The sequence below is a fragment of the Litchfieldella anticariensis FP35 = DSM 16096 genome, assembly GCF_000409775.1.
Lineage (GTDB): Bacteria > Pseudomonadota > Gammaproteobacteria > Pseudomonadales > Halomonadaceae > Litchfieldella > Litchfieldella anticariensis.
The window spans coordinates 373,472-431,142 of sequence record NZ_KE332388.1 but is presented as its reverse complement, the minus strand read 5'-3'; the positions used below and the strand labels follow the sequence as shown (position 1 = coordinate 431,142).

The window sequence follows — 57,671 nt, the reverse complement described above, 5'->3', positions numbered from 1 at the left end:
GGCCGCTGCGCGGATGGCATCGAGGTCTTCCAGGGTGCGATAAACCAGGCAGTTGGGGCGGTCGTTACCGGGGATCGGGGGCACGAATGGATAGGAGCCAGTGGCCAGTACCAATCGGTCGTAAGAGTAACGACCTTGGTCGGTGACCACCTCACCATTGTCGCGGTCGATCTCGGTCACTGCTTCGCTGAGGCGCAGTTCGATGCCATGCTCGGCGTAATAGTCGGAAGCGCACAACGCTAGCGACTCGGCGTCGCGACCGGCGAAGTATTCGGAGAGGTGGACCCGGTCGTAGGCCAGGTGGCGTTCTTCGCCGAACACGATGATTCGATACGCTTCGGTGGCGCCACGTTCGATGAGTTGCTCGACCAGGTGGTGGCCGACCATGCCGTTACCGATGACGATCAACTGCTGTTTGTCGGAATGCGAGACGTTCATGCGGCCTCCTCCTCGAGGGGGATGGGGGATTCGAGAAACGGTTTGGCATCGCTGGCACCGAACAGCAGTGCCTGGCGGCAGGGCCGGACGTCGCGACCGGCCAGCGATTGTTCGAAGTACCAGGGGCCGGCAGCGGTGTCGCCGTAGAGCACGGCGCCCTCAATATGGCCATCGCGCAGCAGCAGGCGGCGATAGTCGCCATGCTGGGGATCGTGGTAGGTCAGCACCTCGTGGTCGTGATCGGCGTCGATGCGACCGAAGGAATAGAGAGAGACGCCGCTGATCTTGAGCTTGGTGGCGGTGGGGCGTTCGACGTAGCCAGTGACCGGCTCGCCACACAGATGGGCGGCCAGGACGTCGACCTGGCGCCAGATGGGCTCCACCAGGCCATAGGTCAGGCCCTGGAATTCGCAGCATTCCCCCACGGCATGGATCATGGGGTCGGAACTGGTCAGCAGCTCGTCGACGACGATGGCACGATTGACCTCGAGTCCGGCGGCACGGCCCAGTGCGACATTGGGGACGATCCCAGCGGCGATCACTACGCAGTCAGCGGCCAGGAAACGGCCGTCCTCGAGCCAAGCGCCGGCGACTTGACCGTTACCGTCGTCTTGTAGGGAAACCAGGCTGCCGTTGGTCACGATCTTCAGGCCGCGGCTTTCGAGTTCGCTTTCGAGCAGTCCGGCAGCGGTGACATCGAGCTGGCGATTCATCAGGCGGTCGTCGCGTTGCACCACGCTCACGGCCATGCCGCGTTTTCTCAGGCCCTCGGCGGCTTCCAACCCCAGCAGGCCGCCACCGATCACCACTGCTTGGCCGCTGTGTTCGGCAGCGCGAGTCAGCGATTCGGCATCGTCGAGATCGCGGAAGCCATGCACACCATCGAGGTTGGTGCCAGGCACTGGCGGTATGAAGGGGCGCGAGCCGGTGGCCAACACCAGGCGGTCATAGCCGATCTGGCGCCCAGCGGCGGTGGTTACCGTACGCGCGCGGCGATCGATTTGCTCGACGCGCTCGCCGAGGATCAGTTCGACTCCTTGTTCCTCGTACCACGCGGCATCACGCAGTGTCAGTGCCTGACGCTGTGTCTCGCCGGCCAGCCAGGGCGACAGCAGAATACGGTTATAGGCTGGTGCCTGTTCCGCGCCGATCACGGTAATCCGAGTTGGGCGCGTTGGTTTCTTGAGCAGGGTCTCCACCAGGCGGTGTCCGGCCATGCCGTTGCCGATGATCAGCAGGTGCTCGCTCATGTCTCTCCCCTACAAACGACAATGGCGCCTGACGCTAGGGACCTCGGGTCCACTTGCGCCAGGCGCCATTGCCTGAATTTGCGACAGCTTTGCTTGTGTCGTATTGCTGGCCTGTGACCAGCGGGCGGTAGTCAGCTTTAGGAATCGTCTTTGATCCGCGATTACCGCGTTTGTCCTGATCAAAGCGAATAGCGTGCCGAAAAATTTGATAGACAATAAAAATCAAAGAATTACTAGTTAGGCGAGCAAGCAAGAAAGAATGAGTGAAGGAGATGATGATCTTCTGCCGTGCATGGCGGGAGAAAAATGCACCAGCATGGCGCACGGAATATGGTTCCTATACGAGAAATACTGACCTGTTGGCAGTGTGTCTTTGGTAATTGAGTGAAATTAAAGGGTTTGTCAGATGATGGTCAGGAGTTTGCTACCCATGACATAACATTTTCCAATTCGTGTTCTGCCCATCATCGCCAACTTGGCGGTGGCGCCAACGGCGGCGCTCAAGGGATGAAGACGTTCGTGATACAAGGCAAGGGGGCCTGACGCTGCTAGCAGTGTCAGGCCCCCTTGCGTTAAGGAGGGAAGGTCATGCAAGCGTCTACGACGTGTCCCTATTGTGGTGTCGGCTGTGGCGTGACGGTCGACCATGACGGCAACACCATTCAGCATGTCGAAGGCGACCGCGACCATCCGGCCAACTTCGGCCGGCTATGCGTCAAGGGTTCGGCGTTGCATGAAACCTTGGGCCATCACGGGCGCCTGACGCGGCCTCGGGTCGATGGAGTCGATGTCGATTGGGGCACCGCGCTCGATGCTGTGGCCGAGCGGCTTGCCGCTGTGCGTGCTACTCATGGCGATGAGTCGGTGGCCGCTTATCTCTCCGGGCAGTTATTGACCGAGGACTACTACGTCGCCAACAAGCTGTTCAAGGGCTTCTTCGGCACGCCGCATCTGGATACCAACTCGCGGCTGTGCATGGCCTCGGCGGTGGCCGGCTACAAGCGCGCCTTCGGCGCCGATGCCGTACCGTGCAGCTACGAGGACCTGGAGGACGCCGAACTGGTAGTGCTGGTTGGCTCCAACCTGGCCTGGAACCACCCGGTGCTTTATCAGCGCCTGCGTACGGCGAAGACCCGCAACCCACTGATGCGGGTAGTGGTGATCGATCCACGCGTCACCGACACCTGTGAGATTGCCGACCTCTATTTGGGCCTAAAACCCGGCAGCGACGCCCGCTTGTTCAACGGCCTGCTGGCGTGGATGGCCGACAAGAAGCGCCTGGACCACGTCTATCTCGATGCCCATACCCAAGGCCTGGAAGGGGCCTTGGCGGCGGCCCGCGAGGATGACACCAGCATCGAGGCCATCGCCGCCGATTGCGACGTCGATCCCGAGCGCCTGCAGACCTTCTACTATTGGTTCGCCAGCCAACTGCATGTGGTGACGCTCTATTCCCAGGGCGTCAATCAGTCGTCCAGCGGTACCGACAAGAGCAATGCGATCATCAATTGTCACCTGGCCGGCGGCAAGATCGGCCTACCCGGCGCGGGGCCATTCTCGATCACCGGTCAACCCAATGCCATGGGCGGTCGTGAAGTAGGTGGGCTTGCCAACCAGCTCGCCGCCCACATGGACTATCACACCCCCGGCGCCATCGACCGCGTGACACGCTTCTGGTCTACCGACTCGCTGACGCCGGACCTCCCGCAAGGGCCGGGGTACAAGGCAGTGGAGCTGTTCGAGGCCATCGAGCGTGGCGAAATCCAGGCACTGTGGATCATGGCTACCAACCCGGCGGTCAGCCTGCCTGACGCCAATCGGGTACGCCGTGCCTTGGAGAAATGCCCGTTGGTGATCGTCTCCGAGTGCATGGCTGATACCGATCTGCTGGAATATGCCGATATCGTGTTGCCGGCGTCCTCGTGGTCGGAAAAAAACGGCACCGTGACCAACTCCGAGCGTCGCATTTCGCGCCAGCGCGGCATCCTGCCACCACCAGGGGAAGCACGCCACGACTGGTGGATCATGGTCGAGGTCGCCAAGCGACTGGGTTTTGGCGAAGCCTTCGCCTATGCCCACCCATGCCAGATCTTCGACGAACATGCGCGACTCTCCGGCTTCGAAAATGAGGGCGAAGGCTTCCGGCTGTTCGATATTTCTGGCCTTGCCGGCCTTGACCGCACGGCTTACGACGCCCTCTCACCGATTCAATGGCCGGTCAACGCCAGCGCACCCCAGGGTACGGCGCGGCTGTTTGAAGATGGCCGCTTCGCCACGCCGGATGGCCGAGCCAAACTGATACCGGTACGCCCGCAGGGGCCGGCCCAGACACTCAGCGAAGCGCGTCCGTTGCGACTCAACACCGGCCGGGTGCGCGACCAGTGGCATACCATGACGCGCACGGGCCGGGCGCCACGGCTGATGAATCACCGCGCCGAGCCTTTCATCGAGGTGCATCCCGACGATGCCTCGTCGCATGGTATCGGCGACCAGCAGCTGGCTTGTCTCACGAGCCCTAACGGCGAATATCGAGGTCGGGTGCGGGTCTCCAACAGCCAGCGCCGTGGCGAGGTGTTCGTGCCCATGCACTGGACCGACCGCTTCAGTGGCAACGCGCGTATGGGCAGCCTGCTCGAGGCGCATCTGGACCCGGTTTCCGGGCAGCCGGAATCCAAGCATGGTGCGGTGTCACTTGCGCCACTCGATACGGATTGGGAAGCCACGTTGCTGGTGGCCGGTGACTTGGCCAGTGATGCGACATGGCGTGAGGAAGCCGTCTACTGGGCACGCATTCCCTTGGCCAACTGTCAGCGCTGGCAACTGGCGGGTGGTGAGAACGAAGCTCGCGATTGGCTGGCCTGGGTACAACAGAGGTTGCCGGTGGCGCCGACACTATGGTGCGACGACCCCGCCAGCGGTCGTCTGCGGGCTGCCGGGATCGATAACGGCCGCTTGCGCTGGTGGCTGATGGTTGCCCCGCCTGCCGAGCTTCCCGGTTTGGCTTGGCTTGACGAGCGTTTCGCCGAGGCTCAGTTGGGCAAGGACGCGCGTCGCCGACTACTGGCTGGGTGCGAAGCCGGCGAAGCTGATAGCGGGCCGCTGGTGTGCAGTTGCCACCAGGTGGGCCAGAAGGCCATCGTCGAGGCCATTCGCGGTGGCGACACCAGCGTCGAGGCGTTGGGAGCGCGGCTGGCCTGCGGTACCCAGTGCGGCTCGTGCATCCCTGAATTGAAATCCCTGATCGAAGAGGAGAGGTCCCATGCGCGCTCTGAGCAAAAGCCTGAAGTCGTTGATGTTGCCTGAGACGTTGAGCAGTGCCGTCAGCGCCATGGCGCGTTTGGGACGCACGGCTGGTCATTATCTCGCAAGTGTCAAGGGAAGCCACGATGCGTTGACCCCACGCCTGCCGTTGCGCGGCGACTGCCGCCCCGGTACCGTTTATCTGGTCGGCGCTGGCAGTGGCGATGTGGAACTGCTGACCCTCAAGGCAGCGCGGCTGCTGCAACAGGCCGATGCCGTGGTTTACGACCGATTGGTTGGCGACGATGTGTTGGCACTGATTCCCGCCGGTCGTGAGCGCTACTATGTGGGCAAGGCCCGCGGTCATCACAGCGTACCCCAGGCCGAGATCGGCGCATTGCTGGTTGAATTGGCAGGGCAGGGCAAGTCGGTGGTGCGTCTCAAGGGTGGCGATCCGGGCGTGTTCGGGCGCATGGGCGAAGAACTCGCCGCGCTCGCCGATGCCGGGGTGCCCGCCGAGATCGTTCCCGGCATCACTGCCGCCTCGGCCGCCTGTGCCAGCATGGGCATCCCGCTCACCGACCGTGCCCATGCCCAGCAACTGCGTTTCATTACCGCCCAACTGTGTCGCGAGGGCGGCGAACCCGACTGGACATCACTTGCCCGTCAGGACGAGACCTTGGTGTTCTACATGGGGCTGTCCAAGGTCGACGCCATCTGCGCCGGGTTGCGCCGCGCCGGACTCCCCGACGACTGGCCGATCATGCTCGTCGCCAACGCCAGCCTACCCGAGCAACAAGCGCTCACCGGTACCTTGGCCGATATGCCAGCCAAGCTCGCCGAGCGGCCACTGCCATCACCGTGCTTGATCGTGGTCGGCAGCGTGGTACGGATGGTCGAGATGAGTCCGGCAGTGCAAGCCAGTCGGAGTGAGTGCTGACGGCAATCGGTGAAGGGAGAGGGCTTAAGTGAGTCTGGAACCGCCCTCGAGTAACGTTTTCAGTCGAGCATAAGCGTTGCGAATCGATCGCTGTGACAACCAAGTGATCAGTGGCGAGGAGCACTGTGGTACGCCTGGCAGTTGCAATTCGCCTTGTTCGATCACGCATGTTCCCCCGGGGACGGCAGAAAATATGCGGCTGCCATGGTAGGGGCAACGCCCGCCGTGACTGATGACGTGTATACCCTTGCCTGGATTCAAGTTGGTAATTTCGAATTCCCAACGAAAGCGGATGCCGAAGCTGTGCCGGACCTCAATGAAACGGGAACCACGGCTGAACGTTCCCTCTGTAACAGGAATCAGCGCTTTGATGTCAGGCTGCCAACGTCGTTCATTGCGCAAATCGGCAACATAGGCAAAGACGACGTCAGGGGCAGCCGCTATGACTGTTGTGTGTTTCAAGCGTATAACAGCCAAACGTGGTCTTTTCTCCTTCGGGAAACTGGAGTGTCCCAGCATGATGCTGCATGTAGGCACGTAGTCCAGCTTCGCCGCGTGGTGTAGTCCAGATGTGGTTTCGCGCAAACACCGGTTTCAACAGTGGCGATAGTAAACGGACGATAGGCTTATTAACGGTAACCTTCCATTCGAGGCCGATACATGAACCATCTTCATACTCCTTCAACTGTGCACACCACACTCCTTCGAGGTCCCCTTGGCTACGAACTTCGATCCTGGAGTTGGGCTCCAACGCCGAGACCTCAAGAAGAAACCGCAGTTTGTAAGGCAAGAAACCACGTGCTTTCACCCAAGCTCGTGCACCTACGCTCAGTCTATCAGCTCCTTCCAAAGGCTTGACTTGCAGATAAACACCATCCCACCAGCGAGGTAGATGACAAGGGTGCGCTGTCGATATAGCTGCCCATATCTCTTCCGGCGAATAACCGGGAACCGTCCATGTCTCCATGAAGTGAAATTTATTGCTCTTCATATGCAGTCCTTTGCATGTGTCATTCAGTGACTAAGGGCGATATTCCAGGGAAGAATGTGCTGGTCAAGTCAGTGCGGTCATGCCGGCAAGTGACTGTTTTCCGATAGTCACGGGCATAGAAATTGTTTTCCGGGATGAACAAGCCCACTCAGCGTAGAATAAAATAGGTGTGGTTGCATGACTGGTAAACTCTCATCCTCGTTCGCCGCTCGCATTCCTTTCAGGTCATTGCGCCACCGTAATTACTTGCGGGTAGCAATGACGACACCAACTGCCGCCACGGCCATGCCCACCCAGGCTAGCGGCGGCATCGCTTCATCGATCAGTAACCATGAAAGCAGCGCGGCGCAAGGTGGCACTAGATAAAACAGTGCCGAGACCCGCGAGGCTTCCCCGCGACGTATCATCGCCAACAGCAGGGTAATGGCAATCAGGGAATTGCCGATCACCAGATAGGCGAGGGCAGCGATCATTTCTCCGGCCCAGGTGATGTGCAGGCTGCTGAACAACAGCCCTAGCGGCAGGGTGGTGATCAGGCCAGCCGCGTATTGCACCGTGTTGGCGGTGACGGGATGCTGCGCCACGCTGAAGCGCTTCTCGTAAAGGGTAGCGGCGGTGATGCCTAGCAGGGCCGCAATGGAACTGGCTAACCCTAGTAGCGAGGTGGCTTCGATCGTCGAGCGACCGAGGATGACGATTGCGGCTCCTGCCAGACCCAACACGAAACCGACCCATCGCTTCAGGCCGATCACTTCCTTGACCAGGGCCGGGGCCAGTAGCGCGACAAGAACCGGCTGCAGTGAAACCACCAATGCCACGGTACCCGCCGAGGTGCCTAGCGCGAAGGCGGTGTAGCAGAACCCAAAGTAGACCGTCTGGATCAGGATGCCGACTACGCACAGGTGCAGCCAGTCGATTCGCCGCGTGGGCAGGGGCGGGCGCAGCCAGATAACCAGCGGTGCCAGCACCACGAGTACTAGCGCAAAGCGTAATGTCAGAAAAACGATGGGGTCGACATAGGCAGTGCCGATCTTGGCGACGGGAAAGCCCAGCGACCAGAGCAGCAGAAAGGCTGCAGGGGCGGCGCGCAACCATGGCGAGGGATCGGTAGCGTTAGGTGTTGCTGTGGTGAGGATACGCTCATCCTCGGCCATGATCGCTCGGCCATTCTCGGGTCTGGCACTGGTTCCATTGGGCATGACGGCTCCGGCGGTGTGGGAACGTGCATGTATATCGTCACTTCTCTTGTGATTCGGGGAGCGTTTCTTCCCCTGTCCCGAGCGAACGTTGCATGCAGGTGTCGGCACGATCAGTTGCGGAGACCGGCGCGTCGATAAGCCCTTTCGCGGTGGGAATATCGTGCTTCACTGCCATGCTTGGGACCCTCTCTGGTCAGGTATCGGAAATATGGACTTGCTCAGCATGGCCAGTCATGACCCTGAACTCGGCCTGAGCCGATAACGTCTAGAATTCGGCTTCTTGGATAACTTGAAGAATCTAGCGATTCATTCGCCCGCTGCCGCCACCGGCAGCTTGCATACATCCACCCACTCGGCCTCGACCAGCTCTGCCAGCCGTTCGGGGCACAGGCGTACGGCAGTGTGCTGCGAGCCAGCGGCCGGCAACACTTCAGAGTAAGCCTTGAGCGACTCGTCGCAATAGACTGGCAGCGGCGTGGCCAGCCCGAACGGACAGACGCCACCCACTGGATGGCCGGTCAATTCCAGCACCGTCTCGGCATCCAGCATTTTCGCCTTGCTATCGAAAGTTTCCCGCAGCTTGCGATTATCGAACCGCGCGTCGCCACTGGCGACCACCAGCACTTGCCGCTCGCCGACACGAAAGGCTAGCGTCTTGGCGATCTGCCCCGGTGCCACGCCATGTGCTTTGGCGGCCAGATCCACGGTGGCGGTGCTGACATCCAGCTCGATGACCTCGATATCCGGGGCCTGTTCGGCGAAAAATCGACGAACGGATTCCACGCTCATGCGATTGCTCTCCTTGGTCATGCATCGGTAGAGGTTAATCAATAACCGATGCACGGGCTGAATGCCACCGTCGCCGGGTGGAAAACACCATGATGATTGGCATATCATCGCCGCGTTCAACACAGGAGACTTTCGATGAAGAAACCTAAGATTCGCGACAACGCCTTGAAGGCGCAGCTACGCACTCCGATGTTCAAGATGCAGCAGCAGAAGCCCAAGAAGGGCAAGGGAAGCTATTCCCGCAAGGGCAAGGGGCGGGAGTATCGCCAAGCGGCCTGATCAGGCGGTTTCGCGATACTTCTGCCTCAAGAAACACGGAATAAATGTCCGTGCTAATTCAGTATTCCCCTCAATTACTTCGTTGCACGGTGCGAGGGTGATCACGCTGTGCTGGATGCCGGCTTGATGTTCTGGTTGAAACGGAAGACGTTCGTGGGATCGTACTTACTCTTCAGGGCGGCCAGCCGCTCATAGTTGGCCCCATAGGCAGACCTGACCCTGGCCTCGCCTTCCTCACCCAGGTAGTTGACGTATGCCCCGCTCTCCAGAAAGGGCTCCACAACGCTGTAGCACTTTCGGCCCCATTGGATGTTGGCATCGGAGTCTGCGGGATTCTGCCACATCCGTAATATCAGGACGCTGTGCTGAGCTTGCCGGTGACCGAAAGCGGTGTCCCAGGCTCCCACGCGACTGACTGCTCCCCCCAGGTGTTCGATGGCGATCGCGGCAAATGGCGCAGGCATGTCGGCGACGAAGAAGTCCAGGAGCGCTTCGATGAAGTCGTCGCTGAATTCGCGTACGAAGCCGCTTTTCCAGTAGTGGCGCATGCCCGGCTGAAAAACGTCCGTTAGCAAGTTCTGGACCGTCTCGTACGGGACGGAATCGATAGTATCAAGCCTGGGGGAACCGAGTTGCCGCAGAGGGCGCAGCACCTTTTCGCCAGTGTCGATCTCTCCGCAATAGCAGACCTCGAACGAAAGCCCCGGCCCGTCAAGTGTCGAAACGAGGGCTGCATCCACGCGCAGTTCATCTGGGGCGTCAGTCGACCAGTCACGGTAGAATCGCAATGCTGTCTTAGCCTGGTCCAATGGGAAGATGATTTCGCCTCCGAGCACAGGCCCCACGGGATGAAGCTGATACTCGAAAGACGTCACTACGCCGAAATTACCGCCACCGCCACGCAGGCCCCAGAATAGATCCTCGTTCTCGTTGGCACTAGCGGTCACGAGCCTGCCGTCCGCAGTCACCACATCGGCGGATAACAAGTTGTCGCAGGCGAGACCAAACTTGCGATTGAGATGCCCGATGCCACCCCCCAAAGTGAGCCCTCCTACCCCGGTGCTAGGAACGATCCCGCCAGTGGTGGCCAAGTCATAGGCTTGGGTTGCACGGTCGAAGCCACCCCATGTGGTGCCGCCTGCGGCGTGGGCGGTACGTGTAATCGGATCGACCTGAACGTCCGTCATCTCCGATAGGTCGATGACCAGGCCTTCATCACATACGGCGCTGCCTATCACACTGTGGCCGCCGCCGCGCACGGCTATCGGCAGGTCCATTTCACGGGCGAAGTGGACGGCTGCGATCGCGTCCGCCACATCCACACACCGCGCGATCAGGGCAGGACGTCGATCTATCATCGCGTTGAAGACTTTACGAGCATCGTCATACTCGTCGGTCCCCGGTTGGAAGAGCTGTCCTTGTAAACGTTCTCGAAGTTGCCGAATGCTGCTGATGTTGACGGTCATGGCAGATCTCCTGTCCCAGGAAACATGTTCCACATGTCAAGCTTGGGACAGGAAGCCAGGGCAGCGCATCGGCGATGCTACCCAATGGCTTCACATAGCGTTATGGGTAGTTTCCGCCAGCCATGGATCAGGCTTTGTCCGAAAAGGCGTCGAGCGATGGCCGGACAAGGCAAAAATCAGCGAAAAGGACGGAGTTTACGTGGGTGTAAATGAGGTCTTTGAGCTGATTTTTAACGCAGTATGGGCAAGCGTAGATAGTTTTCGGATAAAGCCTAGAAGAGGTTGTGATGGCCTGCATAGGCCGCGGCGGCGGCCCGCGAAGGCATGTTGAGCTTGGCGAGGATGTTACTGACGTGGCGGTCGATCGTACGCTCGCTCAAGGAGAGTTCGATGGCAATCGCCTTGTTGGTCTTGCCTGAGGCGATTAACCGGAGCACCTGGATTTCGCGACGCGTCAGGTGGTGGCGATTGTCGGAAGCGTCGAGGGGGGAGAGAGTCTCGAGGCGAGACAACTCCGCTGCGGCTCCCAGGTGCTGGAGGTTCCAATGCGCTGCGTCGAACTCCATCCTGGTCGCGTCGTCGTCGCCTAGTCGGTGGCAGGCGAGTCCGATGAGAATTCGGATGCGGGCCAATTCATACGGAGCTTCGAGTTTTTCCCAAATCCTAGATGCCTGACGCAGCGGTTCCAGGGCCGCCAGGGGCTCATCTTCGGCAAGCAGGATAGCACCCTGCGCGCCGGTCGTTAGGGCCCACAGGAGAGGGGCATCGAGAGTTGCGGCGATCCTGGAAAGTTCATCAGCGCCGGCACGAGCCGCCGGCACATCTCCCACGCTGAGCATGATTTCGATATAGGCGGGAAGAATGCCGGTGCGGGTCGTCCGATCGGTTGCCTCATCAACGATCCGTCGAATTGCAGCTTCGGCGACGGCGACTTGGCCCTGGGCCAGTCGCAGCAGGGCCAGGCCGGGATGAAGCGTATACCCCCATCTGCTGGCCTGATCGTACGCTTGCTTGGCTTTGGTGTACTCGCCACGTAGACGATGAAGTTCGGCACATAAGTAGAAGGCATAGCCGGTGGCGGCCTCTCCGGGCCGAAGACATAGCTGATGGCAGGCTTTCTCCGCTTCGTCCATGGCTTCCAGCCAGGCACCGTGCAACTGCATGATCTCGGCACGGTGCACCAGGCATCGTCCACGATAGGGGACCAGGTCCGGCTGGGATTCACACCACTGTGTCAGCGCCGCTGTCCATTCCTGCGCCCGACGCAGATCGAAAATCTGCTGGCACGTCTCGATTACGCCGCAATAGATGATTCCCGCTGCCAAAGGAGAAAGCTCACCGGCTTCCATAGCCACCATGGCTTCGTCCAACAGGGTTGTTCCTTCCTGGATTCTGCCCGCTTCGATCAGAGACTGACCTCGGCCGAGGCAGGATATGGCCAGCAGATTCGGATCTCCAAAGCGCCTACCGGATTCACCTACCTGACTGAAGATGGCATAGGCTTGTGCGTGGTCACCCCTGCCAAGACTCTGAAGCGCGTCGGGGACCATCACGTAGCCAGCTTCCACGCAGTCGAGCCCTTCCTCTTCCAGGAGCCGACGGGCCCTGGCGATCCAGGCACCGCCTCGCGCCTTTTCGCCACTCATCAGCAATACGAAGCCCAGCCAGAAAGCACACCGGGCAGCACGCGTAATATCACCCGCCGCGAGAGCGTCGTGGTGAGTGTGTCTCCAAAGATCGTGGCTCTCGGTATCCTTGCCTACCAGATAGGCGGCAGTGGCGAGCCGCTCGAGGTCGGCCAAATCCAGCGGTGTGCCCTGTGTGGTACTGGACAGTTTGGCGTAGGCGTCCGCCCATGCCTTTCGCTGAAAAGACGCCCGCCCAGAATGAAGTGTACCGGCCGTCTTCATATGTCCCCTGCCGGTTTACCGGTCTTATCGAAGAAGCCCGACGTTCTGGTCTTTCATTATCACCTTCGATGGTTATAGCGCAGATTCCATCTCTGCGGCCAATTGGCTGGTGGACGTACCCTTCATCGGATTCAGGCTGACGATCGCTGCAATACGGCCTTACAGGCTCGTATGCAGCGTAGTGCACCTGTCCGATAGATGATTCGATCAGGCTAGTGGTTTCTACAGCATGTTTGGGGCTTCATTAAACGAAGGTAGGGTTGCACCGGCGCCTTACACGCTTGAAACTGCATACCCGATGTATGCATCGTTTTGCGGTACGATTCTTACAATTACAATAAATCCGCACCAATAAAAAAGTCCCCCGAAGGGGACAGGGGAGCACGCCAGCTCACTCGGTTTATCGCTACAGCGTAGCGACATTGAAATTTGGGCAAGTTTCCAAGCTGATCCTCTCTATTCGACCAAGCCGTGCTTGGTGTTTACGTGCCTAATACCATTCGAAAATCACGCCAACTTATCGAAATCCATTGAAAATCAGTGGGTTAGGTTGGTTTTTGCCGTCATGTGCGAATGATGGGGGCGCAATATCAAGGTTTCCCTGCACCAATAGACGCCTTTCTATACCGCGGTGCATCATGCCGGGGCATGTGTATGCGGTTCTGAAGCACCCAGAGAACATTCATATACTCTAGTTTGAGATCGTTACCCTCGGATGACTGAGTTTTCAGGGTTGGATTAATGCGGGCAGACTAGCAGCTGTGAACGGTGCGTCATGATCAATTGCGGTACCTTTGAGGCGACACGTGAAGCCATCGTGGAGCTATGTCACGTCCAAGGCGCGGCGCGCGTGCTGGACGTCGGCTGCGGTTCGGGCGCACTGCTGGCGGCTCTGGCGCCTGAGATCCGTTTCGGTGTCGGCATCGATAGGTGCGAAAGCGCCATCGACCTTGCTCGCCGCCGCACCGCTGGCCTCGATAATCTGGCCTTCCATACGTTATCCGCTGAGCACCTCCCGGACCATGACCTCGAGAACTTCGATGTCATTCTATTCGTCGGCTCGCTGGAGCATATGGCCGATCCCTACATTGCCTTGAGGGCAGTATCGTCACGAGCGCACGATGGCAGTCGGATTGCCGTCGTGGCGATCTCGCCAACGGCCCCCCATGCACGCCTTTCCCGCAGTGCGTTGCGCTGGAGTGCCAATCCGGTGGTGGCACACCTTGGGGCGGACAGACTGCATAGCGTAGCCCAACACGTAGGCCTTGAAGTGGATGACGTGCGCCCACTTTATCGGGGATCGCACAGGACGCGAGGAACTCGGGTTGTCGGATGGGCATTGAAGGAGTACGACAGGCTAGGTGGTCCAACCTGCCTCGTCATCCTCAGGCCATCCTGCCGGTGATTCTTGACGAGACTTCCTGAAGTGCCTTCTCAAGGAACTTGCCGGCGTAATTGTTTATGCATGATGTAGGTATCCACGAGCCCTAGCCGCTTGTGGCGATAGCCGTTGGGAACGGTGCCGATGATCTCGTATCCCAGCGACTGCCACAGCTTGATGGCGGTTTCATTGGTCGACACTACGGCATTGAACTGCATGGCGAGGTAGCCTGCCTCGATGGCTTGGTCTTGAGAGTGCCGGCACATTGCCCTGGCGACGCCTTTGCCGCGTGCCTCGGGCGCGACTATGTAGCCACAGTTGCAGACATGATTACCGGGACCTGCCGCATTGGGTTTCAGGAAATATGAGCCCAATATCTTGCCGTTTTCCTTGGCGACGAACGTGAACTGTGGGAGTTCGCACCAAAGGGTGTAGGCATCCTCGTAGCCGATATCGGGATCGAAGGCATAGGTTTCCTGGGCTTCTACCACGGCTTTGAAGGTGGGCCAGAAACGTCTGAAGTCGTCTGCCGTGATTGCTGTTATTTCCATGAGACAAGTGTCCTAATGCATGGCGCGACGGAAATAGCCGGCGTCAAACGCCGGCTGGATACCAGAGGTTCTTCAAAGCTGTTCAAGCACGGTGTTGGCACTGCTCTGATCCACCCCCTTGGTATCGATGCCAAGATACTCCACCACACCGTTAGTGGCGATCAGTGCGAAGCGTTTGCTGCGAGTGCCCATGCCACCACCGCTGGCATCCATATCGAGTCCCAATGCCTTGGCGAACTCGGCATTGCCATCGGCCAGCATCTTGATCTTTTCGGCGTTTTGTTGCTTCTGCCAGGCATCCATCACGAAGGCATCGTTGACCGCCATGCAGGCGATGGTGTCTACACCTTTGGCCAGGATATCGTCGACCTTGATCACGAAGCCTGGCATATGGGTATTGGAACAGCCGGGAGTGAAGGCACCGGGTACCGCGAACAGTACGACGCGCTTACCGGCGAACAACTCAGCGGTGGAAATACTCTCCGGACCATCGACCCCATTGGTCTTGATGGTCACATCGGGAATTCTGTCGCCTACGGAGATGGTCATACGTAACGTCCTGTTATCTGAACAAGAATGAGTGGCTTGACCGAGCCAAGTCGGCCATCCGTCACTGTAGCAAAGTAAAGGCGAACCTTGCCGACGAGTCGCTTGCTAACTTTCCCAATGAGTTGCCGGCACTCTCTTGAGGTGCACATGGCTGGCCAGACGAATCGTTGGACGGATCAGGAACTGAAAGCTGCCGACGATGAACAGCCATATTCCGATCTTCTCCATGCTCGGATAAAGAAACAGGATGCTGCCCGCCAAAAACCAGATGGCAATCAGGAAGTCATTGATGATGCTGAGCGTCTCGTAGCGGCGGCGAATGATCAGTTCCTCCCGCCCGAAGTGCAGCGTCAGAGGGTTGTCGACCGGGGTATCGGGCATGGGCAGCCTCCTGTGTCATCATGACTGAGGTAGATGAGGTATTGAGCCGGTTCTGCAACGCGTGTCAGGCCTTGCCCGTGAAAGCCTCGAACACTTCCTGACCGGTCATGTTCTTGGTCTGGTTGGCGAAATCGTAGAAGGCCGGCTTCTCGTCGATGAAGATCTGCGCAGTGAAGTTCCAAGGCTCACCTCTATCGACCAGGCCAACCGGGACCGCGTAGTGGTTGCCATCCCTGAGGCGGTAGAACAGGTGGGTGCCACACTGGCGGCAGAAGCCGCGCTCGGCCCAATCCGATGACTGGAACACTGTGACCTCACCCTCACCGTCGATCTTCACTTCCTTGACCGACTCCAGGGCCAGCAGCGGGCCGCCGCCCCAGGTTTGGCACATGTTGCAATGGCAAGCTCCCACATCGTGGTTGTCGGCTTTGACTGTCAGACTTACGGCACCGCACAAGCAGCGGCCGCGATATTCGTTGGTGGTTGACATGGTTCCCTCCAGTCGGGGGTGTGTTAGGCAGACAATACACGGGTCGCCATGAGATGATTTTCACATTTCTGGCGGACTCGTAGTATGGCCTAACACACCTATATCAGCATATGGAGATATTGGTTATGCCAGTATCCTTCACGCGGACACAGCGGGAGGCGGATACCCCCTTAAACCAACGGCAAGCAAACATCCGTCACCAATTCATGCTCCGGCGTTTCAGGCATCAAATTCCGGTAGTGGAAGAATAACGGGAAGTCCCGCAACTCTTCGCCGCTTTCCGGTAGCCATTGCCGATACAGATAGTAAGCCGCGTCGCTGAGGCGGTCGTGGGTCCCTAAGTGCCGCACTACGGCGCAACGGCCAGCCGGGATGGTTTTGTTGACGATGCCATGATCGTTGTCGGGGACTGGATCCGACACCGAACCGCAGATATCAAAGCGGAACTGTTCCGCAGGCGTTGTCGCCGGGTCGTCGTAGGCAAGGCCAAAGGTCTCGCTGGTGGCCACGGGTGAATGGCCGCTTAGCTTGCGCCAGTCTATGAATTTTTTGGCCGATTCGTTAACCAATGCCGGGGCGCCGCGGTGTTCGAGTGCCGCCACGCGGGTTTCCGGGAAGTCGATGATGGTCACATCCATGGGCAGTCTCCGCTCTCTCTTGGGCAGTTGATACTGTTTGTGCCACGGCTGCCAGGCCGGGGCCTTGCGGAATTGAGACGGTGTCTGGCCAAAGGCATTCTTGAAGGCCCGTGAGAAGGACTCCGGGTTCTCGAAGCACGCCTCCAGGGCGATCTCGATAATCGGCGTGTCATCCTCGAAGGCCAGTCGGTAGGACGCCCGACGCAACCGCATCAGCTGGGTATAGCGCGTGACGCTGATGCCCGCATACTGCGAGAACTGGCGGTGGAAGTGAAACTTCGAAAAGTTCGCCACTCCGCTCAGACATTCCAGGGAAAGATCCTCGGAAAGATGTTCGTCTATGTAGGCGAATACCCGGTTGAACCGTTGCGCGTACGCCGCTTCCTTCGTTCCATTCACTGCAACACCTCCTCAATCGGGGCCTACTATGACCGACCGGTGTCGGTAGCTCCTGACTGAAATTGCTCAATGGCAACCGTCCAGTACTCCAGGAAATAAGCGAGGCCCGTTAAGTAGGTGCTCACGTCACTTGGTCGGCTTGGTGGCGTTCGCTGACCGAATCACTTCCAGCAAGGCGCTGGCAGCCGCCGAGAGAGGATGGCGTCGGCGCATGACGATGCCCAGTTCCCGGTCGATGGTGGGCGTGACCAGCGGCCGATAGCCGATGCCATCGGCAGCGATCTGACGGAAGCTCAATGCCGGTAACACGCTGATACCGATGCCGGCCGCCACCATGCGGCCTACGGTGGCGATCTGGCTGACATCACAGAGGATGTCGAGCGGCTTGCCGACCTCGGCCATGATGCGGTCGATGTCCTGGCGTGAGCTGGACAGCCGATTGATGCCGATGAAAGGGTGACCGGTCAATTGTTCCCACTTCACCCGACGCTGTTCCAGCAATGGATGCCCCAACGGGCAGACCGCCACGTAACGGTCGACTAGCAATGGCTCGAAAGCCAGGTCTTCCGACTCAAAGGGTGGCACTGAAAATCCCAGATCGGCACGTCCTTCGCGAACCAGTTGATTGACCTGCTCGGCCAGTACGTCGTGCAGGCTCAGGTTGATGCGTGGGTGATGTTCGCGAAAGGTAGCGATGATCCCCGGCAGCAGTCCTGCAGCCAGGGTCGGCAGGGCGGCCAGGGTGATCTTGCCGCGCTGCTTGGAGAACAGCTCGCCGAGATCCTCGAAGGCCTCGGTCCAATCGTTGAGCAGACGGATTGCCACCGGCAGGAAGGCCTCGCCTTCCGGGGTCAGTGAAAGCTGGCGCGTGGTGCGTGCGAACAGCGGGCCGCCTACTGTCTCTTCGAGTTTGCGAATGGCGATGGATAGTGCCGGTTGCGACAGATGAATACGCTCGCTGGCCTCGGCGAGGCTACGTGAGTGGGCGACGGCAACGAAGGCCCTGAGCTGCTTGATGCTGGGATTCATTTAGAAAATATAACGAAAGTTAAAAACTATTCAATGTACAAAATAATCCCAGGTGACGACCATGCAAAGTGAGCGGCGCCATACGTCGGCGTCGGATGACAACGACAATCCATTGCAACGATCCATAACAACACAACACAGGCCCAGCTACCCGGGCCATTGGAGCCAACCATGAAGAAGACGCTGTTCACCGCCGTGGCGACGAGCCTGGCCATGTTCGCCGCGACCACCGCCGTTCAGGCTCAGGAGCGCCTGCTGATCGGTTCGACTTCGAGCTCCTCGAGCCACTACGGCTACTTCGTGGCCGTCAATCAGATCCTCAACAATCAAGTCGACGGTATCAGTTCCTCGGTGGCTGAGACCGGCGCCACCGTGGACAATCTGCGGCGTCTTAGCCGTGGCCAGATCGACCTGGGGCTGGTGACTACCAATACTGGCTATCACGCTTATGATGGGCAGGGCGACTTTGAAGGCCGCCCCGTCGATAGCCGGCTGCTGTGGGTCTACACCGTGGCGCCGCAGAACGTGGTGATGCGCGAGGATGCTGGGGTCACCACCCTGGAAGGTCTCGAGGGGGTACGCCTTAACCCGGGCATCACCGGCTCGGCTACCGAGAGCACCACCGAGGCGGTAATGAACACGCTCGGCATTTCTCCCGACTATGTACGCGGCTCCACCACCGACGTGGTCGATTCGATCAAGGATGGCCGGATTGCCGGTTACGTGAAATCCGGCGTTGGTAATCGCCTCGACGGCTCGACTCTGGATATCGCCACCTTCACTCCGATCGAGGTGCTGTCGCTCAGCGATGAACAGGCTGCCACCTTGCGTGAGCAGATGCCGGATCTCGCGGTCGTCGATATCCCCGAAGGCGCCGCCGACGGCGTGCCTGCCTACACCACTTGGGCGTTCGGCGTGGCCGTGCACGCCCACCCTGATCTCGACGAAGAAACCGTCTACCAGATCGTCAAGGCGGTGATGGAGAACCCGGAGCCGCAGGCCAATGCGTTTGCTGCGGTCAAGGGTGCCGACCTGGCACGCATGACACTCGAGGTTGGTACCGTGCCATTGCATGCCGGCGCCGCCCGTTACTACGAAGAACAGGGAATGGAGATCCCCGACGCACTGCAGCCTGCCGAGTGACGAGGACAATCTCATGCGTGAGAACCTGACCAAGGTGCTGGCCCTGGCGCTGGGTGGACTGATTCTCTACACCTCAGCTACCGGTCCCTTCGAAAGCCTGGTCCAGCGTGCGATTTTCCTCGCGCTGGTGATTCTGCTCGGGCTGACCGTGTATCCGTTGGCGGCCGGCACGCGTTGGCGGCCGCTAGGCATCGCGGTGGACCTGACACTGGCGGTGGGCGTGGTGCTGGCCTGCAGCTATGTGGCCATGAACCATGAGCGGATTCTGGTCGAGCTGCCTTGGGCGACTCCCCGCGACATGTTGCTGACCGGTGTGCTGCTGGTGACGATACTCGAGCTTTCTCGGCGTGCCATCGGCATGATCTTCCCGCTGCTGGTAGTGGCGGGGCTGGCCTATGCCTATTTCGGGGCGGCCATTCCAGGGCCATTGGGTCATCGCGGCTTCGATGTCTACTACATCACCGAAACGATCTATCTCGGCGATCTGGGGGTATGGGGCATGTTGGTCGGCGTGGCCGCCACCACCATCGCCGCCTTTGTATTGTTCGGTTGTTTGCTGCTGCATACCGGTGGTGGCCAGACCTTCATGGATCTGGCACTGCGTATCAGTGGCCGTTCACCAGGAGGGGCCGCCAAGGTCGCTACCGTAGCATCGGGACTGTTCGGCATGGTCAGCGGAAGTGCGGTGGCCAACGTGGCTACCACCGGCAACTTCACTATCCCGATGATGAAGCGCCTGAATTACCCCGCTCCCTTCGCATCGGGCGTCGAGGCGGTGGCATCCACCGGTGGCCAGATTGCCCCGCCGATCCTTGGTGCCGCGGCCTTCATCATGGCCGAGATCCTGGGCGAGAGTTATGTGCGCATTGCACTCGCCGCTTTACTGCCGGCGATTCTCTTCTACTTGGGCGTATTCCTGACCATTCATCTGGTCGCGGGGCGGCGTAACCTTCAGGTGGTGCCTGACGATGAATTGCCTTCCTGGCCTGCGGTGTTGCGGCCCGAGCGCATAGTACCGATCCTCGCGGCGTTGGGAGGGCTCTTCTACGGAGTGCTCTCTGGACGTTCGATCCAGACGGCGGCCTTCTACGGCATCCTGATGACCACCTTGACCTTCGTGCCTTTTGCGCTACTGGCGAAAACCCCGGCTCGCACGATTATTGGCAGGCTGCTGTCGGGCCTGATCGATGCCGGTAAGGGCATGGTGATCATTGGTGTATTGCTGGCCGGTGCACAGATCCTGGTGGCGATGATCGGTATGACCGGCATCGGTGTGACGCTGGCCAGCCTGATCGTCGATATCGGCGGACAGTCGATGTTCCTGGTGGCCTTCATAGTGGGCGGCGTGTGCCTGATCCTGGGCATGGGGATCCCGACGACCGCGGCCTATGTGCTGGTGGCTTCGGTACTGGCGCCGGCATTGACCGAGATCGGTGTCGAACCATTGATTGCCCACCTGTTCGTGTTCTATTTCGCTACCCTGTCGGTGATCACGCCGCCGGTATGCGTGGCAGTGTTCGTCGCCTCGGGCATCGCACGTACCAATTGGTTGCCGGCAGCAGGGGAGGCGGTGCGTCTGGCGGCAGCGATCTATGTGATCCCGTTCCTGCTGTTGATCTATCCGGCCCTGGCGGGATTCGGCGGTTGGGCCGATATCCTGCTGGCGATCTGCCAGGGGGTGGTGTTCGTGCTGGCCTTCGCCTCGTTGATGTCCCGTGTGGCGATTACCGGGATCCGCGTCTTGGATATCGCAGGCTTACTCGTGGTGATCGGCCTGGCGCTGACGCCGGGTTGGATGACCACAGCGGCGGCATTGCTGGTGTTGGTGGTCATGTATGCACGGCACCGGCGGTTGGCAAACAAGGTATCGGCGTTTGGCCAGCGTGAGTTGCCGAGCACCGGCGTCACCCAAGTGAAGGAGACACGCTCATGACATTCCTGCTGGGAAGTGGCGCCGGGTTCTCGGGAGACCGCACCGACGCGGCGATTCCCGTGGTGGCCGAACTCATCCGTCGTGGGGAACCTTCTGCGTTGATCTTCGAGACCTTGGGGGAACGTACCTTGGCAGCGGCTCATCGTGCCATGCGCGAGAATCCCGATACCGGCTACGAGCCGCTACTGGAGGAACTGTTGGCACCGGTGCTGAAGGACTGCCTCGAACATGGCATCGCGATTCTCGGCAACTTCGGTGCAGCCAATCCAGGCAAGGCGTGTGAGGTGGTCACCGAGTTGGCCAATCGCGTTGGGCGCCCTGAGGCACATATCGCTCGGGTACATGGCGACGATATTCGTTCCCGTCTGGATGAGCTGGATCTTGCTCCTTGGGAGGCGGAGACTCGTGACCTGCCGGCTCCTGAGCAGTTGATCTCGGCCAATGTCTACCTTGGTGCCGAGCCGTTGGTGCAAGCTTTGGAGCTTGGGGCTGAGGTGGTAGTGACCGGTCGCGTGGCGGATCCAGCGCTATTCCTGGCGCCCCTGATGCGTCACTTCGGCTGGGCCTGGGACGATTGGGATCGCCTGGCCGCCGGGATGATGGCCGGCCATCTCGGCGAGTGTGGCGCCCAGGTCAGCGGTGGTTATTTCTCCGATCCTGGCTGCAAGGACGTACCCGGCATGGCAACGCTCGGCTATCCGGTCATCGAGGTCGAATCCGACGGCCGCCTGGTGGTGACCAAGCCGCCTGGCACTGGGGGCTGCGTGACGGAACGCACGGTCAAGGAGCAGTTGCTATACGAGGTCCACGATCCGGCCAATTACCTGACGCCCGATGTCGTGGTCGATCTCTCCGCGGTAACGGTACGCGAGATTGGTCCCGACCGTGTGGAAGTGTTGGGCATCGCCGGTAAACCGGCGCCTGATCGGCTCAAGACCACGGTCTGCTACGAAGGCGGTTGGCAGGGCGAAGCCGAGATCTCCTACGCCGGTCCCAATGCCTTGGCCCGGACGCAACTGGCGGCGCGGGTGTTACGCGAGCGGCTGACCTTCCGGGCACCGTCGTCGTTGCGTAAACGACTGGACATCGTTGGCTTGGCCAGCGTGTTCGATGATGACGATGGTGCCATGCAGCGCGCAGCGGTGGCGAATGGCGACGGGGATTTTCGCTTGCGACTTGCCGTCGAGCATACCGAGCGTGTCTGGGTCGAGCGCGCCACCCAAGAACTGCTGGCGCTGTACTGCGCCGGACCGGCTGGTGGTGGCGGCGTACGGCGTGGTTTCCAGCGCCGGGTGTGCACGGCGTCCTACCTGGTCAAGCGCACCGACGTAGAGGCCTTCGCTACCTTGGTCGGGCAGAGGAGTCATGACCATGTCACAAGCTGAACGCTATGCCGAGCGGATAACCGTACCGTTGCATCAAATCGCCCATTCACGGGCGGGCGACAAGGGTGACCGGCTCAACCTGTCGCTATTCGCCTATGATCCCCGCCATTATGAAATCTTGGTCGAACAGGTCACTGAGGCACGCGTGCAGGCGCTACTCGCTCATCGTGGCACCAGCTGTGTGCGTCGCTATTTGATGCCGAACCTGGCTGGCATGAACTTCGTCATCGACGACGTGCTGCAGGGTGGGGTCAACGGCGCCCTCAACCTCGATGGCCACGGCAAGACATTGTCGTTCCTGCTGTTGGGGATGGAGGTGGAGATCGATAGAGAACAGCTGGGTTATTGATACCCCTGCGCCTGCAGTCGGAACAGGTGTGCATAGCGGCCGTTCTCGGCCAGTAGGGTGTCATGGTCTCCGTATTCGACGATTCGCCCTTGATCGATCACAAGGATCTGGTCGGCGGCACGTACCGTGGAGAAGCGGTGCGAGATGAGAATGGTCATCTTGTCGTGGCTGTGCTCGCGGAAGCGGGCGAAGATCTTGGCTTCGGCGGCGGCATCCATGGATGAGGTAGGCTCGTCGAGTACCAGGATATCAGCCCCTTCGCGCATGTAGGCGCGCGACAGGGCGATCTTCTGCCACTGTCCGCCGGAGAGTTCCTGGCCGTTCTTGAACCAGCGGCCCAGTTGGGTGCGATAGCCGTTCGACATGCTCGAGATGAAGTCGTCGGCCAGTCCGCTGCGTGCTGCCGCCTGCCAGCGGGCCTCGTCCTCGAAGGCGTCGATATCGCCAACCCCCAGATTCTCACCGGCCTGCAGTTGGTAGCGCACGAAGTCCTGGAAGATCACCCCGATGCGACGGCGCAGGGTCTGGATATCCCACTCATGCAGCTCGCTACCATCGAGCAGGATACGCCCCGTGGGAGGAGGATAGAGGCGGGTGAGCAGCTTGATCAGGGTAGTCTTGCCCGAGCCGTTCTCGCCAACCAGTGCCAGGCTCTGTCCCGGACGCAGGTGTAGGTTGATGTCGTGCAGCACAGGGGTATCGGTCCCAGGATAGGTGAAGCCGACATGCTCGAAGCGGATGCCATCGCCTGGGATAGCACCTTGGGTCAGCGTTCCGCTGTCGGACTCGACCGGCTGTTCCAGGTATTCGTAGAGGTTCGACAGGTAGAGGTTGTCCTCGTACATGCCGCTGATCGCCGTCAGGCTGGCCGAAAGTGCTGCTTGTCCTTGCTTGAAGACCAACAGGTACATGGTCATCTCGCCGAGCGTGAGATTGCCACCCACCGTCTCGATCACCACCCAGGCATAGGCACCGTAGAAGGCTAGGGTACCCAATAACCCGAGTAGGAAACCCCAGGTGTCGCGGCGAATAGTCAGCCGTCGGTCCTCGCCGTACAGGGCATCGAAGATGGCGCGATAACGGTTGAGGAACAGCGTTCCCAGACCAAATAGCTTGACCTCTTTGATGCTGTCCTCGCGTGCCAGCACGGTTTCCAGATACATCTGCATCCGAGTCTGGGGCGAACGCCAACGGAACAGCCGGAAGGCGTCACCGGAGAACTTGGCTTCGGAGACGAATACCGGCAGGGCACCAATCACCAGGATCATGAGTGCCCAGGGGGAGAATTGCACCAACAGTACGCCGAAGCTCACCAGCGAGATGGCATTCTGCAAAAGCGAGAAGGTCTTGTTGACCAGTGCCAAGGGGCGGGAGGATGCCTCTCGTCTGGCGCGGGTAAGCTTGTCGTAGAGCTCCGAATCCTCGAATTGGGCCAACGACAGGGTGCCGGCCTTCTCGAGGATCATCACATTGACCTTCTGGCCGAGCAGGGCACGCAGCAGCGACTGCTGTGCCGAGAGACCGCGTTGGGCCAAGGTGATCAGAGCGATCACCAGAGCTTCCAGGGCGACGTAGCGCAGCACTGGCCACAAGGCGGCCTCACCCATTTCGCGGTGGGCTTCCATGGCGGCGACCACCGAATCGACGATCAATTGGCCGATCCAGGCTGCCACCGCCGGCAATACCCCAGCGACCAGGGTGCACACCGCCAGACCGAACGTCAGGGATCGGGAGGTGTCCCATACCAGCTCGAGTGCTCGGCGGCTGTAACGGAACACGCCGAAGAAGCCGGTCAGAGGAACAGCTTCGGCACTGGAAGGGCGGTCAGCATGCGAGGACAAGCGAACGAATCCTCATCGAGACAGGGAAAGGATAGTGTAACCGTTCGGTCGTCTGCCGTACTCCATCTTATCTGGCGTCGATAGCGTTCCAAGCCCGTCTGTCATCGACATGGAAAAACTGCCACCCGGCTGGGTGGCGGTTCGTGTCGTTGGCTGTCATGGCCGGGGTGCCCGGTCATGAGGCGATCACTCAACGTAGTGACAGGGCGGGAGAGTCGTCGCCGGCAGCTTCTCGATAGGCGACCTCTTCTTCGGCTTCGACTTCTGGAGAGAAGCGCACCACCAGCGCACACAGCGAGGCGATCACCACCGCGATACCGAGATAGAACAGGCCCTGTTGATAGCTGAGCGACTCGGAGCGGAACAGGAAGCCAGCGGCCACGGCCCCGGCGTTGCCGCCGGCGCCAACGATACCGGCGACCGCGCCCAAGGCTTTCTTATTGACGAAGGGCACTACGCCGAAAGTCGCGCCTTCTGCCATCTGCACGAACAGGCTGAAGACCAGCATGATACCGATGGCCAGGGCCAGGACATGCATCTGTGAGAAGAACATCAACGCGACGCCCTCGCACAACATGGCGATGAACAACCAGCGCACCCGGCCCTTGAGGCCGCCATTGCGGGCGAAAAGGTCGGAGAAGACACCGCCTAGGGTACGGGCAAAGATGTTCATCAGGCCGAACAGGCCAGCGATCACGCCGGCGGTGGCCAGTGTCAGATCGAAGTTGTCGAAGAAATAGATGGCGGCGATGTTGTTGATGGTCAGTTCGACACCGAAACAGGCGGCATAGACCACGAACAATGCCCACACACGAATGTCCTTGGCCGCGGCCTTGAAGCTCTGCCCCATGCCATGATCGCCGTTGGCTTCAGGCAACTCGCCCCGGGCGCGCAGTTCGTCGAAGTTGCCGTTCGGGGCATCTTGGGTAAAGAAGTAATAGGCGATACCGACCAGGAATAGCACCACACCGGGCACCATCATCGCCAGGCGCCAGCCCAGCGCCTCGTTGACGCCCAGCATCAGGATGCCTGAGAAGATCAACGGCATCAGGATCTGTGTGGTGCCGCCACCCAGGTTGCCCCAGCCCGCCGAGGTAGCGTTGGCGGTCCCGACCACGTTGGGAGCGAACATCACCGAAGTGTGATATTGGGTGATCACGAAAGAAGCGCCGATGGCACCGATCGCCAAGCGAGCCAGGAAGAAGGTCTCGAAGCTCGAGGCCAGCCCGATGGCCATCACCGGCAGCGAGCCTAGGCACAGGAGCCAGGAATAGGCCTTGCGTGGCCCGATCTTGTCACACAGCACTCCAATCGCCAGGCGCACGATCACGGTGATGGCAACTGAAGCGATAATGGTATTACCGATCTGGGTCTTGGTCAGGCCCAGGTCGTCGCGCACTATCGCCATGAGCGGCGCGATCCCGAACCAGCCAAAGAAGCAGATATGAAAAGCGAACCAGGAGAAGTGGAAGGCGCGCATCTGCGGCGTCTTCAAGATTGAACAGACGGATCCTGTTGGCCTTGTTGTGAATTTCCATGGGGCAATCCTCGTCGAACACAAGTTGAGGACCCTCATCATTGAAGGTCTAGGGTTCGACGCACTCGTGCCCGTCTTGGGCCTGGTCCACGTCATGGGAATTTTGATGTCGCTTCATACTGAGCAATTGGCATGCCAATTTTCTTAACTTGCGTAAAATCAGAAGGTTGTGGGGAAGGTGGGAAAGTCGGCAGGCGCTGCTTTGGCGCATGGAAGGGGGCGTTTGCACCATGAAAAAGCATCCTGGTTCGGATAATTACTCGGATTGGCGCGAAGCGTGCGCCTTACAGCGCTATCTCTGTGTGGCGTGATTCTTGCTTATATGAAAGGAAAGGCAGAATTCGCTTCGTGATTACGCACGCCGCGCTCAGAGGGTGTTTACAGTAGAGGAATCTGAATGACCATCAGGGTGCTGATCGTGGACGTCAAACCCGAGCGTTCCCAGGTGCTGGAAAAGGCCCTGGTAGAGGCGGGGTTCGATGTCCTGGCCACCGTCGATGAACAGCAGGACTTGCATGCCGTGGTCGAGCGGTTGCAGCCGGATGCCGTGATCATCGATGCCGCGCTACCCAGCCGCGATACCTTGGAACACGTAGGACAACTCGGTCGGCGCTATCCCAAGCCAATGATCATGCTGGCCGAGGAGGAAACCCCAGACTTGACCCGCCAGGCTGCCAAGGCCGGTGTCAGCGCCTATGTCGTCGATCATGTGCAGCCGGCATTGATGCGTTCGATGATCAATGTCGCCATCACCAGCTTCGAGTCCCACCGTGCCCTCAAGGGAGAACTGACGCGTACCCAGGAAACCCTGGCGCAGCGGCGCAGTATCGATCGGGCCAAGGCACTGATCATGGAAATGCGCGGTATTGGAGAAGAGGCCGCCTATCAGTATCTGCGTTCGACGGCGATGAATCGACGCATGACCATTCATGAGTTGGCGCAGGAATTGCTGGCCGCTACGGCCAACCCTAGGAGAAAAGGATGAATCCCGAAATCACGCACCTGACCCTGGGCATGTTGCCGCTCAATGATGCAGCACCCTTGGTAGTAGCCTTGGAGAACGGCCTCTTCGCTGCCGAGGGTCTCGAGGTGACACTCAATGTGGAGACGTCATGGGCCAGTCTGCGCGATGCCATGCAGCTCGGCTTGCTCGATGGCGCCCAGATGCTGGCGCTGATGCCCTTGGCCTCGACCCTGGGGTTGGATGGTCGGGCGACCCCGATGCTATCGGCGTTGACGCTCAACCTAGGCGGCAACGCGATCACCGTCTCGCCCGCGTTGTATCGTCAGATGGAAGCCTATGCAGCAGAGGGGCTGGAGAATCCCATTGCCAGTGCGCAAGCGCTGGCGGCTGTCATTGCCGAACGCGAGCGGGCCGGTGCCGAGCCTCTGCGCTTCGCCAATGTTTACCCGTTCTCCTCGCACCGCTATCAGCTGCGTTACTGGCTGGCGGCGGGAGGAATCGATCCTGATCGAGACCTGGCGCTACGGGTGGTGCCGCCGCCATTGATGGCGGTGCGGCTAAAAGCCGGCGAGCTGGACGGATACTGTGTCGGTGAACCCTGGAACAGTTTGGCTGAACATCGAGGCATCGGGCGCATGGTATGCGGCAGCTTCGATATCTGGGGCGCAAGCCAGGAAAAAGTCTTCGGCGTGCGCGAGGAGTGGGCTCGGCGGCATCCGCTCACACATCTCGCGCTGCTGCGAGCTTTGCTACGTGCCTGTGCCTGGCTGGATGAGCCCGGTAATCGCCTGGGAGCGGCGCGTCTGATGTGCGAGGGCGGTTACCTGGATGTACCTCCGCAGGTGGTGGAGGTAGGAATGCGCGACCCGGCCGATGTTCAGGAGGGCGAACGCTTGCCCGGTGCGACGCTGTTCCATCGTCACACTGCCAATTTCCCCTGGTATTCGCAGACACGCTGGTACGCGGAGCAGATGCGTCGCTGGGAGCACTTGCCGGAGGAATGTGACCTGGACGCCGCTATTGCCCGCTGCGTGCGTCCCGATCTCTATCGTCAGGCCGCTGCCGATCTGGGAATTTCCGTGCCCTTGATCGACAGCCGTATCGAAGGCGCCCATGACCACCCGTGGTCGCTGCCGGGTAGTCAAGGTGACATCGCCATGGCCCCTGATGTCTTTCTGGATGGTGCTGTGTTTCGCGAGTGAAGCTTCTGCGCTCGAGGAAGGCGCCGCCTCGTGGTCCGAGATGATAAGCTGGGAACTGCCGATGCCTATCGGCGGTTTCTGCTGTTCCACGGGGCACGAGGGAAGCATGGCGAAGAAGAAGGGTGAGATTCGTCGACGCAACGTCGAAAAGATACTGCTGGTAGCCGAGCAAGTATTCGCGGAAAAGGGGTACGCCGGGGCATCGATGGGTGAAATCGCGCAGTTGGCGGACATCCCCAAATCCAATGTGCATTACTACTTCGCCACCAAGGAAGATCTGTATCGCGAGGTATTGCTTGGATTGCTAGAGGTATGGAAGCAGGACGCGCTGTGCTTCGAGCTCTACGACGACCCTCGTATCGTGCTGTCTTCGTATATCCGCGCCAAGATGGCCCATTCCCGGGATCGAGCGTATGGCTCCAAGGTGTGGGCCGCGGAGGTGATGCAGGGAGCGCCGATCCTGCAGGAGCAGTTACGCGATAATCTCTACGAGTGGGCCAAGCTAAAGGAGGCCAAGATCCGCGAGTGGATCGATGACGGGCGTATCCTGCCGGTCGAACCATCGTACCTGCTGTACATGATCTGGGCATCAACCCAGCATTATGCCGATTTCAATTACCAGATATGCCTGCTGAATGATGACCGCCCCCTCGACGATCTCCAGTTCGAGAAGGCGGTCCAGTCGGTGACGTCGGTGATATTGCGTGGGATTGGCCTGACCCCTTGAGAGGACCCGGAGCGAGGCCGTTCCTTCAACTCGCTTTACGGAAGGGGTTGCGCGGATCCTGTTCCCAACTCATGTAGGGTCTGCCCGTCTCCTGCGGTACCATGCTGATGCAGTTCTCTACCGGGCAGGTGATCTGGCACAGGTTACAGCCCACGCACTCTTCTTCGATGACCTCGTAGCGCTTGGCGCCGCTGGTTTCGACCAGCTGGGCGATCGACTGGTGCGAGGTGTCCTCGCAGGCGATGTAGCAGCGCCCGCACTGGATGCACTTGTCCTGATCGATATGGGCGATGGTCTTGAAGTTCATGTCGAGGTGTTTCCAGTCGGTGGTATTGGTCACCGCCTTGCCGGAGAACTCCTCGATCGAACGGTAGCCTTTCTCTGCCATCCAGCGTGAGAGGCCATCCTTCATTTCCTCGACGATGCGGAAACCGTGCAACATGGCGGCGGTGCACACTTGTACGCTGCCAGCCCCGAGCGCCACGAACTCTGCGGCATCCCGCCAGTTGGATACCCCTCCGATGCCGGAAATTGGCAGGTTTCTGGTGGGCGTGTCACGGGCGATCTCGGCGACCATGTTCAGGGCGATTGGCTTGACCGCGCTGCCGCAATAGCCGCCGTGGGTACTCTGGTGTCCCACGGTGGGTTTGGCCACCATGTTGTCCAGGTCGAGACTGGTGATCGAGTTGATGGTATTGATCAGCGATACCGCGTCGGCACCACCACGCAAGGCGGCTTGGGCCGGGGCGCGAATATCGGTGATGTTGGGGGTCAGCTTGACGATCACCGGCTTGGAATAATACTGCTTGCACCAACGAGTGACCTGTTCGATCAGATCCGGGTTCTGGCCCACCGCGGCGCCCATGCCGCGCTCGGGCATGCCGTGGGGGCAGCCCAGGTTGAGCTCGATACCATCGGCGCCAGTGGCTTCCACCAGCGGCAGGATATGCTTCCACGAGGCTTCCTCGCAGGGCACCATGATCGACACGATCAGTGCCCGGTCCGGCCAGTCCTGCTTGACCTGGGTGATCTCGCGCAGATTGATCTCCAGCGAACGGTCGGTGATCAGTTCGATGTTGTTGAAACCCAGCACCTCGCGGTTCTTGCCGAAATGCGCCGAGTAGCGCGACGAAACGTTGACCGCCGCCGGATCCTCGCCGAGGGTTTTCCATACCACACCGCCCCAGCCGGCCTCATAGGCACGCACCACATTGTAGGCTTTGTCGGTGGGCGGTGCCGAAGCCAGCCAGAAGGGGTTGGGGGCCTTGATGCCGGCGAAGTCGATGCTCAGGTCGACGCCATTGACGAGGCTGTCAGTGAAAGTGTTCATGCGGCCTCCTGCTTGGCCAAGAGATCCTGATGGATGGCATGGGCGGCAAGCTTGCCGTGCTGCACGGCCTGGACGGTGAGATCCTGCCCAGAAGCGATGCAGTCACCGCCGGCATAGACATTGGGCAGCGACGTGCGGAAGTGCTCGTCGACCTGGATCTTGTCACCGGTACGCTCGAGTTCTGCCGCCAATGGATCGCTAAGGCTGTCGTTGGCGAAAGTCTGTCCAATGGCCTTGAACACTGCATCGGCGGCAACTTCGAAGGTCTCACCGGTACCGGCCAGGCGGCCGTCTTGCTCTTGGGTCTTTTCGAAGCGCATACCGACAACACGCCTTTGATCGTTGAGCAGCACTTGCAGAGGCCGGGCCCAGGTCAGCATGCGCACGCCATTGGCCTTGGCGATCTCCTGCTCGTGACCGGTGGCGGACATGGCGTCGATGCCGCGCCGGTAGACCAGCGTCACCTCGTCGGCGCCGAGCCGCGCCATCTGGGTGGCCATGTCGATGGCGGTGTTGCCGGCGCCGATCACCACGCAGCGCCTGGCCAGCGGCAGTTGGGTGAGGTCGCTGGCCTGGCGCAGTTCCTTGATGTACTCGGTGGCCGGCGCGAGGCCTGGCGCGTCCTCGCCAGTCAGCCCCAGCTTACGGCTGGTGCCGAGACCGAGTCCCAGGAACACGCCGTCGTGATCGGCATGCAACTGCGCGAGGCTCAGGTTGTCGCCCAGGCACTGGCCGTAGCGAAGCTCGATGCCGCCAATCTCGAGCAGGAACTCCACCTCCTTGCGGGCGAAGTCGTCGGTCATCTTGTAGCGGGCGATGCCGTATTCGTTGAGCCCGCCGGGCTTGGCCTCGGCTTCGTAGATCGTCACCCGATGGCCATGCATCGCCAGGCGATGCGCGCAGGCCAGCCCCGCCGGGCCGGCGCCGACCACTGCCACATGTCGGCCGCTGTCGGCCGCGCGGGCGAAGGGGTGCTGGTCGAAGTGCATGTGGTCAGTGGCATGGCGCTGTAGCAGGCCGATCAACACCGGTTGGCACTCGGCATCGTGATTACGCACGCAGCTCTGCTCGCAGAGGATCTCGGTGGGGCAGACGCGTGCGCAACTTCCACCCAGGATGTTCTGCTCGAGGATGGTGTGCGCGGCGCCGTTGATGTTGCCTTCGCCGATCTGGCGGATGAAACGCGGGATGTCGATATCCGACGGGCAGGCTTCGATACAGGGGGCGTCGTAGCAGTACAGGCAACGCTGGCTCTCGATGATCGCCTGACGCTCGGTGAGTGGGGGGTGCAGGTCACGGAAGTTGTCGGCCAGCACCTGTTCACTGATCCCGGTGTCGCCGACCCGGGGTAGGTGATTCAAGTTATCGGTCACGGTGATGCCTCTTCTTGTTCAGTTCTATCAGAGGGTGTTTACAAACTACTGCGCTCGGCCATACTGCGTTGAAATCAGCCTCAAAATGCTCATTTACAACCTCGTAAACTTCGCTTTTTCGGCTGATTTCGCCTTGCCTGACCATCGCTCGTCACATTTGTAAACACCCTCTCAGGACACGATGAGAACTACCGTTCATTCCCGCTCGACGGCGGTGGGGGCATCGTGCTCGGCTCGACGCTTGAGTACGTCGTAGACGCCGGGATAGGCCGGGCGCTCCAGATAACGGCCGGCACCGCGTTCGGCATGCAATTCGCCATCACGCCATACCCATTTGCCTTGGCTGATGGTGTGGCGCGGGATACCACGTACCGTCTTGCCTTCGAAGATGTTGAAGTCGACATTTTGATGGTGGGTTTTGGCGGAAATGGTGCGTGTGCCGGTGGGGTCCCAGAGCACCAGGTCGGCATCGGCACCAACACGAACCGCCCCTTTGCGTGGAAACAGGTTGAAGATCTTGGCGGTGTTGGTGGAGGTCAGGGCCACGAAGTCGTGGATCGACAGCTTGCCGGTATTCACCCCCTCCTCCCACAGCACGGCCATGCGGTCTTCGATGCCAGCGGTGCCGTTGGGGATCTTGGTGAAATCTTCCTTGCCCATGGCCTTCTGCTCGGCACAGAAGCAGCAGTGATCGGTCGCGGTGGTTTGCAGGTTGCCGGATTGCAAACCGTGCCACAGTGCCTCCTGGTGCCCCTTGGGACGGAAAGGAGGGCTCATCACATGACCGGCGGCGCGGCCCCAGTCGGTGTCACGGTATACGCTGTCGTCGAGCACTAGATGCCCGGCCAGACATTCGCCGTATACCGGGTGACCGTGCTGGCGGGCGTAGGTGATCTCGTCCACGGCGTCCTTGGTCGATACATGCACCAGATAGATCGGCGTGCCCAGGGTACCGGCGATGCGGATTGCACGGCTGGCTGCTTCACCCTCGACCTGAGGGGGGCGTGACAAGGGGTGGGCTTCTGGCCCGGTCATGCCTTGTGCCAGCAGCTTCTGTTGCAGGTGGTAGACCAGTTCGCCGTTTTCGGCATGCACCGTGGGTACTGCGCCGAGTTCCAGGCAGCGCGAAAAACTCTGCACCAGGATGTCATCGGTGGCCATGATGGCGTTCTTGTAGGCCATGAAATGCTTGAAGCTATTGACGCCATGCTCGCGTACCAATGTGCCCATGTCCTCGCGCACGCTGTCGTCCCACCAGGTGATGGCGACATGAAAGGCGTAATCGGCGGCGGCCTTTTCCGCCCAGCCACGCCAGGTCTGAAAGGCTTCCATCAGCGATTGGCCGGGGCTGGGGATCACGAAGTCGATGATCGAGGTGGTGCCGCCGGCAAGCCCCGCTGCTGTGCCGGTGTAGAAATCCTCACTGGCCACGGTACCCATGAACGGCAACTGCATGTGGGTATGCGGGTCGATGCCGCCAGGCATCACGTAGAGGTCGCCAGCATCGATGATTTCACAGCCGGCGGGAGGCTCCAGGTCCCGGCCGATTGCCTGGATCTTGCCGTCATCGCAGAGGATGTCGGCACGGTAGGATTCTTCATGAGTGACGACGGTGCCGCCACGAATTAGTAGTGTCATGGTCGTTCTCTCTTGTCGTTATACGTTGCGTGTGATTTAGCTCAGACCGCCTATTCACCGTCGGTCAGGCGGGCGTACGCATCCGGCCTGCGATCACGGAAGAACTGCCAGTTGTTACGTACCTCGCGCACCATCGCGAGGTCGATTTCATGGATGAGGAGCTCGTCATCCTTGTCGCTGGCTTGGGCTTCGATTTGGCCGCGTGGATTGACGATGTACGAGGAGCCGTAGAACTCGCCGATATTCCACGGTGCCTCGGTGCCGACGCGATTGATGGCGGCGATGAAGCAGCCATTGGCGGCGGCGGATGCGGGTTGCTCGAGTTCCCACAGGTATTGGGAAAGCCCGGCCACGGTGGCCGATGGGTTGAAGATCACTTCGGCACCGTTCAGGGCCAAGGCGCGCCAGCCTTCGGGGAAGTGGCGGTCGTAGCAGATGTACACGCCGATCTTGCCGTAGGCGGTATCGAATACCGGCCACTCCGACTTGCCGGGTTTGAAGTAGAACTTCTCCCAGAACCCGGCGATCTGGGGGATATGCGTCTTGTGGTACTTGCCCAGGTAGCTGCCGTCGGCATCGAACACCGCGGCAGTGTTGTAATAAACACCGGTCACGGTTTCCTCGTAGATCGGTACGATCATCACCATGCGGTGCTGGCCGGCAAGCTTCTGCATCCATTGGCAGGTGGGGCCTTCCGGAACACGCTCGGCGGCGGCGTACCATTTGGGATCCTGGCTGGGGCAGAAGTAGGGCTGATTGAACACTTCCTGAAAGCACAACACCTGAACACCGGCATCGGCGGCCTGCTGGATCAGTGGCAGATGGGCTTCGTTCATGGCATCGCGAATGGCAGCAGGTTCCAGGTCGGTATTGGCTTTCAGGCCCATTTGAATGAGACCGATCTTCATTTTCTGCATGGGAGTTTTCACCCTTGTTGTGCTTGTTTTCGAGCCGGACCACGTCTTGCCATTGACTTGGCAAGACGTTGAGGGCAGCCACGATGAATTTTGGTTCAAAAGCTGTCTATTGAGTCAGCTTTTTGAAAGCTAGTCGCTATATAGGGTATCGTGCAAGTTTTTTATTCGGGGCGGCAATCTGCTTGGTAATGCATTGTAATAAAAGAAATATTTGTCATTTCTTTCACGCATTCACCAAATTGGTGAAAGGATGATTAAATTTAGTGATAGCTGAAGTTAAGAGAAAAAATCTGTTATTAACAATATCTTATGATTTTTCTTTCTCGATTTCTGACTTTATTTACATTGCCTCTTGAACCATGATGAAAACTGACTAGCCTGTCATGAAGCATGTCGGTGATGAGTGATGACAACAACAAATCAATATTATTCAGTGAATTCTGTTTCCTGTCCCTGGGGTCAGTTTTTCCTGGAAATCATCGAGTTGCTGAAGAAGATCAGCAGCTCGAGTGTCATCGCTTTGGGTATTCCACGGCCAAGGAGGGCGCTTGGGCATGCTTATTGCGTCGCATTTGGCACGCTCGCCAGAAGGCGTCGCGAATTTCCCAGTGACGAGGAGAACAACAATGACCGTCAAGACATCTCGGATGGTGGACAAGAAAGGCTTGATAGAGCTGGAAGAGGGCAGCGATGTCCATGACAGTCCTCGCTTCAACCCCGATATTGCACCGACCAAAGCCAGGGAACGCACCTGGTCATTCTGGAATGTCGCTGCGCTATGGGTGGGAATGTCGATCTGTGTGCCGACTTACACCTTGGGTGGTGTGCTCACCGCTTATTTCGGGCTAAGTGTCGGAGAAGCGCTGCTGGCCATTCTGCTGGCCAACGTGGTGGTGTTGGTTCCGTTGACGTTGAACGCCTTTCCTGGAACCAAGTTCGGTATTCCTTTTCCTGTGGTGCTGCGTTCGTCATTCGGTATCCTGGGCTCCAATGTTCCGTGTCTGATACGAGCCTTGGTCGGTTGTGGCTGGTTCGGTATCCAGACCATGTTCGGTGGCTTGGCTATCCATTTGTTGCTGTCGGCCATCTTTCCCCCTTGGAGGGCATTGGGTGGCGTCGGTGAAGTGATTGGCTTCTTCGTCTTCGGTGCCATGAATCTGTATGTGGTGATACGCGGTGCCGAGTCGATCAAATGGTTGGAGACCCTGGCGGCACCCCTGCTGCTAGCGGTAGGAGTGGGGCTCATGTTCTGGGCCTGGCCGCATATGTCGATGACCGAGTTGCTTGCGCAACCACCGTCGCGTCCAGAGGGGGCATCGGTTTACGGTTACTTCTTTGCCGGTTTGACCGCCATGGTCGGGTTTTGGGCCACGCTGTCACTGAACATCCCTGATTTCAGCCGCTTTGCCAGAAGTCAGAAGGACCAGATCGTCGGCCAAGTGCTCGGCTTGCCATTGACCATGTTCTTCTTTGCCGCCTTGGGCGTGGTGATGACCGCCGCTTCAGAGTCACTGGTTGGCCAGACGGTTGCTGATCCAGTCAACCTGATTGGCATGATCGATAATCCCTTCTGGGTGAGTATCGCCATGGTGTTGATCATCGTGGCGACGTTATCCACCAATACGGCGGCCAATATCGTCTCACCGACCAACGACTTTCAGAACGTGGCACCGAAGCTGGTCAATCATACCCGTGGCGTGCTGATCACTGGCTTGGTAGGGGTGTTGTTGATGGGATATGACTTGTTGCAAAAGGCCGGTGTGATCACTTCGGGGGTAACCTTGGAAAGCCTCTACTCGAACTGGTTGCTGGGGTATTCGAGCCTGTTGGGGCCGATCGCCGGCATCATGGCGGTGGACTACTTCCTGATCAAGCGCCAGTCTCTGGATGTACCAAGCCTCTATCAAGACAACAAGAGCTACCCGGCAATCAATGTGGCGGGTTTCATTGCCTTCGGTGTTCCCGTAGTCCTGACTCTGATAGCACTGACGACCGGTACCATGAACTGGTTCTACGATTACGGCTGGTTCACTGGATCGCTACTGGGAGCTGCTATCTACTACGTGGTGAGTCCGCTCTTGTCTCCCGTACAGCAGGTGGTCCCGATAGTGTCCGTTGATACAGAGCGACTTTCCTGACCTCCTAACGCCGCCGCCCCGCAAAAGCGGGGCGGCGGCGTATCGAGGGGGGGATATCGACGATCAGGTACCGTCGTTGTTGCGCGAGCTGCGGCTGGCCACCACGGTGCCGGTTTCGCCACTTTCGAGTGCGGCCAGCAAGGGCTCGGACTCACGCTGGAAGGCGGCTAAGGCATCACCCTGAAGGCTTTGGTTTTCCGGCAAGTCGACGCGCATGGGATCGACTCGCTGGCTATTGACCATCACTTCATAGTGCAGGTGAGGGCCTGTGCTACGGCCGGTATTACCGGAAAGGGCGATGCGCTCGCCCATGGTTACACGGTCGCCACGATCGACCAAGGGCCTTGAGAGGTGAAGATAACGAGTCCGATAGCCATTGTCGTGGCGTATGACTACGAAGCGCCCCGCAAGCGGATGACTGCCCACTTTTTCAACGCGTCCATCGGCGGGAGTGATGACTGATGTGCCACTCGGCATGGCAAAATCGGTACCGTAATGCGGGCTGATACGACCGGTAATCGGATGCTTGCGCTGGAGGTTGAATGAGGAGCTCAGGCGATAACTGCCAGAGAACGGATAGCGTGCGAAGGCAGGATCGAGACTGTTGCCTTCCGGCGTATAGAAGCGATCGTCGGTGCTGTTGCGAACCACGGTCAGATCCATCCGTGCTCCTGCATACTGGACGGCAAGGATGCGTGGGTCGAGGTTTTGCCCGTCGATGACATCGTATTCGACCAGCACCTGAAAGCTATCGCCGCGACGGGTGTCGCGGCGAAAGTCGAGTTTTTTCGAGAGAAGGTTGCTGAGCTGGGCAACTTCGGCGGCGGTTAGGCCCGTCGCTTCGGCCGATAAGCCGAAGCTACCGCTTACGGTACCGGCAAACAGCCGCTGAGTCGGCTCGCCTGCCTTCTCGATGCTGGCGATGTCGAAGTCCCCGTTCTCATCGCGTTCGATCAGATAGCCACTACGAGCATTCTTCATGATGCGTAGCGCCAGCAACTGATCATTCCTGTCGAGTTGATACTCGAAGTTGCGTCCGACCCGTAGCCGCGTCAACACTTTCTCATCGGGAAGGCTATCGAGAAGGCTCATGACTTCACTATAACCCAACCCTAGATTACGCTCGGCCAGAACAGCGAAAGTATCGCCTGGCTGTACGGTATAGGCTTGCCATTCCGGGGTATAGGTTTGTTGCGCGACGATTTCCTCATCGAGGAATACATTGTTGTTGTCGAACAATACCAAGGGATCTGCGGAGAAGTCGTCGTATGACGTTCCATCCGCGAGTTCGTCATGAGACATCTCTTCTTCCGGGGCGAGTCGCGTCGGCAATGTCATGGCGAGATGCAGCACGTCATTGTCGATACGCTTGGATACTCTGGAAGAGGAGTCGTCCTTAGCTTCGGAAGTCGAGGCCGAAGATGCCATAGGGCCAATGGATTCTTGCTCGTCTTCATTGGCCAAGACAGGCGAAACGAAGTCGATATCCATGATTTCTTGAACGGCCAGTTCGTTGATTGGCACGGGTTGGCGAGTGGCATCTCGCTCGTTCGTTGCTCGTTGAACGGCTTCTGCAACAGGAGATTTGCTGGCGACTAGTGGCGCATCGCTTGAAGAGTCAAGATCGATGGGGATGGAAACTATAGCAGAGTTGCTGTCAGTGTCATTTCCATCGAAAGCACTGAAAATTTTTTGTGCGCCCAGCACGGTGACCATAGTGGCGACCGGTAAAAGTAACAATTTATGCGTGCGGGGCAGCGAATGAAGAATTCGCAACATGTTAAAGGCCGTACGTGTTAGATGGATATAAAAAGGCAGAAGAACCATAACCCATGACGTAAGACCTGCCTAGTCTGTATGTAAATACAGTAAAAGGAAGCGCGGCTCGAGACCACTCGGTTTCAGTGGTCTCGAGTCTGAGTCAATCGAAAAAAGGGAGTGGATTCGACGACTGTTTTTTGCTTTGGAGATGGTTAAATTTTAATCAATGGGACTGTGACCAATGTTTAATCCGTCAACGTGCCATTTCGATACTCTGTCAATGTCTGCTCCAACTCATCCCTGGTATTCATCACGAAAGGGCCGTAATGAGCGATGGGTTCCTGATGTGGAGTGCCCGCCAATATCAATGCTTGGGCCCCTGTGGGACTGGAAAGTGATACCTCTTGGCCTTCACTGAGTTTAGCAAGACGACCTTGTCCGATGTCTTGTCCCGCGATCGACAGCTCGCCGTCGAAGACATAGAGCAGCAATGTGGGCGCCGAGTTGACCAGTGACAAGGCCCCTCCTTCGTCCAACGTGACGTGGGCCACCGCCCCTGTCCCAGCTAAAGCCTCGAGCGGGCCGCTGACTGAAGTGCCATCCTTGAATTGCCAGCTTCCACCCAGTGCGATGAGCCGAGCCCCCTTACTGGTCAGCGTCGGCATTTCATGACGACGCACATTGCGGTAGGTGGCCGGGCTGAGTTTATCCTTGGCGGGCAGGTTCAGCCATAGCTGAAAAGCGTGCAAGCCCTGGCTGTCTGTCAATGGCATTTCCGAATGGATGATGCCACGACCAGTATGCATCCACTGGGCATCGCCAGCATTGATGGTGCTGGCATGACCCATATGGTCCTCGTGGGTTAGGCCGCCATGGATGACGTAGGTCAGTGTCTGGATGCCACGATGTGGATGCGGTGGGAAACCGCCGATGTAATCGTCCGGTTGGTCGGAGCCGAGTTCGTCGAGCATCAGGAAGGGGTCGAGCCCACCACCGAAGTCATGGATTCGACGAATCTTGACGCCATCGCCGTCTTGGCTGGGGAGGCTTTCGAGCAGGCGAGTGACGTGTCGTTGGGAGGATGCGGAGGTCGGCATATGATTATCCCCTTGGTGAAATGCATTACTGGTATTTTAGGCCGTATTTTTCGAAAATTAAGCACATAATTTGGCTTCCATCGTTCGAGGAAATCGAAATGTCGCGTGTCACACTGGCGCAATGGCAGATGCTGGCTGCCGTCATCGACCATGGCGGTTTCGCGCGTGCCGCTGAGGCGATTCACAAGAGTCCCTCAACGCTGAACCATGCGGTTCACAAGATCGAGGAGCAGTTGGGTGTACAAGTGCTGGAGCCGGTAGGGCGTCAGGTACGCCTGACCGAGGCTGGAGAGATGCTGCTGCGCCGTGCGCGACAGTTGATCGAAAGTGCTGTCGCGCTGGAAGACGTGGCAGAACGCTTGGCCGAAGGGCTCGAGGCCGAGGTAGTGCTGGCGGTGGACCAGATTTTTCCACCCGATGCCTTGGCCCATGCCTTGGAGACCTTCTCTGCTGCCTTTCCGCATGTGCGGGTGCAGTTGCATGAAACGGTGCTCAACGGTGGAGTCGAGATGCTCTACGACGGTCGCGCGGACCTGGTAGTGTCGGGCCTGGCGGCGCAGGGCTTCCTTGGTGAACCGTTGGTGACCGTCAACTTCATCGCCGTGGCGCATCCGTCGCATGCCCTCCAGCGCCTCGAGCGCGAGTTGGACTTGCGCGACCTGGAACAACACCGGCAGTTGGTGGTGCGTGACTCGGCGCTGCGCCAGTCGATGGATTCCGGTTGGCTCAAGGCCGAGCAGCGCTGGACGGTGAGCCACCTGAGCACGTCGGTAGGCATGCTCGAACGCGGCCTGGGCTTTGCCTGGGTGCCGGAAACCTTGATTCGTGATGCCCTGGACGAGGGACGCCTGACGCCCTTACCGCTTTCTGCCGGCGGTATTCGGGAGGCGCCCATGCAACTCATCTACCGTGATCGGGATCGTGCTGGACCAGCGACACGTGCCATGGCCAATGCTCTGATGACCGCCGTGAAGACCTGTTGTCCAAAGCATGATCATTCGATTTTATCGAATGGAGAGGCGAAAAACATGCGCTTGAGCATCGACTGAATCGGTTTAGGCTGGGGGCAATATTTCCCAAGTCTTTCAGGAGATGACCATGGGCCAGTTGATCGATGGCAAGTGGCATGATCAGTGGTACGACACCAAGAAACACGGTGGTGAGTTCGTTCGCGAGTCCGCCAAACTTCGTGACTGGGTAACGGCTAAAGGAGAGCCGGGCCCAAATGGCCAACCGGGTGTACCTGCCGAAGCCGACCGTTATCATCTCTATGTTTCGTTGGCTTGTCCTTGGGCGCATCGCACCTTGATATTGCGTAAGCTCAAAGGACTCGAGAATTTGATCGGCATGTCCTATGTCAGTCCGCTGATGCTCGACCAAGGGTGGACCTACAACCTCGAGGAGGGCTCCAGTGGCGACCCTGTCAATGGTGTGTCGTTCCATCACCAGCTCTATACCCTGACCGATCCGCAATACACTGGTCGCGTCACGGTACCGATCCTGTGGGATAAAGCGCAGGGACGTATCGTCAACAACGAGTCTGCTGAGTTGATACGGATGTTCAATTCCGCCTTCGACGGGCTCACCGGCAATCGCCTGGACTTCTACCCCGAGGACCTGCGCAAGACTATCGATGCCGTCAATGCCGATGTCTATGACCACATCAACAATGGCGTCTACAAGGCAGGGTTCGCCACCGAGCAGAGTGTCTACGACAAGCATGTCACTGCACTGTTCGAAGCGCTGGAGCGTATCGAGAGGCGTCTGGACGAGTCTCGATACCTGGCCGGCGAATGGCTGACCGAGGCCGACATCCGGTTGTTCACCACCTTGATACGTTTCGATGCCGTTTACCATGGCCACTTCAAGTGCAACCTCAAACGCATCGAGGACTATCCCAATCTCTCGAACTACCTGCGTGAGCTTTATCAGTGGCCCGGCGTGGCGGAGACGGTGAACCTGGAGCATATCCAGCGCCATTACTACTACAGCCACGACACCATCAACCCTACCCGTATCGTGCCCAAGGGCCCGCTACTCGATTTCGAGCGTCCGCATGACCGTGAGCGGTTGCCAGGGAAAGGGATTCGCGAGAAGTAATGAAGTGGGAAAGAAGAGAGTCGGAAGAGAGAAGTAGGAAGAGGGAAGAAACGAAGAGCGAAGAGTGGCTGCGTAGCGAGCACCTTCAACAAGATCGCTGGCACAAGCAAAGCGGCGCGTGGCGCTCGACATGGATGTCGAGCGAGCCGGACTCGTGAGGGATTATGTTGTGCGGCGACGCGCAGATCGCTAGCGAAGTGCCAGGGTTTCGATCTTGTGTGGTGCGAGTCTCGTAGCTGCTCTGAAGCAAGTGCATTTCTACCGTTGGCGTGCCAGCCAGCGGTCCAGGGCATTGGCGAATTCGCGGCGGTCGCTGTCCGAATAGCCCTTTGGGCCGCCAGTGTGCTCGCCGCTGGCGCGCAGCGTTTCCATGAAGTCGCGCATCTGAACCCGAGCGCGAATGTTGTTTTTGTCGAGTCCTTCGCCACGAGTGGTCATCACCATCGCGTCCTTGTCGAGCGCTTCCATGGCCAGCGGCAGGTCCGAGGTGATCAGCAAGTCGCCCTTTTCCAGTCGTTTGACGATCTCGTGGTCGGCGGCGTCGAAACCGCTGGCCACGGCCAGTGATTTGACCCAGCGCGAGGCCGGCAGTGGTACCTGATGGTTGGCGACGAACCAGGTCGGCGTGTTGGTACGCTCGGCGGCGCGCACGATGATATCGCGTGCCACGCGAGGACAGGCATCGGCATCGACCCACAGGTTTGGCATGCTCGAACTCCACAGGAAAAAGACTGGCATGGCGCCAAGGGCGATGATAGCATGCGCACTCCTCGCATGTGCTGACCCCACCATCGTAACGGATCGCCCTTGCCATGGGCCGTCGAAAAGACGGCGGGCAGGACGACGCTTGCAAAGACGCCAGTAACGAATTGCGCGTCTTGATAGGTAGATGGAGCGCCCGAGTGCCATCGTTCATCTTCGAACGTGCACGGCGCGAACGGTCGCCACAGCGGTTCACTGGCCCCAAAGAGGGGGCCGAATGAACCTGATGCCAGGTGCGACCGGTGTCCCAGACTCCGCTAGACAATTTGCCCAGCGTGGCAAATCCGAGCATGAACGTGTGTCGGAGCGGGGGCACCACCAAACATTGTTGCCGGTAATACGACCGGCCTACCAAGGTGTGATTGATGACCTCGACTTCTGTCGCCTCGCCGAGCTTCGGCGACTTGGCACTGCTGCCCGCCGTGCTGTCTGCTGTAGAAACCCTGGGCTATGAAACCCCTTCGCCGATTCAGGCGCAAACCATCCCTGCCTTGCTGGAAGGCCGTGACATGCTGGGCCAGGCCCAGACCGGCACCGGCAAGACCGCAGCCTTCGCGCTGCCGCTATTGTCGCGCCTCGAACTCGAGCGTCGCGAGCCCCAAGTTCTGGTACTGGCACCAACGCGTGAACTGGCCCAGCAAGTGGCCGTCTCCTTTTCCAAATACGGTCAGAACCTCCAGGGGCTGGGCGTGGCCACCCTGTGTGGCGGCCAGGAATATCGTGAACAGATCACCGCGCTGAAGCGTGGCGCTCAAGTTGTCGTCGGCACTCCCGGCCGGGTAATCGATCACCTGGACCGTGGCACCCTCAAGCTTGACGGTCTTTCCGCACTGGTTCTCGACGAAGCCGACGAAATGCTGCGCATGGGCTTCATCGACGACGTCAAGCGCGTGGTCGCCGATACCCCGACCGACGCCCAGCGCGTGTTCTTCTCTGCGACTCTGCCGGACGAGATCGAGCGCATCGTCAACCGTTACCTGGTCGATCCCGTTAAGGTCATGATCGAGTCCAGTGTAGGGACCGCCGAAAGCATCGAACAGCGCCTGGTGCGTGTCGAGGGCGGTGCCAAGCTGGAAGCCTTGTCACGTATTCTCGAAGTCGAGCCGGTGGATGCGGCTATCGTCTTCGTGCGCACCCGGGCCGCTTGTACCACTCTGGTCGAGCAGCTCACCGCGCGTGGCGTCAATGTCGCTGGCTTGTCCGGAGATCTTGACCAGAGCCTGCGCGAGCGCACCATCACCCGCCTCAAGCGGGGCAAGGTCGACGTGCTGATCGCCACCGATGTGGCTGCTCGGGGCCTTGATGTGCCGCGCATTACCCACGTCATCAATTACGACCTGCCGCAGGACAGCGAAGCCTATACTCACCGTATCGGGCGTACCGGCCGCGCTGGCCGCACCGGGATAGCGATCACTTTCGCCGGCTTCCGTGAGACTCGCAAGGTGCGTTGGCTGGAGCAGGCCACTGGCCAACGGATGAACGATATGCCATTGCCCGACGAGAAGGCGATTCGCGCTCATCGCGATGAAGCCTTCCGTGAGCGGGTGGTGGGTGCACTCACCGCGGGCACCGACGAACAGCGTAGCTTGGTCGAGCGTCTGATCGCTGAAGGACATGATCCTGTCGATTTGGCTTGCGCCTTCGCTGCTATCGCACGTGCCGACGAAGCACCGATTGGTCGCTTGCCGTCGCCTCGCGCCGAGCGTAGCGAGCGTGGTGAGCGTGGTGAGCGTGGTGAGCGTGGTGAGCGTGGGGCGCGCGATGGCAAGCCACGCCGTCGTGCTGGCCGTGAGGAGAGGGGACCCAGCGAGGGTATGACACGCTATCGTGTCGCTGTCGGCCACAAGGATGGCGTCAAGCCGGGCCAATTGGTCGGTGCCTTGGCCAACGAGGGGGGGATCGAAGGTAACCGCATTGGCCGTATCGATATCCGCAATGCCTTCTCGGTGGTTGAACTGCCCAGTTCCCTGCCGACCTCCATCCTGGCCAAGATGTCTCGCGCTCGGGTTGCTGGCCGAGTGCTGGAGATCAGCGAAGATCGCGGAGCGCCGGAGCGTGCACCACGTCGCCGCAACGATGACGAGGCGCCGATTCGCCGTCGCGAACGCGCCTGAGATAGCCACCGTCCCAAACAGACGATAGGCAACGGTCGTAACCACACAGGCCGGGGACGTTCCCCGGCCTGTGTTTTTTTGTGACTCCTTGATACTCGAATAAATGAAACGGCTAGGAGGTACGGTATGTGGCAGCAGTTGTCGTGGCGCGTGCGCGGCTACCTGATCACCGGTGCCGGTGTGATGCTGCTGTCGCCGGATGCCCTATTCGTCAAGGATACCCAGGTTGACGTCGCCACTTTCGTATTCTGGCGCGCACTGTTGTTGTTCATGGTACTGACATTAGTGGCCGTATGGCGATATGGCAGGCGTCTGCCAGAAGCGGTACGTGCCTGTGGCCAGGCCGCTTGGTGGTGCCCGTTGGCTTTTGCCGTCAGTGCGTGGGGATTCGTCGCTGCCACGCGGCTGACCGCCGCTGGCAACGTGTTGGTAATCCAGAATCTGGCCCCCTTGCTTGCCGGCCTGATTGGTCTGCTCGTCTATGGACAGCGGCTACGGCTGCAGACTTGGTGTGTGATCGGTTTGTGCATACTGGGGGCGAGCCTGATGGCAGTCGGTGAACTCGGTGCGGGCAGCCCGTTGGGTCTGGTCGTGGCGTTGGCGGTTCCGCTGGCGATCGCCGTCAATACCACCGTAGCCAGTGCCCAGCGCGGGGTGGATACCACCGTGATTCTGCCGCTGGGTTGTCTGGTGATGATGTTGCCGGCCATTGCCTTGGGCGGCATGACCTTACCTCCATTGGAGGATCTGCAGCGTCTGGCCTTGTTGGCGCTGGTATTCCTGCCTGGTGCTTACCTTCTGATTCAGACTGGCCCGCGTTATCTACCGGGCGCCGAGGTCAGCCTGGTGATGCTGCTGGAAACGTTTATTGGCACCTTGCTGGTATGGTGGTGGTTGGGAGAGATCCCGCCACCGTTGGCCTTCGTCGGCGGTGGGGTGATCGTGGTTGCACTGTTCGGAAGCGGTGCGCTGGATCTGTATCGCCAGCGACGCAAGGTGGCAGCTGGAGCGCCGGATCCACAGGCGGCACTCGGTTCTGCCCACTCGCACGATGTCCCGTTATCGCCTATGTCGGTGGAGTTGGGCAGCCAGATGACGATGTCGGACAAGCCGCTCGGTGCCACCAGAGACGAATAGTGGGTTAGCGCTTCAAGCTTCTTGCTGCCAGGCTTCGCCGTCGGGATAGCGATGGTGTGCCAGGGACTCGGCGTGCATGGTGATGCTATAGCCTGGAGCCCGAGGTACCTGATAACGGCCACCCTGAATGACCACGGGGTCGACGAAGTGTTCGTGAAGGTGATCGACGTATTCGAGTACCCGTCCTTCCAGTGAGGCGGAAACGGCAATGTAGTCGAACAGCGAGACGTGTTGCACGTATTCGCACAGGCCAACGCCGCCCGCATGGGGACAGACCGGCACACCGTACTTGGCGGCCAGTAGTACCACCAGGATCACCTCGTTGAGTCCGCCCAGGCGGGCAGCATCGACTTGGCAGTAATCCAGGGCGCCGGCCTGCAGTAGTTGCTTGAACATGACCTTGTTATGGCAGTGCTCGCCGGTGGCGACACCGATCGGGGCCAGGCGACGGCGAATTTCGGCATGACCGAGGATGTCGTCAGGGCTGGTGGGTTCCTCGATCCACAGCGGGTCGAATTCCGCCAGTCGGCGCATCTTGGTAATGGCCTCATCGACGTCCCACATCTGGTTGGCGTCCATCATCAGAGGGCGTTCCCAGCCGATTTCCTCGCGCAGGATACGCGCACGCCGGCAATCCTCTTCCAGGTCACCACCGACTTTCTGCTTGAAGTGAGTCCAGCCTTCAGCAAGGGCTTCTCGCGCCAGATGTCTCACCTTGTCGTCTGAATACCCTAGCCAGCCGGCCGAAGTGGTATAGGCGGGATAGCCCCGCTGATACATCTCGCGTTCGCGCTCGGCTTTGCCTTCCTCTCGGCGTCTCAGCAAGGCCAGGGCCTCTTCCGGGGTCAGTGCATCGCTGACGAAGCGAAAATCGAGACAGCGCACCAATTCTTCGGGCGACATGTCGACCAGTAGCTTCCATACCGGCTTGCCTGCGGTCTTGGCCCACAGGTCCCACACCGCATTGACGATGGCTGCGGTGGCCAGGTGGATGACCCCCTTGTCCGGACCAAGCCAGCGCAGTTGGCTATCGCCGGTGATCTCACGCCAGAAGGCTCCCATATCACTGGTGATCGAGGCGAGACGACGGCCCTTGACTAGATAAGCCAGCGATTTCACCGCGGCAACGCAGATCTCGTTACCTCGCCCGATGGTGAAGGTCAGGCCGTGGCCTTCATGCCTGTCGTCGGTATGCAGGGTCACGTAGGTAGCGGAGTAATCGGGGGCGGTGTTCATGGCATCCGAGCCATCCAGCGATTGCGAGGTGGGAAAGCGGATGTCCTGGACATCGAGCCGTGTAATGGTGGTCATGCGACGTCCTCCCAGAGACGCGGTCGAGTGAATCAAGCCCCTTGGCGGCGAGACAGATGGGCTTGCCACTGGCGAATGCCGAAGGTCCAGGGCGGTAGACGGTCGGAGCGGTCGACACGATTGATCAGTGTGCCCAGCGTTGGGGTGGTGATGGTGACCGTATCGCCCAGGTGATGGGTGAAGCCCTGTCCCCGCCCGTCACGATCTTCGATCGGTGAGAACATGGTGCCGAGGAACAGCATGAATCCATCGGGATACTGATGGTGTGCGCCGATGGTCTGTTCAACGAGATCGAGGGGATCGCGGCTGATTTCGCGCATGTCACTGGTACCATCGAGCACGAAACCATCATCCGCACCTTCGATATGCATCGAGACTTGAGCCTCGCGTATCGCATCCAGTGTGAAACGCTCGTCGAACAGGCGAATGAAGGGGCCGATGGCACAAGAGGCGTTGTTGTCCTTGGCCTTGCCCAGTAGCAGAGCGCTACGACCCTCGATGTCGCGCAGATTGACGTCGTTGCCGAGCGTTGCCCCCTTGGCGTGCCCGTAGGCATCCACCGCCAATACGATCTCTGGCTCGGGGTTGTTCCACTGCGAGGCCGGGTGCAGGCCAACGGCAGCGCCGAACCCGACCGCGGACAGTGGCTGGGCTTTGGTGAAGACTTCAGCATCGGGGCCCAGGCCAACCTCCATGTATTGCGACCAGGCACCGCGCTCCTGCAAGGCTCGCTTGAGCGCCATGGCATCAGTGGAGCCAGGTGCGATACGCGACAAGTCCTGGCCAATCACCTCGTTCAATTCCGCCCTCAGCTCACCGGCACGGCCTGGATCGCCACCGGCCTGCTCCTCGATCACGCGTTCCAGCAGGCTGACGGCGAAAGTCACCCCGCAGGCTTTGATGGCCTGGACATCGCAAGGGGCAAGCAAATAGGGCCCTCGCTGTGGGTCGGTCAGAGAGTTGTCGAGCAAGGTCTCGACCGAGCCCAATGATTCCCCTGAGACCGAAGCGGAGAATGACGCGGCATCGTCTCGATCCAGCAGGTCCGCCATGCAGTTGCAGCTCGCGGAAATATCCAGGACCTCACCTTGGCGAATCACGACCAGGGCCGGTCCTTGGTGAGGAGAAGAGCGCCAGACACGCCCGACCAGCAAGGCTTGATCTAGGTCGTGTGGTAAGAGATCCATTGGGGTTGTCGTCGTCATTGTGTCTCCGGTTCATGAATCGCCTATGCTTGTAGGTCTGTATGATAGGTATGCTGTCAACACTATTGCCAAGGCAATAGAACGTCAATGAGGCTCACTGGCCAGTCACGCCCCAAGTCGGGTTGCAGTGAGCGAGGTGAGCGACTAGCTTTCCTTATGATGGTATGACACGTATACAGTTAAGCCATCAGTATCGGTGTTCGAAAATCGCCAGCACACCGTTTTCATGCAATGGAGAACAACAAGATGGTCAACACGAGCAATCGCCAGTGGCGCCGTTGGATATCGACCACACTATTAGCGGCGGGCGTGGGAGTCGCCGGAATTGCCAATGGTGCCGAAACACTCAACTTCGCACATGTTTATGAAACGACGGAGCCTTATCATGAGTGGGCGTTGTGGGCGGCCGATGAAATCGAAAAACGTACCGATGGTCGTTACCAGATCAAGGTCCATCCTGCGTCTTCCTTGGGCAAGGAGGCCGATATCAATGAAGGGCTCAGCCTAGGGACCGTGGATTTGATCTATACCGGCAACCAGTTCGCCGGTCGCTCCTATGGGCCTATCGGGATTGCCGGGGCGCCCTATATGTTCCGCGATTTCGACCATTGGCAAACGTATGCCGACAGCGAACTCTTCCAGGAGATCGCTCAAGGCTATGAGGAGGCCACAGGTAATGTGCCACTGGCCATGAACTATTATGGCCGCCGGCATACCACGTCCAACAAGCCGATAAACAAGCCCGAGGACATGCAGGGGCTGAAGATTCGCGTACCCAATGCTCCTATGTACATGATGTTCCCGGAAGCCGTAGGTGCCAACCCGACTCCCATCGCTTTTGCCGAAGTCTATCTGGCCCTGCAACAAGGCGTGGTGGATGCTCAGGAAAATCCGCTGCCGACTATTCGGGCCAAGGCCTTCTATGAGGTTCAGGACTACATCAACCTGACCGGCCACATCACCGACTCCCTGATCACCATTGCCGGGGGACCACTGTGGAACCGCCTCTCGGAAGAAGATCGACAAATTTTCCGCAATGTATATACCGAGGCGGGTGAACATATCACCGAGGACATTCGGCAGCAGGAGGAAGAACTCGTCTCCTGGTTCGAGGAACAGGGCACCACGGTGAACGAGGTGGAGACCGAACCGTTCCGCGAGGCAGTGATGCCGCAGCATAACGGTGAGGCTGCCACTTGGGAGCAGGAGACCTACGACCGGTTGCAGGCTCTCGGCCAGTAACCCCGCCTTCCGCTCAACGTTCACTACACCTCGTCACTGACGTGGCGGGGTGTGGTAATGAGGAATCTTGCCCATGTCCAACGAACGCTTGCCTCCGGATCATGAAACCCACTGGATCGAGGCCGAGGAAGAAGATAAGTTCGACTTCAGGGACCAGGGTCTGGAGGACTATGTGACCCTGGTTCTGTTCTGGATCCTGCTGGTGGTGGTGTTTCTGCAGTTTTTCAGCCGCTATGTGATGGGGGATTCCATCGCCTGGACCGAGGAAATGGCGCGCTATTTCCTGATTTCGGTCGGTTTTCTGGGAAGCGCCATGGCGGTCAGGAAAAACTCACACATCGCGGTCGAGTTCTTCTATCGCTACATGCCGGGAAACGTTGGGTTGGCCATGTCGACGACCGTCGATCTGTCGAGAATCCTCTTCTTGAGCATCGGTGTCTGGATCACCTATAAGCTGGCCGATAGAACCACCGCCATGATGGTGTCGGTGGATATCCCCAAGAGCGTCATCTATTACATCGTGCTGGCAGGCTTTGTGCTGATGCTAGTGCGCTCCATTCAGGTGGCCATTCGTCATTGGCGAGAGGGAACGAGCGAGCTGATCTTCACCGAAGATGACCGATGACAAGAACGTCCAGGAGAACCTCCATGTCAGCCCCTGCCACTTCATTTGCCAAGCGGCGTGGCCTCTTGGTCCCCCCGATCGTCGTCATACTCGCCGTATTGTTGTGTATCTTTTTGGCACTACAAGGATTTTATCTCTCCTTCCTCTTCGCCAGTCTGTTCACCATGCTGGTGATGGGAGTCCCGATCGCCATTGGCCTGGCGGGCTCCTGCCTGATGTATGTCTATCTCACTGGGCAGGTGCCGGATGTGGTCGTGGTGCATCGCATGGTCAACGGTGTCGATAGCTTTCCGTTGTTGGCCATACCCTTCTTCATTCTGGCCGGCAACTTGATGAACAACGGCGGCATCACGACCCGTATCTTCGACTTTGCCAAAGCCCTGATGGGTTGGATGCGCGGAGGCCTGGGGCATGTCAATGTGGGAGCCAGCATCATCTTCTCGGGAATGTCCGGTGCGGCAGTTGCCGATGCCGGAGGCTTGGGTACTATCGAGATCAAGGCCATGCGCGATGCCGGCTACGATCAGGACTTCTCCGTCGGCATCACGGCAGCATCGTCCACCATCGGGCCGATCATTCCTCCCAGCCTGCCGATGGTCATCTATGGCGTAATGGCGGGAGCGTCAGTGGGCCAACTGTTCGCTGCCGGCTTGATTCCTGGGCTGCTGATGGGGGCGGTGTTGATGGTCATGATCACGCTGCTTGCGCGTCGCCGTGGTTATCCTCGCGATGCCCGCTTCTCGGTGAGCTTCCTTCGCGAGTCCGCCAAGCGTGCCTTCCTGTCCTTGCTGACACCGGTGATCATCGTCGGTGGCATCATCAGTGGAGCCTTCACTCCGACCGAAGCTGCCATTGCCGCTGTCATCTATGCCCTGTTCCTGGGGGTGGTGGTGTATCGCACCCTGACGTGGCGGCGGTTGCTAAGGGTCAGCATGGAAACCATCGAAACCACGGCGATCATTCTGTTCATCGTCGCTGGTGCTTCGATCTTCGCCTGGATCCTCACCAGCAATCAGGTCACCCAGCATGTGGTGACGTTGCTGGGGCCGTTCTCGGACAACCCTATCGTCATTCTGCTGCTGATCAATCTGGTGTTGCTCGTGGTCGGCTGTTTCATGGAGACCATCGCAGCGATCACCATCCTGGTGCCAGTCTTGTTGCCGGTGGCCGTCGCCGCGGGCGTCGACCCAGTGCACTTCGGCGTGATCATGGTGTTGAATCTGATGATTGGCCTACTGACACCGCCGGTAGGCATGGTGCTCTATGTGCTATCGCGAGTGTCGAACATCTCCTTTGAGAAGTGCATGCGCGGGACGCTGCCATTCCTGATACCACTGTTCATCGCCTTGTTGTTGGTGACGTTCGTGCCCGCCATTTCCATGTGGCTGCCCACTCTGGTTTATCGTTGAGGAACCTCCATGAGTCACACCCAGGATATCGCGCGCGTTACCACCTCGGAACTGGAAGCCTTCATGCGCCGAGTGCTGATGCGCTGCGGTGCCGATGAGCCATCGACCGAGGCAGTGTCGCGTGCCTTGTTGACCGCGTCGCGCATGGGAGTCGACAGTCATGGCTTGCGCCTGTTGCCGCACTATGTGCAGGCGGTAAGAGGAGGGCGCGTGAATCCGAGCCCACGGATGACGTTCTCGCGTCGGATGCCGGCCACCGGTTATCTGGATGCCAATGATGGTTTTGGTCACTTGGCCGGCTATACCGCGATTGCCCATGCCATCGCCATGGCCGATGACACCGGTATGGGGGCCGTGGCGGTGGGCAACTCCTCGCACTTCGGAGCCGCGGGTTGCTATCCCTTGGAAGCGGCACGGCGTGGCTTGATCGGGATGGCGGTGTGCAATTCCGATCCATTCGTGCGCCTGCATCAGGGGCAGGGGGCTTTTCATGGCACGAACCCCTTCGCGTTTGCCGCACCGGTGGAAGGCGGCAATCCCTATCTGTTAGATATGGCAACCAGTTCGATCCCTTGGAACCGCGTCCGACAGTACGCCGCTATCGGTCGAGAACTTCCACCCGATGTGGCGGCCAATGCCGCGGGCGATATCAGCACGGAGCCTGGTGAGGTGAGTTCGTTGCTGCCGCTGGGCGGTGCCCAGTTCGGCTTCAAGGGAGCGGGTCTGGCGGGCGTCGTCGAGGTACTGAGTTCCACGTTGGCAGGGATGCTCAACGGCTTCCGATTGCTGCCCATGGTAGGGCCCGACATGTCGACGCCGCGAGGTGTCGGTCACTTCTTCCTGGTCATGCGGCCTGATGCTTTCAATGATCTGGAGACGTATCGAGCAAGGATGCACGAGTACCTGACCGATCTGCGAAGCCAGCCGGCCGTGAAAGGCGACGAGGTTCTGGCGCCAGGCGATCGCGAATGGCGTTGTCAGGCGCATCGTGATGCCGAGGGTATTCCGCTGGATTCAGCCAACCTGGCAGCCTACGAACGCCTTGCCAAGGAACTGGAATTGGCTCCGTTGAGCGTGTCATGGCAGCCGAACGGTGGTCGAATGCAGTAACATGACAATATCGACCCGATGGCAAGGGGCGTAGAGACGAGATGGCCAGGAGTCGTAACGCATGACCAGATACAAGGTGGAGCGCAAGACGCTTTCCGAACAGGTAGCCGAACAGCTCGAGGCGGATATCCTCGAAGGGCGGTTGCACGAGGACGATCAACTGCCCTCCGAGCGTGAGTTGATGGAGCAGTTCGGCGTCGGTCGGCCGGCGGTGCGCGAGGCCTTGTTCTACTTGCAACGTCTTGGCTTGATCGCCATCAATAGTGGAACGCGGGCCAGGGTCATCCGCCCGACCGCCGAAGCGGTCATGGCCAGGCTTTCCGGGGTGACGAAGCAATTGTTGGCCAAGACGGAAGGGCAGCAATACTTCCAGGAAGCGCGGGCGATGTTCGAGATATCGCTGGCGCGTTATGCGGCGGAACATGCCACTCAGGAAGACTTGGCCAACCTGCGTCAGGCGCTGGAAGACAATCGCGGCGCGCTGGGTGACGAAGCGCGCTTCAAGCGCTCCGACAACGACTTCCACGGTGTACTGGCCTCGATAGGCAATAATCCCATCTTTGATGCCATTCACGTCGCGCTCTCGGAATGGCTCGACGACCGTCGTGCCCAGGCCCTGCAGCGGGAAGGCGAGGACCAGGCCGCCATGAAGGCGCATACCGAGATCGTCGAGGCTATCGAATCACGCGACCCTGATGCCGCCGAGGCAGCGATGAGGCGGCACCTCGACCGCCACTATGGGACGTATCGGCAGCTCAAGCAGCGTCTCACGGATAGTGCACCATGAGTTTACTTGACCTGAAAATGATTGAGCGATGATCAGGCAGGCCAAAAGTAGTGTCCCGAATGATTGCGCTCAGCCATTTTCACAGAGAGACACCGCGCTTCCACGGAATGAAATCATACTGTGCCAGCCGCACCGCCCTGGGCTGGTAGCGTCCGGAAGCGGTATCGATGCATAGTCTCAGCAACTCGTCGGCCAGCTTGTCGATCCGCGCTTCTCCACGGATGATCGGGCCGGCGTCGAAGTCGATCACGTCCGGCATGCGTGTGGCCAGCTCGCTATTGCTGGCGATCTTCAGCACCGGCGCCACGGGATTGCCGGTGGGGGTGCCGAGTCCAGTGGTGAACATCACCAGGTTGGCGCCGGAACCCACCAGGGCGGTGGTCGACTCTACATCGTTGCCGGGCGTACATAGTAGATTTAGCCCTTTGCGTACCGAGGGTTCGGTGTAATCGAGCACATCGACTACCGGGCTATCGCCGCCTTTCTTGGCAGCGCCGGCCGACTTCATGGCATCGGTGATCAGGCCGTCGCGAATATTGCCAGGTGATGGGTTCATCGAGAAGTGAGCACCTACTGACGCGGCGTGCCGCTGATAGGCATCCATCAGGTGGCGAAAGCGCTCGGCGACTTGTTCGTCGCGACAGCGCGCCAGCAACTCGTGCTCAACGCCGCACAATTCGGGGAACTCGCTCAAAATGCCGCTACCGCCGAGCGTCACCAACCGGTCGATCACAGCGCCGACCAAGGGGTTGGCCGAAAGCCCGGAGAAACCATCGGAGCCACCGCATTCGACGCCGATAGTCAGTTCCGAGAGCGGGGCCGGTGTGCGCGTGACACGGTTGGCTTCAGCCAGGCCATCGAAAATGGTAGTCAGCGCTTCACGAATCAATGTCTCTTCACTGCCGGTCGCCTGCTGTTCGAAATAGTGCACCGGACGCAGCCCATGCGGGTCGCGTTCGGCCACAGCGGCCTTGAGCATGCCGATCTGCGACTTCTGGCAGCCCAGGCTGAGCACGGTAGCGCCGGCCACATTGGGGTGGCAGATATAACCGGCCAGTAATTGACAGAGTGCCTCGGCGTCGTTGTCGGTACCGCCACAGCCAAGGGTATGGGTCAGGAAGCGGACACCGTCGACGTTGGGGAACAGCTGCTCTGGGGGAGTGGACTCCTGCTCGAATGCCGCTTGGCCATGCAGTAGTTCCCGTGCCATGCGTTTGTAGTCGCGGTAGGGGTCTTCGCCCAGGGCTTCGGCCACACACTGGCGCAGCACTTCGATGTTGCGGTTTTCGCAAAACACCAAGGGCACCACCAGCCATACATTGGTCGTTCCGACTCGGCCATCGGGGCGATGATAGCCGTCGAAGGTCACACCCTGGAAAGAGCTGACATCCGGTGCATTCCAGTGGTCGCGCCGTCCCTGCGGTTGGTGGCTGTCAGTGGAGTGCTCGACATTCTCGGTGGTGATGGCCGCCCCCGCGGCGATTGGCTGGGTGGCACGTCCTACGGTGACGCCATACATGATCACCGATTCGCCTTCGGCCAGGTCCGCGAGTGCGAACTTATGCTTATGGCGAATGGCTTCGACCAGGCGAATCTGGCGACCACCATCCTCGACCTCATGACCCTTAGGCAAGTCCTTGAGCGCGACGCGTACGTTGTCGGCGGCATGTACACGCAGGCTGGAATGGGCAAAGGTGTCGCTGGCGATGGTCCGGCTCATGTCGTGCGCTCCTCGTCGGCCACCACTAACTGCTGCTGTTCGCCGAGTCCTTCGATGCCCAGGCGCATGCGTTGTCCCGGCTTGAGGTAGACAGGCGGCTGTTGCCCCATGCCGACGCCGGGCGGGGTGCCGGTGGAGATGACATCGCCGGGTTGCAGGCTCATGAAACGACTGAGATAGCTGATCAGGAATGGCACCTGGTAGACCATGGTTCGGGTGCTGCCGTCCTGGTAACGGTGGCCGTCGACCTCCAGCCACATGGCCAGGTCGTGTGGGTCGGCAATCTCATCGGGGGTGACGAGCCATGGACCAAGGGGGCCAAAGGTGTCGCAGCCCTTGCCTTTGTCCCAGCTACCGCAGCGTTCGAGCTGGTATTCGCGCTCGGAAACGTCATTGACCACGCAGAAACCGGCGACGTGCGACATGGCGTCGGCTTCATCGATGTAGCGACCACCCTTGCCGATCACTACGCCTAGCTCGACTTCCCAGTCGGTTTTTTGTGAACCGCGCGGAATGATGACATCGTCGTTGGGGCCGCAAATAGCACTGGTCCACTTGTTGAACACCACCGGCTCGGCGGGTACCTCGGCCCCGGTTTCTGCAGCATGATCGGAGTAGTTGAGGCCGATGCAGATGAACTTGCCGACCCGTCCGACACAAGGGCCCAGACGTGTGTCCTCGGGCACGGCGGCTAGCCTGGTGGGATCGAGCAAGGACAGTTCATGTAGATAGTCACGGCCAAGATGGATACCGGCGAGATCGTTGATATGGGCCGAGAGGTCGCGAATCACGCCATCTGTGTCCAGCATGCCGGGTTTCTCGTGGCCGCTGGGGCCAAAGCGAAGCAGTTTCATTGTCGTTGGGTCCTTTGTATTCCACTCATGCAAGAAGTCAGGTCAACCAGCCGCCATCGATGATCTGGGTGGTGCCGGTGGTGTAGGCCGACTCATCCGAGGCCAGATAGGTGGCCAAGGCAGCAATCTCTTCGGGCTTGCCCAGCCGCCCCAGTGGCTGTCGGGCAATGAAGTCACGGTAGACGTCGTTTTCCTCACGCCCTTGCTGTTGCGCCTGGGCGCGGATGCGCTCCATGAGCGAGGGCGACTCCACCGTGCCAGGGCAGATGGCATTGCAGCGAATGCCTTGGCCGACATAATCGGCTGCTACCGATTTGGTCAGGCCGATGACCGCCGCCTTGGTGGTGCCATAGGCGAAGCGATTGGGCACGCCCTTCAAGCTCGAGGCCACCGAGGCCATGTTGACGATGCTGCCACCGCCTTTCTCGAGCATGCCTGGCAAAAAGGCATGGATCATGCGGTACATCGCAGTGACGTTGAGTGACAGGGACAACTCCCAATCGGCTTCGTCGCAATCCAGCAAGGCACCGCTATGCACAAGGCCCGCACAATTGAACAGCACATCCAGTGCCGGCAGTTTCGCTGCCAGCGAGCTGATGGCCTCGGCATCCAAGACGTCCAGTCGGTGCGTTTCGATACCAGGGGTCGTGGCCAGGTTCTCGAGTTTCTCGGTATCGACATCGGTGGCAATGACCTGGGCTCCTTCGCTGGCGAAACGCAGCGCAGTGGCAAGGCCAATGCCTTGACCGGCGGCGGTGATCAAAGCGGTTTTGTGCAGCAGTCGCATGGATTTCCTTGTCCGTTATTATCGTATACCTGTATGACAGGATGCTAGGCTGACATCTTATTTGAGTATGGTATAGATTCCTTTTTCTGCCAACTCGTTGGCCTCACATGCAGATACAAAAAAGGGCGGTCCGATGAGACCACCCAAGAGGTTCCAGTTCTTTTCGACTTCCTACTTCTCTCTTTTTCCGTCCACCAGCCGGCTCACAGTCAGTGGGTTACCGTCCTTGAGCGCCTCGGGTAGCAGTCTCTCGGGCAGGTTCTGGTAGCACACCGGGCGCAGGAAACGCTGGATGGCGGCACTGCCCACTGAGGTGGTGCGGGAATCCGACGTCGCCGGATAGGGCCCGCCGTGGACCATGGCGTGACACACCTCGACCCCGGTCGGCCAACCGTTGGCGAGGATCCGGCCGGCCTTGCGCTCGAGTGTGGGCAGCAGTTGCCGGGCCAGGGCTTGGTCGCCGTCGTCCATCTGCAGGGTGGCGGTGAGCTGACCTTCCAACTGGTCGGCGACGCGTCGCAGCTCCTCGCTATCGGCGCATTCGACCACCAGCGCGCTGGCACCGAACACCTCGGCCTGCAACGCCTCGTCGGCCAGGAAGTCGGCACCGCGGGTGACGAACAGCGCGGCCCGGCACTTGTGCGGCCCGTCGACACTCAGACCGCGGGCGATCTGGCGCACCTTGTCATGGGCAGACAGCATACCAACACCGTCTTGGTAGGCGGCGTGGATACCCGGCGTAAGCATGGTCTGGGCGGAGCTGTCCTTGACCGCTTCGCCGGCGGCATCGACGAACGCCTCGAGCTCCGGTCCCGCGAGACCGATTAGCAGGCCCGGGTTGGTACAAAACTGCCCGGCCCCCATGGTCAACGAGGCGACGAAACCCTCGGCGAGGGCCTGGCCATGGGCCTTGAGCGCTTCCGGCAGCAGGAACACCGGGTTGATCGAGCTCATCTCGGCGTAGACCGGGATCGGCTGCGGGCGGCTTTGTGCCGTCTGCATCAATGCGGTGCCGCCGCGCCGTGAGCCGGTGAAGCCCACCGCCTGGATGCGCGGGTCGGCGACCAGCGCCTGGCCGATCTCGTTGCCCGAGCCGAACAATAGCGAGAACACCCCTTCCGGCAACTCGCACTTGGCCACAGCGCGCTGAATGGCACGGCCGACCAGCTCGGACGTGCCGGGATGGGCGGAATGGCCCTTGACCACCACCGGGCAGCCGGCGGCAAGCGCTGAGGCGGTGTCGCCACCGGCGA

At 59.6% G+C, this 57,671-nt stretch carries 50 protein-coding genes and 1 pseudogene (1 of these 51 cut by a window edge); 21 read left to right on the top strand and 30 right to left on the bottom strand.

Annotated features, from left to right (window positions below):
* The 3 genes in view from nirB to L861_RS24475 are tightly spaced (at most 34 nt apart) and all read right to left on the bottom strand, a layout consistent with a single transcriptional unit that may run on beyond the window.
* Window positions 1-438: the start of a nitrite reductase large subunit NirB gene (gene nirB, locus L861_RS08945; RefSeq protein ID WP_016416743.1), read on the bottom strand. It extends 2,067 nt beyond the left edge of the window; 438 of the gene's 2,505 nt are visible here — the first part of the coding sequence; its start codon is at window positions 436-438; its stop codon lies off the left edge, out of view.
* Window positions 435-1,688 (bottom strand): NAD(P)/FAD-dependent oxidoreductase, encoded by a 1,254-nt coding sequence (locus tag L861_RS08940; RefSeq protein WP_016416742.1) that lies wholly within the window; start codon window positions 1,686-1,688, stop codon window positions 435-437. The genes nirB and L861_RS08940 overlap by 4 nt, the downstream gene beginning before the upstream one ends.
* Before the next feature lie 34 nt (window positions 1,689-1,722).
* Window positions 1,723-2,013 carry a hypothetical protein gene (locus tag L861_RS24475; protein WP_144062993.1) on the bottom strand — a complete coding sequence of 97 codons (291 nt, stop codon included), beginning with the start codon at window positions 2,011-2,013 and terminating at the stop codon, window positions 1,723-1,725.
* A 263-nt stretch (window positions 2,014-2,276) separates the two neighbouring features.
* Between L861_RS24475 and L861_RS08935 the strand changes: the two genes are divergently transcribed.
* Both L861_RS08935 and cobA read left to right on the top strand, forming a co-directional pair.
* Complete coding sequence (locus L861_RS08935; protein WP_016416741.1) at window positions 2,277-4,991, top strand: nitrate reductase; 2,715 nt, start codon at window positions 2,277-2,279, stop codon at window positions 4,989-4,991.
* The gene (gene cobA / locus L861_RS08930; protein ID WP_016416740.1) at window positions 4,948-5,868 is read left to right on the top strand and encodes a uroporphyrinogen-III C-methyltransferase; all 921 of its coding nucleotides are present in this window, start codon (window positions 4,948-4,950) and stop codon (window positions 5,866-5,868) included. Before L861_RS08935 ends, cobA begins: the two co-directional genes overlap by 44 nt.
* Before the next feature lie 24 nt (window positions 5,869-5,892).
* Here cobA and L861_RS25295 read toward each other — a convergent pair whose 3' ends face one another.
* The 4 genes from L861_RS25295 to L861_RS08915 form a co-directional block, all read right to left on the bottom strand.
* The gene (locus tag L861_RS25295; protein WP_144062992.1) at window positions 5,893-6,387 is read right to left on the bottom strand and encodes an SRPBCC family protein; all 495 of its coding nucleotides are present in this window, start codon (window positions 6,385-6,387) and stop codon (window positions 5,893-5,895) included.
* Window positions 6,296-6,859, bottom strand: coding sequence for an SRPBCC family protein (locus L861_RS24090; protein ID WP_174329829.1), 564 nt, complete (start codon window positions 6,857-6,859; stop codon window positions 6,296-6,298). The genes L861_RS25295 and L861_RS24090 overlap by 92 nt, the downstream gene beginning before the upstream one ends.
* Before the next feature lie 242 nt (window positions 6,860-7,101).
* Window positions 7,102-8,058 carry a DMT family transporter gene (locus tag L861_RS08920; protein ID WP_016416738.1) on the bottom strand — a complete coding sequence of 319 codons (957 nt, stop codon included), beginning with the start codon at window positions 8,056-8,058 and terminating at the stop codon, window positions 7,102-7,104.
* A 306-nt stretch (window positions 8,059-8,364) separates the two neighbouring features.
* On the bottom strand, window positions 8,365-8,847 hold the full coding sequence (locus L861_RS08915) for a YbaK/EbsC family protein (protein ID WP_016416737.1): 483 nt from the start codon (window positions 8,845-8,847) through the stop codon (window positions 8,365-8,367).
* 135 nt (window positions 8,848-8,982) lie between these two features.
* Between L861_RS08915 and arfA the strand changes: the two genes are divergently transcribed.
* Complete coding sequence (arfA, locus tag L861_RS24085) at window positions 8,983-9,126, top strand: alternative ribosome rescue factor ArfA (protein WP_016416736.1); 144 nt, start codon at window positions 8,983-8,985, stop codon at window positions 9,124-9,126.
* A gap of 101 nt (window positions 9,127-9,227) precedes the next feature.
* On the opposite strand, the gene L861_RS08910 is transcribed toward arfA, so the two are convergent.
* Both L861_RS08910 and L861_RS08905 read right to left on the bottom strand, forming a co-directional pair.
* Window positions 9,228-10,592 (bottom strand): FAD-binding oxidoreductase, encoded by a 1,365-nt coding sequence (locus L861_RS08910; protein WP_016416735.1) that lies wholly within the window; start codon window positions 10,590-10,592, stop codon window positions 9,228-9,230.
* 272 nt (window positions 10,593-10,864) lie between these two features.
* Window positions 10,865-12,502, bottom strand: coding sequence for a helix-turn-helix transcriptional regulator (locus L861_RS08905; protein WP_016416734.1), 1,638 nt, complete (start codon window positions 12,500-12,502; stop codon window positions 10,865-10,867).
* A gap of 775 nt (window positions 12,503-13,277) precedes the next feature.
* Between L861_RS08905 and L861_RS23610 the strand changes: the two genes are divergently transcribed.
* On the top strand, window positions 13,278-13,907 hold the full coding sequence (locus L861_RS23610) for a class I SAM-dependent methyltransferase (protein WP_016416733.1): 630 nt from the start codon (window positions 13,278-13,280) through the stop codon (window positions 13,905-13,907).
* Between the two features lie 29 nt (window positions 13,908-13,936).
* Here the strand turns inward: L861_RS23610 and L861_RS08895 are convergent, their stop codons facing one another.
* The 6 genes from L861_RS08895 to L861_RS08870 form a co-directional block, all read right to left on the bottom strand.
* Window positions 13,937-14,434 carry a GNAT family N-acetyltransferase gene (locus tag L861_RS08895; RefSeq protein WP_016416732.1) on the bottom strand — a complete coding sequence of 166 codons (498 nt, stop codon included), beginning with the start codon at window positions 14,432-14,434 and terminating at the stop codon, window positions 13,937-13,939.
* A gap of 72 nt (window positions 14,435-14,506) precedes the next feature.
* Complete coding sequence (locus L861_RS08890) at window positions 14,507-14,983, bottom strand: peroxiredoxin (protein WP_016416731.1); 477 nt, start codon at window positions 14,981-14,983, stop codon at window positions 14,507-14,509.
* Between the two features lie 105 nt (window positions 14,984-15,088).
* Window positions 15,089-15,364, bottom strand: coding sequence for a YrhK family protein (locus L861_RS08885; RefSeq protein ID WP_016416730.1), 276 nt, complete (start codon window positions 15,362-15,364; stop codon window positions 15,089-15,091).
* A 64-nt stretch (window positions 15,365-15,428) separates the two neighbouring features.
* On the bottom strand, window positions 15,429-15,854 hold the full coding sequence (locus L861_RS08880) for a GFA family protein (RefSeq protein WP_016416729.1): 426 nt from the start codon (window positions 15,852-15,854) through the stop codon (window positions 15,429-15,431).
* A 170-nt stretch (window positions 15,855-16,024) separates the two neighbouring features.
* Window positions 16,025-16,891, bottom strand: coding sequence for an AraC family transcriptional regulator (locus L861_RS08875; RefSeq protein ID WP_016416728.1), 867 nt, complete (start codon window positions 16,889-16,891; stop codon window positions 16,025-16,027).
* Window positions 16,892-17,017: 126 nt separating this feature from the next.
* Window positions 17,018-17,920 carry a LysR family transcriptional regulator gene (locus tag L861_RS08870; RefSeq protein ID WP_016416727.1) on the bottom strand — a complete coding sequence of 301 codons (903 nt, stop codon included), beginning with the start codon at window positions 17,918-17,920 and terminating at the stop codon, window positions 17,018-17,020.
* Window positions 17,921-18,091: 171 nt separating this feature from the next.
* On the opposite strand from L861_RS08870, the gene L861_RS08865 reads away from it, so the two are divergent.
* The 4 genes from L861_RS08865 to L861_RS08850 are packed head-to-tail and all read left to right on the top strand — an operon-like array spanning window position 18,092 to window position 22,730.
* Window positions 18,092-19,063: a TAXI family TRAP transporter solute-binding subunit gene (locus L861_RS08865; protein WP_016416726.1), complete on the top strand. Its 972-nt coding sequence runs from the start codon at window positions 18,092-18,094 to the stop codon at window positions 19,061-19,063.
* 13 nt (window positions 19,064-19,076) lie between these two features.
* Window positions 19,077-20,996: a TRAP transporter permease gene (locus L861_RS08860; RefSeq protein ID WP_016416725.1), complete on the top strand. Its 1,920-nt coding sequence runs from the start codon at window positions 19,077-19,079 to the stop codon at window positions 20,994-20,996.
* Window positions 20,993-22,381 carry an acyclic terpene utilization AtuA family protein gene (locus L861_RS08855; RefSeq protein ID WP_016416724.1) on the top strand — a complete coding sequence of 463 codons (1,389 nt, stop codon included), beginning with the start codon at window positions 20,993-20,995 and terminating at the stop codon, window positions 22,379-22,381. The genes L861_RS08860 and L861_RS08855 overlap by 4 nt, the downstream gene beginning before the upstream one ends.
* Window positions 22,368-22,730 carry an AtuA-related protein gene (locus L861_RS08850; protein ID WP_016416723.1) on the top strand — a complete coding sequence of 121 codons (363 nt, stop codon included), beginning with the start codon at window positions 22,368-22,370 and terminating at the stop codon, window positions 22,728-22,730. The genes L861_RS08855 and L861_RS08850 overlap by 14 nt, the downstream gene beginning before the upstream one ends.
* On the opposite strand, the gene L861_RS08845 is transcribed toward L861_RS08850, so the two are convergent.
* On the bottom strand, window positions 22,724-24,571 hold the full coding sequence (locus L861_RS08845; RefSeq protein WP_016416722.1) for an ABC transporter ATP-binding protein: 1,848 nt from the start codon (window positions 24,569-24,571) through the stop codon (window positions 22,724-22,726). The genes L861_RS08850 and L861_RS08845 overlap by 7 nt on opposite strands.
* 190 nt (window positions 24,572-24,761) lie before the next feature.
* Window positions 24,762-26,109: pseudogene (locus tag L861_RS08840) on the bottom strand (MFS transporter).
* Between the two features lie 396 nt (window positions 26,110-26,505).
* Here L861_RS08840 and L861_RS08835 point away from each other — a divergent pair.
* From L861_RS08835 to L861_RS08825, 3 genes are all read left to right on the top strand, one after another.
* A complete protein-coding gene (locus L861_RS08835) occupies window positions 26,506-27,093 on the top strand; it encodes an ANTAR domain-containing response regulator (protein ID WP_016416720.1) in 588 nt (195 codons plus the stop codon).
* Window positions 27,090-28,274: a CmpA/NrtA family ABC transporter substrate-binding protein gene (locus L861_RS08830; protein ID WP_016416719.1), complete on the top strand. Its 1,185-nt coding sequence runs from the start codon at window positions 27,090-27,092 to the stop codon at window positions 28,272-28,274. Before L861_RS08835 ends, L861_RS08830 begins: the two co-directional genes overlap by 4 nt.
* Before the next feature lie 106 nt (window positions 28,275-28,380).
* Window positions 28,381-29,001: a TetR/AcrR family transcriptional regulator gene (locus L861_RS08825; protein ID WP_027947506.1), complete on the top strand. Its 621-nt coding sequence runs from the start codon at window positions 28,381-28,383 to the stop codon at window positions 28,999-29,001.
* A gap of 25 nt (window positions 29,002-29,026) precedes the next feature.
* On the opposite strand, the gene preA is transcribed toward L861_RS08825, so the two are convergent.
* The 4 genes from preA to L861_RS08805 form a co-directional block, all read right to left on the bottom strand.
* On the bottom strand, window positions 29,027-30,331 hold the full coding sequence (preA, locus tag L861_RS08820; protein WP_016416717.1) for an NAD-dependent dihydropyrimidine dehydrogenase subunit PreA: 1,305 nt from the start codon (window positions 30,329-30,331) through the stop codon (window positions 29,027-29,029).
* Window positions 30,328-31,704, bottom strand: a complete 1,377-nt coding sequence (locus tag L861_RS08815; RefSeq protein WP_016416716.1) for an NAD(P)-dependent oxidoreductase — start codon at window positions 31,702-31,704, stop codon at window positions 30,328-30,330. The genes preA and L861_RS08815 overlap by 4 nt, the downstream gene beginning before the upstream one ends.
* A 195-nt stretch (window positions 31,705-31,899) precedes the next feature.
* Entirely contained in the window at window positions 31,900-33,342 is a 1,443-nt protein-coding gene (gene hydA, locus L861_RS08810; RefSeq protein ID WP_016416715.1) for a dihydropyrimidinase, read from the bottom strand.
* Window positions 33,343-33,392: 50 nt separating this feature from the next.
* A complete protein-coding gene (locus tag L861_RS08805) occupies window positions 33,393-34,259 on the bottom strand; it encodes a nitrilase-related carbon-nitrogen hydrolase (protein ID WP_016416714.1) in 867 nt (288 codons plus the stop codon).
* A 626-nt stretch (window positions 34,260-34,885) separates the two neighbouring features.
* On the opposite strand from L861_RS08805, the gene L861_RS08800 reads away from it, so the two are divergent.
* A complete protein-coding gene (locus tag L861_RS08800) occupies window positions 34,886-36,397 on the top strand; it encodes an NCS1 family nucleobase:cation symporter-1 (RefSeq protein ID WP_016416712.1) in 1,512 nt (503 codons plus the stop codon).
* Window positions 36,398-36,460: 63 nt separating this feature from the next.
* Here the strand turns inward: L861_RS08800 and L861_RS08795 are convergent, their stop codons facing one another.
* Both L861_RS08795 and L861_RS08790 read right to left on the bottom strand, forming a co-directional pair.
* Window positions 36,461-37,888 (bottom strand): peptidoglycan DD-metalloendopeptidase family protein, encoded by a 1,428-nt coding sequence (locus tag L861_RS08795; protein ID WP_330217775.1) that lies wholly within the window; start codon window positions 37,886-37,888, stop codon window positions 36,461-36,463.
* A 515-nt stretch (window positions 37,889-38,403) separates the two neighbouring features.
* A complete protein-coding gene (locus tag L861_RS08790) occupies window positions 38,404-39,255 on the bottom strand; it encodes a pirin family protein (RefSeq protein ID WP_016416710.1) in 852 nt (283 codons plus the stop codon).
* A 98-nt stretch (window positions 39,256-39,353) separates the two neighbouring features.
* Here L861_RS08790 and L861_RS08785 point away from each other — a divergent pair, with 98 nt between their 5' ends.
* Together L861_RS08785 and L861_RS08780 are read left to right on the top strand one after the other, a co-directional pair.
* Entirely contained in the window at window positions 39,354-40,304 is a 951-nt protein-coding gene (locus L861_RS08785; protein WP_016416709.1) for a LysR family transcriptional regulator, read from the top strand.
* A gap of 49 nt (window positions 40,305-40,353) precedes the next feature.
* Window positions 40,354-41,355: a glutathione S-transferase family protein gene (locus tag L861_RS08780; protein WP_016416708.1), complete on the top strand. Its 1,002-nt coding sequence runs from the start codon at window positions 40,354-40,356 to the stop codon at window positions 41,353-41,355.
* A gap of 258 nt (window positions 41,356-41,613) precedes the next feature.
* Here L861_RS08780 and L861_RS08775 read toward each other — a convergent pair whose 3' ends face one another.
* Complete coding sequence (locus L861_RS08775; protein ID WP_016416706.1) at window positions 41,614-42,063, bottom strand: YaiI/YqxD family protein; 450 nt, start codon at window positions 42,061-42,063, stop codon at window positions 41,614-41,616.
* A 419-nt stretch (window positions 42,064-42,482) separates the two neighbouring features.
* On the opposite strand from L861_RS08775, the gene L861_RS08770 reads away from it, so the two are divergent.
* Window positions 42,483-44,231, top strand: coding sequence for a DEAD/DEAH box helicase (locus L861_RS08770; protein WP_016416705.1), 1,749 nt, complete (start codon window positions 42,483-42,485; stop codon window positions 44,229-44,231).
* A 126-nt stretch (window positions 44,232-44,357) separates the two neighbouring features.
* On the top strand, window positions 44,358-45,368 hold the full coding sequence (locus tag L861_RS08765) for a DMT family transporter (protein ID WP_016416704.1): 1,011 nt from the start codon (window positions 44,358-44,360) through the stop codon (window positions 45,366-45,368).
* A 12-nt stretch (window positions 45,369-45,380) separates the two neighbouring features.
* On the opposite strand, the gene L861_RS08760 is transcribed toward L861_RS08765, so the two are convergent.
* Window positions 45,381-46,679, bottom strand: coding sequence for an L-fuconate dehydratase (locus L861_RS08760; protein WP_016416703.1), 1,299 nt, complete (start codon window positions 46,677-46,679; stop codon window positions 45,381-45,383).
* Window positions 46,680-46,711: 32 nt separating this feature from the next.
* Entirely contained in the window at window positions 46,712-47,884 is a 1,173-nt protein-coding gene (locus L861_RS08755) for a fumarylacetoacetate hydrolase family protein (protein WP_027947509.1), read from the bottom strand.
* Window positions 47,885-48,130: 246 nt separating this feature from the next.
* Between L861_RS08755 and L861_RS08750 the strand changes: the two genes are divergently transcribed.
* From L861_RS08750 to nanR, 5 genes are all read left to right on the top strand, one after another.
* Window positions 48,131-49,126, top strand: a complete 996-nt coding sequence (locus L861_RS08750) for a sialic acid TRAP transporter substrate-binding protein SiaP (RefSeq protein ID WP_016416701.1) — start codon at window positions 48,131-48,133, stop codon at window positions 49,124-49,126.
* Window positions 49,127-49,199: 73 nt separating this feature from the next.
* The gene (locus L861_RS08745; protein WP_016416700.1) at window positions 49,200-49,751 is read left to right on the top strand and encodes a TRAP transporter small permease; all 552 of its coding nucleotides are present in this window, start codon (window positions 49,200-49,202) and stop codon (window positions 49,749-49,751) included.
* Window positions 49,752-49,774: 23 nt separating this feature from the next.
* Window positions 49,775-51,160, top strand: a complete 1,386-nt coding sequence (locus tag L861_RS08740; RefSeq protein ID WP_016416699.1) for a TRAP transporter large permease — start codon at window positions 49,775-49,777, stop codon at window positions 51,158-51,160.
* 9 nt (window positions 51,161-51,169) lie between these two features.
* Window positions 51,170-52,270: an Ldh family oxidoreductase gene (locus tag L861_RS08735; protein WP_016416698.1), complete on the top strand. Its 1,101-nt coding sequence runs from the start codon at window positions 51,170-51,172 to the stop codon at window positions 52,268-52,270.
* Window positions 52,271-52,331: 61 nt separating this feature from the next.
* Window positions 52,332-53,057 carry a transcriptional regulator NanR gene (gene nanR, locus L861_RS08730; RefSeq protein WP_016416697.1) on the top strand — a complete coding sequence of 242 codons (726 nt, stop codon included), beginning with the start codon at window positions 52,332-52,334 and terminating at the stop codon, window positions 53,055-53,057.
* Window positions 53,058-53,136: 79 nt separating this feature from the next.
* Here the strand turns inward: nanR and L861_RS08725 are convergent, their stop codons facing one another.
* The 4 genes from L861_RS08725 to L861_RS08710 all read right to left on the bottom strand — a co-directional run.
* Entirely contained in the window at window positions 53,137-54,777 is a 1,641-nt protein-coding gene (locus tag L861_RS08725) for a UxaA family hydrolase (protein WP_016416696.1), read from the bottom strand.
* A complete protein-coding gene (locus L861_RS08720; RefSeq protein WP_016416695.1) occupies window positions 54,774-55,631 on the bottom strand; it encodes a fumarylacetoacetate hydrolase family protein in 858 nt (285 codons plus the stop codon). Before L861_RS08720 ends, L861_RS08725 begins: the two co-directional genes overlap by 4 nt.
* Before the next feature lie 37 nt (window positions 55,632-55,668).
* Complete coding sequence (locus tag L861_RS08715; protein ID WP_016416694.1) at window positions 55,669-56,418, bottom strand: SDR family oxidoreductase; 750 nt, start codon at window positions 56,416-56,418, stop codon at window positions 55,669-55,671.
* Window positions 56,419-56,589: 171 nt separating this feature from the next.
* Window positions 56,590-57,671: aldehyde dehydrogenase (NADP(+)) (locus tag L861_RS08710; RefSeq protein WP_016416693.1), on the bottom strand; the 1,082-nt coding region annotated here is incomplete at its 5' end.

Bases quoted from the DNA above. Each gene is read 5' to 3' on its own strand.
- L861_RS08940 (WP_016416742.1), bottom strand. From the start codon at position 1,688: ATGAGCGAGCACCTGCTGATCATCGGCAACGGCATGGCCGGACACCGC.
- L861_RS08935 (WP_016416741.1), top strand. From the start codon at position 2,277: ATGCAAGCGTCTACGACGTGTCCCTATTGTGGTGTCGGCTGTGGCGTG.
- cobA (WP_016416740.1), top strand. From the start codon at position 4,948: ATGCGCGCTCTGAGCAAAAGCCTGAAGTCGTTGATGTTGCCTGAGACG.
- L861_RS25295 (WP_144062992.1), bottom strand. From the start codon at position 6,387: ATGCTGGGACACTCCAGTTTCCCGAAGGAGAAAAGACCACGTTTGGCT.
- L861_RS24090 (WP_174329829.1), bottom strand. From the start codon at position 6,859: ATGAAGAGCAATAAATTTCACTTCATGGAGACATGGACGGTTCCCGGT.
- L861_RS08920 (WP_016416738.1), bottom strand. From the start codon at position 8,058: ATGCCCAATGGAACCAGTGCCAGACCCGAGAATGGCCGAGCGATCATG.
- L861_RS08915 (WP_016416737.1), bottom strand. From the start codon at position 8,847: ATGAGCGTGGAATCCGTTCGTCGATTTTTCGCCGAACAGGCCCCGGAT.
- arfA (WP_016416736.1), top strand. From the start codon at position 8,983: ATGAAGAAACCTAAGATTCGCGACAACGCCTTGAAGGCGCAGCTACGC.
- L861_RS08910 (WP_016416735.1), bottom strand. From the start codon at position 10,592: ATGACCGTCAACATCAGCAGCATTCGGCAACTTCGAGAACGTTTACAA.
- L861_RS08905 (WP_016416734.1), bottom strand. From the start codon at position 12,502: ATGAAGACGGCCGGTACACTTCATTCTGGGCGGGCGTCTTTTCAGCGA.
- L861_RS23610 (WP_016416733.1), top strand. From the start codon at position 13,278: ATGATCAATTGCGGTACCTTTGAGGCGACACGTGAAGCCATCGTGGAG.
- L861_RS08895 (WP_016416732.1), bottom strand. From the start codon at position 14,434: ATGGAAATAACAGCAATCACGGCAGACGACTTCAGACGTTTCTGGCCC.
- L861_RS08890 (WP_016416731.1), bottom strand. From the start codon at position 14,983: ATGACCATCTCCGTAGGCGACAGAATTCCCGATGTGACCATCAAGACC.
- L861_RS08885 (WP_016416730.1), bottom strand. From the start codon at position 15,364: ATGCCCGATACCCCGGTCGACAACCCTCTGACGCTGCACTTCGGGCGG.
- L861_RS08880 (WP_016416729.1), bottom strand. From the start codon at position 15,854: ATGTCAACCACCAACGAATATCGCGGCCGCTGCTTGTGCGGTGCCGTA.
- L861_RS08870 (WP_016416727.1), bottom strand. From the start codon at position 17,920: ATGAATCCCAGCATCAAGCAGCTCAGGGCCTTCGTTGCCGTCGCCCAC.
- L861_RS08865 (WP_016416726.1), top strand. From the start codon at position 18,092: ATGAAGAAGACGCTGTTCACCGCCGTGGCGACGAGCCTGGCCATGTTC.
- L861_RS08860 (WP_016416725.1), top strand. From the start codon at position 19,077: ATGCGTGAGAACCTGACCAAGGTGCTGGCCCTGGCGCTGGGTGGACTG.
- L861_RS08855 (WP_016416724.1), top strand. From the start codon at position 20,993: ATGACATTCCTGCTGGGAAGTGGCGCCGGGTTCTCGGGAGACCGCACC.
- L861_RS08850 (WP_016416723.1), top strand. From the start codon at position 22,368: ATGTCACAAGCTGAACGCTATGCCGAGCGGATAACCGTACCGTTGCAT.
- L861_RS08835 (WP_016416720.1), top strand. From the start codon at position 26,506: ATGACCATCAGGGTGCTGATCGTGGACGTCAAACCCGAGCGTTCCCAG.
- L861_RS08830 (WP_016416719.1), top strand. From the start codon at position 27,090: ATGAATCCCGAAATCACGCACCTGACCCTGGGCATGTTGCCGCTCAAT.
- L861_RS08825 (WP_027947506.1), top strand. From the start codon at position 28,381: ATGGCGAAGAAGAAGGGTGAGATTCGTCGACGCAACGTCGAAAAGATA.
- preA (WP_016416717.1), bottom strand. From the start codon at position 30,331: ATGAACACTTTCACTGACAGCCTCGTCAATGGCGTCGACCTGAGCATC.
- hydA (WP_016416715.1), bottom strand. From the start codon at position 33,342: ATGACACTACTAATTCGTGGCGGCACCGTCGTCACTCATGAAGAATCC.
- L861_RS08805 (WP_016416714.1), bottom strand. From the start codon at position 34,259: ATGCAGAAAATGAAGATCGGTCTCATTCAAATGGGCCTGAAAGCCAAT.
- L861_RS08800 (WP_016416712.1), top strand. From the start codon at position 34,886: ATGACCGTCAAGACATCTCGGATGGTGGACAAGAAAGGCTTGATAGAG.
- L861_RS08795 (WP_330217775.1), bottom strand. From the start codon at position 37,888: ATGGATATCGACTTCGTTTCGCCTGTCTTGGCCAATGAAGACGAGCAA.
- L861_RS08790 (WP_016416710.1), bottom strand. From the start codon at position 39,255: ATGCCGACCTCCGCATCCTCCCAACGACACGTCACTCGCCTGCTCGAA.
- L861_RS08785 (WP_016416709.1), top strand. From the start codon at position 39,354: ATGTCGCGTGTCACACTGGCGCAATGGCAGATGCTGGCTGCCGTCATC.
- L861_RS08780 (WP_016416708.1), top strand. From the start codon at position 40,354: ATGGGCCAGTTGATCGATGGCAAGTGGCATGATCAGTGGTACGACACC.
- L861_RS08775 (WP_016416706.1), bottom strand. From the start codon at position 42,063: ATGCCAAACCTGTGGGTCGATGCCGATGCCTGTCCTCGCGTGGCACGC.
- L861_RS08770 (WP_016416705.1), top strand. From the start codon at position 42,483: ATGACCTCGACTTCTGTCGCCTCGCCGAGCTTCGGCGACTTGGCACTG.
- L861_RS08765 (WP_016416704.1), top strand. From the start codon at position 44,358: ATGTGGCAGCAGTTGTCGTGGCGCGTGCGCGGCTACCTGATCACCGGT.
- L861_RS08760 (WP_016416703.1), bottom strand. From the start codon at position 46,679: ATGACCACCATTACACGGCTCGATGTCCAGGACATCCGCTTTCCCACC.
- L861_RS08755 (WP_027947509.1), bottom strand. From the start codon at position 47,884: ATGACGACGACAACCCCAATGGATCTCTTACCACACGACCTAGATCAA.
- L861_RS08750 (WP_016416701.1), top strand. From the start codon at position 48,131: ATGGTCAACACGAGCAATCGCCAGTGGCGCCGTTGGATATCGACCACA.
- L861_RS08745 (WP_016416700.1), top strand. From the start codon at position 49,200: ATGTCCAACGAACGCTTGCCTCCGGATCATGAAACCCACTGGATCGAG.
- L861_RS08740 (WP_016416699.1), top strand. From the start codon at position 49,775: ATGTCAGCCCCTGCCACTTCATTTGCCAAGCGGCGTGGCCTCTTGGTC.
- L861_RS08735 (WP_016416698.1), top strand. From the start codon at position 51,170: ATGAGTCACACCCAGGATATCGCGCGCGTTACCACCTCGGAACTGGAA.
- nanR (WP_016416697.1), top strand. From the start codon at position 52,332: ATGACCAGATACAAGGTGGAGCGCAAGACGCTTTCCGAACAGGTAGCC.
- L861_RS08725 (WP_016416696.1), bottom strand. From the start codon at position 54,777: ATGAGCCGGACCATCGCCAGCGACACCTTTGCCCATTCCAGCCTGCGT.
- L861_RS08720 (WP_016416695.1), bottom strand. From the start codon at position 55,631: ATGAAACTGCTTCGCTTTGGCCCCAGCGGCCACGAGAAACCCGGCATG.
- L861_RS08715 (WP_016416694.1), bottom strand. From the start codon at position 56,418: ATGCGACTGCTGCACAAAACCGCTTTGATCACCGCCGCCGGTCAAGGC.